Origin of the sequence: Pseudomonas sp. Root329 (assembly GCF_001424925.1) — a bacterium.
Taxonomy (GTDB): Bacteria; Pseudomonadota; Gammaproteobacteria; order Pseudomonadales; family Pseudomonadaceae; genus Aquipseudomonas; species Aquipseudomonas arabinosi.
Genome location: NZ_LMCV01000001.1, coordinates 233,133 through 290,024, shown reverse-complemented (window position 1 = coordinate 290,024; position 56,892 = coordinate 233,133). Strand labels below are relative to the sequence as shown.

Sequence of the window (56,892 nt, the reverse complement as noted above, 5' to 3'; positions counted from 1 at the left end):
GATCCGCTGATTTTCGCCATTACCCCTGACGCCAACGTGCGTTTGCAGAAATTGCGCCGCAACGAGTGCCAGATCGCCCTGTCACCCAAGCCTCTGGACGTACAGGCAGCGCTGAAAGAACCGACCCTGAAAGTGGAAAAGACTGACGCCTTCATGACCGCGTTCGTCGGCATCAACAGCCAGCATCCACCGCTGGACAAGCCTGAAGTGCGCCAGGCGATCAACCTCGCGTTCGACAAGGCCAACTACATCAAAGCCGTGTTCGAAGACACCGCCGAACCTGCCAACGGCCCATACCCGCCGAACACCTGGAGCTATGCCAAAGGCCTGCCGGGTTATCCACATGACGTCGAAAAAGCCAAAGCGCTCATGGCGAAGGCCGGGCTCAAGGACGGTTTCCAGACCACCATCTGGACCCGACCTTCTGGCAGTCTGCTCAACCCGAACCCGAGCCTCAGCGCTCAAATGCTGCAATCGGATCTCGCGGAAATCGGCATTCAGGCCGAGATTCGGGTGATCGAATGGGGCGAACTGATTCGCCGCGCCAAGGCCGGTGAACACGATCTGTTGTTCATGGGCTGGGCCGGCGACAACGGAGACCCGGACAACTTCCTCACGCCGCAGTTTTCCTGCGCCGCGGTCAAATCCGGCACCAACTTCGCACGCTACTGCAACCAGGACCTGGACAAGCTGATCAGCGCCGGCAAGACCACCGGCGAGCAAGGTGTGCGTACCAAGCTCTACGAACAGGCCCAGGCACAGATCCAGCAGCAGGCGCTGTGGCTGCCGCTGGCCCACCCGACCGCCTTCGCGCTGACGCGCAAGGACGTTGAGGGCTACTCGGTCAGCCCGTTTGGTCGTCAGGATTACTCGAAGGTCAACCTCAAATAACCCCACCCCCTGTAGGAGCTGTCGAGTGAAACGAGGCTGCGATCTTTTGATCTGAAAAACAAAATCAAAAGATCGCAGCCTTCGGCAGCTCCTACAGGTGGAAAAGGCCAGCCAAGGCTTACATCCACCCGTACTCAGCCATGGACAACGGATCGCCGTCCCCGATGATGAAATGGTCGAGCACCCGCACATCGATCAGGTCCAGCGCCTCTTGCAGGCGCTTGGTCAGCATTCGGTCGGCTTGACTGGGGTTGGTATTTCCCGACGGATGGTTATGGCAGAGGATCAGCGCTGCGGCGTTGTGGGCCAACGCGCGTTTAACCACTTGTCTCGGATAGACACTGGTGCTGTCGATGGATCCGCGAAACAGCACTTCAAAAGTCAGCACTTGATGCCTGGAATCCAAAAACAGACAGCCGAACACCTCGTGAGGCTCATGGCGCAGCATTGACTTCAGGTAATCACGAACCGCCTGCGGATTTTCCAGCGCCGATTTTTGGCGCGCACGTTCGGCCAAATGCCGCCGGCTCATTTCCTGGACCGCTTGCAACTGAGCGAATTTCGCCGGGCCGAGCCCCAACTGCCGGCTGAATGCTGCTTGATCGGCCTCGAGTAGTGAGCGCAGGCTGCCAAACTGACTCAACAGGTGTCGCGCCAGATCTACCGCGCTTTTACCCGACACGCCCGTTCGTAAAAAAATCGCCAGCAGTTCGGCGTCCGAAAGGCTCCCCGAGCCCAACTCAAGCAACCTCTCCCGCGGCCGTTCCGCCGCTGGCCAATCGCGAATACTCATAGCACCTCCCTGGTCTGTGGGCGCCGCTGTTCCGTAGCGGTCGCTGTGATATCGTAGCCCATCTTTTTTGCGGGCGATTTCACTCCTGGGGAGGGGGTATCGCCATGCAGTCATCAACGAAATGAAAGGCAGACCTATGCAGCGGCTGTATCGGAAACGCATCGTTCTGGGCGTCGGCGGCGGCATCGCTGCCTACAAGAGCGCCGACCTGGTTCGCCGCCTGATCGACCAGGGCGCCGAAGTGCGCGTGGTCATGACCCGCGGCGGCAGCGAGTTCATCACACCGTTGACCATGCAGGCCTTGTCCGGGCATCCGGTCCACCTCGACTTGCTCGACCCGGCGGCCGAAGCCGCCATGGGCCACATCGAGCTGGCCAAATGGGCCGACCTGGTGCTGATCGCCCCCGCCACCGCGGACCTCATTGCCCGCCTGGCCCAAGGCATTGCCGACGACTTGCTGACCACGCTGGTGCTGGCCACCGACGCCGTGGTCGCCGTTGCCCCGGCGATGAACCAGGCCATGTGGCGCGACCCGGCGACCCAGGCCAACCTGCAAACCCTCGAAAGCCGTGGCCTGAAAACCTTTGGCCCAGCCTCCGGCAGCCAGGCCTGTGGCGACGTCGGCATGGGCCGCATGCTCGAAGCCACCGACCTCGCCCAGCTCGCGGCGGACTGCTTCCAGCGTCAGGCACTGACCGGTAAACACGTGCTGATCACCGCCGGCCCGACCCAGGAAAACATCGACCCGGTGCGCTACATCACCAACCACAGCTCCGGAAAAATGGGCTTTGCCCTGGCCGAAGCCGCGGTGGAAGCCGGCGCCCGCGTAACGCTGATCACCGGCCCGGTGCACCTGCCAACCCCAGATCGCGTCACGCGCATCGACGTGGTCAGTGCCCGCGACATGCTCGCCGCTTGTGAAGCCGCGATCCCTTGCGACCTGTTCATCGCCTCAGCAGCGGTCGCGGATTACCGCCCGGAAGTCGTCGCCCCACAGAAACTCAAGAAAGACCCTACGAACGGCGACGGCTTGTTGCTACAGATGGTGCGCAACCCGGACATTCTGGCCACCATTGCCACACGCCCCGACCGTCCGTTCAGTGTCGGGTTCGCTGCCGAAACCGAACACCTGCTCGACTACGCTGCCCGCAAGTTGAAAGACAAGAACCTCGATTTGATCGTCGCCAACGACGTCGCCAACCCGAGCATTGGCTTCAACAGCGAAGAAAACGCCTGCAGCGTGATCGACCGCCAGCTACACGCCACACTTTTCGCCCAGACCAGCAAGAGCAAGATTGCTCGCCAGTTGATCACTTTTATCGCCGAACGTCTGAACCAGGTTTAATTTACATGCACGCTTTGCAAGCCAAGATCCTCGACCCTCGCATCGGTACCGAATTCCCGCTGCCGCAGTACGCCACGCCAGGCTCCGCCGGCCTCGACCTGCGCGCCATGCTGGAAAAAGACACCGTCATCAAGCCGGGCGAAACCCTGCTGATCCCGACAGGCCTGTCTGTCTACATTGGCGATCCGGGTTTGGCAGCGCTGATTCTCCCGCGCTCCGGCCTGGGCCATAAGCACGGCATCGTGCTGGGCAACCTGGTCGGCCTGATCGACTCCGATTATCAAGGACCGTTGATGGTGTCGTGCTGGAACCGTGGCCAGACCGAATTCACCATGGTCGTTGGCGAACGTTTGGCCCAGTTGGTGCTGGTACCGGTGGTTCAAGCGCATTTCGAGATGGTCGAAGAGTTCGTCGAAACCCAGCGCGGCACGGGCGGGTTCGGCCACTCCGGCAGCCATTGATGACTTTGTGGGAGCAGCCGGTCGACGCTCGATTGCTCGCTCCCACAGGTTTTGCACTGAATTGCACAGACGTCATCTGGAAGGTTTATCACTGAAAATCAAGGTATTGGCGGTTCCATTACACGCTGATGCCGGGGTCATGGCCTTTACGCACCACGAACTCTCAGTGAAAAACGCCGTCATACCCTTCAGTTTGAGCCGGCCGACGAGTTCTTCGCGGCAGGTCCAGCCACTTTCGAGATGGAGCATTTCTACAGATGAGCACCCCAGCCCAAGTCGCACCCAAGTTCCCCGACAGCATCTTCCGCGCCTACGATATTCGCGGCACCGTCCCGGAATTCTTGAACGCTGAAACCGCTTATTGGCTCGGTCGCGCCATCGGCTCCCAGAGCCTGGCCCAGGACGAACCCAATGTGTCCGTCGGCCGTGACGGTCGCCTGTCCGGTCCAGAACTGGTCGAACAACTGATCAAAGGCCTCGCCGACAGCGGTTGCCACGTCAGCGACGTCGGCCTGGTGCCAACGCCTGCGTTGTACTACGCCGCCAACGTGCTGGCCGGCAAATCCGGCGTGATGCTCACCGGCAGCCACAACCCGTCGAACTACAACGGCTTCAAGATCGTCATCGCTGGCGACACTTTGGCCAATGAGCAGATCCAGGCCCTGCACGAACGCCTCAAGACCAACAACCTGAGCAGCGGCAAGGGCAGCATCACCCAGGTCGAGATCCTCGACCGCTACAACACCGAAATCGTCCAGGACATCAAACTGGCTCGCCGCCTCAAAGTCGTGGTCGACTGCGGCAACGGCGCGGCCGGCGTGATTGCCCCGCAACTGATCGAAGCCCTGAACTGCGAAGTCATCCCGCTGTTCTGCGACGTCGACGGCAACTTCCCGAATCACCACCCGGACCCGGGCAAGCCTGAAAACCTCGTGGACCTGATCGCCAAGGTCAAGGAAACCAACGCTGACCTGGGCCTGGCTTTCGACGGCGACGGCGACCGCGTCGGCGTGGTGACCAACACCGGCAGCATTGTTTACCCGGACCGCCTGCTGATGCTGTTCGCCCGTGACGTACTGGCGCGCAACGCTGACGCGGAAATCATCTTCGACGTCAAATGCACCCGTCGTCTGACGCCGCTGATCAAGGAATACGGCGGCCGTCCGCTAATGTGGAAGACCGGCCACTCGTTGATCAAAAAGAAAATGAAACAAACCGGCGCCCTGTTGGCCGGCGAAATGAGTGGGCACATCTTCTTCAAGGAGCGCTGGTTCGGTTTCGACGACGGCATTTACAGCGCCGCTCGTCTGCTGGAGATCCTCAGCAAAGAAAAATCCAACGCGGAAGAGCTGTTTGCGACCTTCCCGAACGATATTTCTACGCCGGAAATCAATATCCATGTGACCGAAGAGAGCAAATTCAGCATCATTGATGCTCTGCACGACGCGAAGTGGGGCGAAGGCGCCGACCTGACCACCATCGACGGCGTGCGAGTCGACTACGCCAAAGGCTGGGGCCTGGTTCGCGCGTCCAACACCACACCGGTGCTGGTGCTGCGCTTCGAGGCCGATGACGAGGCTGAACTGCAGCGCATCAAGGACGTATTCAAAGTCCAGTTGAAGCGTGTTGCACCTGATCTCCAATTACCGTTTTGATCTTCTGAAGTACCCGGAGCCCTGAATGACCCTCGAACGCGAAGCCGCCGCCAACACCGCCAAGGTCCTGTCCGAAGCGCTGCCTTACATTCGCCGCTATGTCGGCAAGACGCTGGTGATCAAATACGGCGGCAACGCGATGGAAAGCGAGGAGCTGAAAACCGGCTTCGCCCGCGACATCGTGCTGATGAAAGCCGTCGGCATCAACCCGGTGGTGGTTCACGGCGGCGGCCCGCAAATCGGCGACCTGCTCAAGCGTCTGTCGATCGAGAGCCACTTCATCGATGGCATGCGCGTGACTGACGCGCAAACCATGGACGTGGTGGAAATGGTCCTCGGCGGCCAGGTGAACAAGGACATCGTCAACCTGATCAACCGTCATGGCGGCAGCGCCATCGGCCTGACCGGTAAAGACGCCGAGCTGATTCGTGCGAAGAAACTCACCGTCACCCGTCAGACGCCGGAGATGACCCAACCGGAAATCATCGACATCGGGCAGGTGGGCGAAGTGGTCGGGATCAACACCGACTTGCTGAACTTGCTGGTCAAAGGTGACTTCATCCCGGTGATCGCGCCAATCGGTGTCGGCGCCAACGGCGAGTCATACAACATCAACGCCGACCTGGTGGCCGGTAAAGTTGCCGAAGCACTGAAAGCTGAAAAGCTGATGCTGCTGACCAACATCGCCGGCCTGATGGACAAGTCGGGGACGGTCCTGACCGGCCTGACCACTCAACAAGTCGACGACTTGATCGCCGACGGCACCATCTACGGCGGCATGCTGCCGAAGATCCGTTGCGCGCTGGAAGCCGTGCAAGGTGGCGTGGGTAGCTCGTTGATCATCGATGGCCGGGTGCCAAATGCGATTCTTCTGGAAATCTTCACCGACACCGGTGTGGGTACCTTGATCAGCAATCGCAAGCGTCACTGATTCAAGAACGCAAAAGATCGCAGCCTTCAGCAGCACCTATGGATGTACGAATATTCCGTAGGAGCTGACGAAGTCTGCGATCTTTTTTATGCGCGCAGGAAATGCCTGACCTGATTAAGCGAAACGTCCGACATCCAGCCAGCACAAGTCCGCATAGGATCTTCCCTGTATCCACAGGAGATCTTCCCCATGCAAAAAGACCACGTCCCCTACGGCAGTGATGTTTCAGCAGGCACTTACGAGTGCGCAGACTGCGGGCGCGAATACACCAATCAGTCAAAGACTTCGCTTCCGCCGTGTCCAGACTTCAAACCAAGCACCCACGTACTTAATGGCTGGAATATCCTGACCGGCCAAGGTGACGCCGTGGCAGATCCGTATCCAAACAAGCCTTCCAAGTAATCACGGGGGTCTGAACCATGCAGATCTCGTTCACGATCGACGCCCAGGTATTCGACCTCGAGCAAAGGGAGCCGGTCAAAAAGACCTTGAGGATCTCCGACCACGAAATCGCCCACGCCCTGCAGCGAATCGCCAAGGCGAGCCTGACCGAATACTTGAAAATGCTGGTAGAAGGAGGAATGCCGAGTCGGGCCGATGAAGCGAAACAGGACCGCTTGCTGTATCTGATTCAAAGCTACTTCGGGCAGACATTGCCGACCGAATCTCAGATATCGACGATTTTTCAGCTGACCCAGAGCCAAAGCAAAACCCTGCTGAAAAACACGGTTTCGCGCTTTCGCAATCAGCTGGACGATATTCTGCAGCACAGCATGCGAGCCGTGATCGAGTCTGCGGAACATGCGCAGACGGTGTACCTGGTGGTGATCAGTTCGGACGTCATTCGTGATGAGCTGAACATGCTGATCACACAGAACGAACCGACCTTCAAACCCATCACAAAACGTAAAGGCAGCGCCGGGCAGTTCGAGATCAGCGAGGATTCCCACGACTTGCTCTGCGCAACGCTGGGGATCAATGCCGTTCAGTGACATCGTGGCGGTCAGTGGATTGCTGCTGACCTTGACCACCTTCATGTTCAACCTGGCGTGGCCGAGGCTGCATGAAGCACTGGAGCTGGATGAAAGCCAATCTGGCCCGCTCGCCAGAAAACGTAGCCGAAAAAAGGTAACGAACGTTTTGTTCGCCTGCGCCCTCCCTCTGACCAGCGCCTTCCTGGCGCTGTTTTACGTCAACTTACCTGCCGCCGTGAAAATCATGGGCAGCAGCACGCTGAATCTTTGGGACTTTGACGTGGATCGCACGCTTTACGTGATGGTTGTGTTTGCACTGATGGTGTTTGCGTTGTTCAACCTCGGGGCGGCGCTAAAGCTGATAGGTAAATGGCGCAGGCTTCGCTGACGGCAAAAAAAAAGACCTCGCTCAGGCCGACTGAGCGGGGGGTTTTTGGCCTGCACAACCCTGTGGGATTATGGTCAGACGCCGAACTGCGCGCGGTAGGCTTCAACCGCCGGCAGGTGTTGCTTGAGCTGCGGATCATCTGCCAGGAATTCGAGCACCTGGTTCAACGAAACAATGCTGATCACCGGGATGCCGAAGTCACGCTCCACTTCCTGGATGGCCGACAACTCGCCGTTGCCACGCTCCTGACGGTTCAGGGCGATGAGCACGCCCGCAGCCTTGGCGCCGTCCTGGGAAGCGATGATCTGCATCACTTCACGGATGGCAGTGCCAGCGGTGATCACGTCGTCGATGATCAGCACGTCGCCGGTCAACGGTGCGCCGACCAGGCTGCCACCTTCGCCGTGAGCCTTGGCTTCCTTGCGGTTGAAGCACCACGGCAGGTCGCGGCCATGATGTTCGGCCAGGGCCACTGCGGTGGTCGCCGCCAAAGGGATGCCTTTGTAGGCCGGACCGAACAACACGTCGAACGAAATACCGCTCTCGACGATGGCCGCCGCGTAGAAACGACCCAGCTGCGCAAGGGCCGAACCCGAGTTGAAAAGGCCTGCATTAAAGAAGTAAGGACTGGTGCGCCCGGACTTCAGGGTGAACTCGCCGAAGCGCAAAACGCCGCGATCGATGGCAAAACGAATGAAATCGCGCTGATACGCTTGCATGAAAAAAACCCCAAATACCACGGATTTAGCTAATTAGGTTGACGCCGTGTATCATACACGCACGCGATTTTTGGGGCCATTTATGCGGATCATCAGTGTGAACGTCAATGGTATTCAGGCTGCAGTGGAGCGAGGTTTGCTCAGTTGGCTGCAAGCACAGAATGCCGACGTCATCTGCCTGCAGGACACCCGCGCCTCCGCCTTTGAACTGGACGATCCAGCTTTCCAACTGGATGGCTACTTCCTTTATGCCTGCGAAGCCGAAGTTCCCGCCCAAGGTGGCGTGGCTTTGTATTCGCGGCTGCAACCGAAGGCAGTCATCAGCGGTCTCGGCTTCGAGACGGCCGACCGCTACGGGCGTTACCTGCAAGCAGATTTCGACAAGGTCAGCATCGCGACCTTACTGCTCCCTTCGGGGCAGAACGGCGATGAAGACTTGAACCAGAAGTTCAAGCTAATGGACGATTTCGCCCGTTATCTGGATAAACAGCGACGCAAACGTCGCGAGTACATTTACTGTGGCTCGCTGTACGTGGCGCAACAGAAGCTGGATATCAAGAACTGGCGTGACAGCCAGCAATCCCCGGGCTTCCTGGCACCTGAACGTGCCTGGATGGACGAGATTGTCGGCAACATGGGCTATGTCGATGCCCTGCGTGAAGTCAGCCGTGAAGGTGACCAGTACAGCTGGTGGCCGGATAACGAACAGGCTGAAATGCTCAACCTCGGTTGGCGTTTCGACTATCAGTTGCTGACTCCGGGCCTGCGTCGCTTCGTACGTAGCGCACGCTTGCCACGTCAGCCACGGTTCTCGCAGCACGCACCGCTGATCGTGGACTACGACTGGACGCTGACCATCTAAGCGTCTTTTCGCAGACACAAAAAAGCCGACATCAACTGTCGGCTTTTTTGTGCGCGCTGACTTTCCAATGTGGGAGCGGGCTTGCTCGCGAAAGCGGTTGAACATTCAACATTGAAGTTGACTGACCCACCGCTTTCGCGAGCAAGCCCGCTCCCACATAGAGATCTGTGTCGACGTTTATTTGATCAACCGCCAGGTGAATGGGTAACGATAGGGGAACCCCTCATTAGCCTTCACGCCCGCAATGATTGTCAGCACCAGCGCACCGATCGCCAACAGACCGAACAGGAAGAACCCGACGATCACCACCATCAGCAGCAAGCAGATGGCGGAGGCAATGGCGACGGTGATCTGAAAGTTCAGCGCCTCCTTGCCTTGAGCATCAACAAACGGGTCCATCTCGCGCTTCATCTGCCAGAGAATCAGCGGGCCGATCAGCGTACCGAACGGAACCCAGATCCCCAGCAAGGCGGACAGGTGACAAAACATCGCCCACTGCCGAACCTCTTTGCTCGGGGTGGGAAGCAGCTGTTGCTCGTCACTCATGGCGTCCTCCTTGGTTGGAGCAGATCCGATCAGTCGGCCAGTGCAGCCTTTTGCAGCTCGAAGATTTCGGACATGCCTTTCTTCGCCAACTCAAGCATAGCGTTCAGTTCTTCCGGCTGGAACGGAGCGCCTTCGGCAGTGCCCTGGACTTCGATGAAACCGCCAGTGCTGGTCATCACCACGTTCAGGTCAGTCTCGGCAGCCGAGTCTTCCAGGTAGTCGAGGTCGAGCACCGGCTCGCCCTGGTACATGCCCACCGATACGGCAGCGATCATTTGCTTCAGCGGGTCGCCGCCTTTCAGGCCGCCGCGCTTCTTGATCACTTTCAAGGCATCGACCAGTGCAACCATGGCGCCGGTGATGGACGCGGTGCGGGTGCCGCCGTCAGCCTGGATCACGTCGCAGTCGACGTACAGGGTGACGTCGCCCAGCTTGGACATGTCCAGCGAAGCGCGCAGGGAACGACCGATCAGACGCTGGATTTCCAGGGTGCGCCCGCCTTGTTTGCCGCGGCTCGCTTCACGCTGGTTACGCTCGCCAGTGGCGCGCGGCAGCATGCCGTATTCGGCGGTCAACCAGCCTTGGCCCTGACCTTTGAGGAAACGCGGCACGCCGTTTTCGACGCTGACGGTGCAGATGACTTTGGTATCACCGAACTCGACCAGTACAGATCCCTCGGCGTGTTTGGTGTAGTTGCGGGTAATGCGGATCGAGCGGAGCTGATCGGCAGCGCGACCACTTGGACGTTTCATAGGGAATACCTGTACGGGGGACGGAAAACTGCGGAGCATTATAGAGCCGCAGGGCCACGAGTGGGCACTTCTAAAAAAATCCCCCGACGACTGAAGGCCCTGCACAGCGCTTTGCCGACGACCTGCAGCCCTTTGTCACACCGTGTGTTTGGGCGCATTCGCCCCACTGCGCTACAATCCTGCGCCTTTGCTGCCTCTGGGCTTAAATTCATATAGATCAGGCCTGCGAAACCTTTGGTAACGTATGAACCTGCATTGCGAGGTACCTCCATGGTGCACAGCATGACCGCCTTTGCCCGCGTCGAAAAAGCCGGCGCCCAAGGCACCCTGAGCTGGGAACTGCGCTCGGTCAACAGCCGCTACCTGGAGCCGCATTTGCGCCTGCCTGAGTCCTTTCGCGACCTCGAAGGCGCGGTCCGCGAAGCACTGCGCCAGGGAATCTCCCGGGGCAAGCTCGAATGCACCCTGCGCTTCACCGAAGAAAATACCGACAAACCACTGCAAGTGGACCGCGAGCGCGCCGCGCAATTGGTCGCCGCCGCCGAGACCATCGCCGGCCTGATCAAAAATCCGGCCGCGCTGAACCCGCTGGAAGTCCTGGCCTGGCCCGGCGTGCTGGTGGGCGATGCGACCGACCCGCAAGCCTTGAATGCAGAAGCACTGGCGCTGTTCAACGAAGGCCTGAAAGAACTCAAGGCCGGCCGCGAGCGCGAAGGCGCGGAGCTGGCACGGTTGATCAATGATCGCCTGACCTCTATTGAAGAAGACGTGGTGACCCTGCGTGAACTGGTCCCGCAGATGCTCGCCACCCAGCGCCAGAAAGTGCTCGACCGCTTTGCCGACATGAAGGCCGAGATGGACCCGCAGCGACTGGAGCAGGAAATGGTCATGCTCGCGCAAAAGAGCGACGTCGCCGAAGAACTGGATCGCCTGAGCACTCACATCATCGAAGTTCGCCGGGTGCTCAAATCCGGCGGCGCTGCCGGTCGGCGCCTGGACTTCCTGATGCAGGAGCTCAACCGCGAAGCGAACACACTGGGCTCCAAAGCCTTCGACCCGCGCAGCACCCAGGCGGCGGTCAACCTCAAAGTGTTGATCGAGCAGATGCGCGAACAAGTGCAGAATATTGAGTAAGGCAACCCTGACATGACCCACAGCACCGGCACCCTGTACATCATTTCCGCACCTTCGGGCGCGGGCAAGAGCAGCCTGGTCAAGGCCCTGACCGACGCTGATCAGGAGATCCGCGTCTCCGTCTCCCACACCACCCGCGCCATGCGCCCCGGTGAAGTGAACGGCGTGAACTATCACTTCGTCGAACGCAGCGAGTTCGTGAAGATGATCGAGCATGGGGATTTCCTCGAGCGCGCCGAAGTGTTCGGCAATCTCTACGGCACTTCGCAAAGCCTCCTGCAGCAGACCCTGGACGAAGGCCACGACCTGATTCTGGAAATCGACTGGCAAGGCGCCGAACAAGTGCGCAAGTTGATGCCCCAGGCTCGTTCGATCTTCATTCTGCCGCCGTCTCTGCAAGCCTTGCACCAGCGCCTGACCAATCGTGGCCAGGACAGCGACGAGATCATCGAAGGCCGGATGCGCGAAGCCGTCAGCGAAATGAGCCACTACGTCGACTACGATTACCTGATCATCAACGACGATTTCGCCCACGCACTGCGCGATTTGCAGGCGATTTTCCGTGCAAACCAGCTGCATCAGAAGCGTCAGCAGCAACGTAACGGAAAACTTTTGGCTGAATTGCTCGGCTAAACAGCTCTTCCCAAAACTGCTGCAAGGGCTTTACATTGGCACTTGCAGCGCGTTGAAGGGCTTGGTCAAAAAATCAGCGCTTCCCTAATCGCTGGTGATTTTTTAAACTGTTGAGTCCGCTCGCCCAACCGGGCAGCGCGCATATTGCATTCGCTCCGAGGAATACCATGGCCCGCGTAACCGTTGAAGATTGCCTAAACCACGTGGAAAACCGCTTTGAGCTGGTCATGCTGTCTACCAAGCGTGCCCGTCAACTGGCCACCGGCGGCAAAGAGCCACTGGTTCAGTGGGAAAACGACAAGCCTACCGTTGTAGCCTTGCGTGAAATCGCTGAAGGCCTGATGAGCTACGAGTTCATCGCCAACGCTGAAATCGTCGAAGACGAACCGCTGTTCGCAGCGTTCGAGGACGAGTCCAACGAGGCAGTCTAAGCCATGCCTGGTCGACGTAGCACGGCGCGGGGTCACAGCGAACGGCAGGAATTATCATGCCGAGCATAGACGCCCTCGCCGATCGCTTATCGACCTACCTCGGCAAGGACCAGGTCAACCTGGTCCGCCGAGCGTACTTCTACGCCGAACAAGCCCACGACGGCCAACGCCGCCGTAGCGGCGAGGCGTACGTCACGCACCCACTCGCGGTTGCGAATATTCTTGCCGACATGCACATGGACCATCAGAGCCTGATGGCTGCGATGCTGCATGACGTGATCGAAGACACCGGTATTGCCAAGGAAGCGCTGCAAGCGCAATTCGGTGAAACCGTGGCCGAACTGGTCGACGGGGTCAGCAAACTGACCCAGATGAACTTCGAGACCAAGGCCGAAGCCCAGGCCGAAAACTTCCAGAAAATGGCCATGGCCATGGCCCGCGACATTCGCGTGATCCTGGTCAAACTGGCTGACCGCCTGCACAACATGCGGACCCTGGAAGTCTTGTCCGGCGAAAAACGCCGACGGATCGCCAAGGAAACCCTGGAAATCTATGCGCCCATCGCCAACCGGCTGGGCATGCACGCCATCCGCATAGAATTCGAAGACCTCGGCTTCAAGGCGATGCACCCGATGCGTTCCGCACGGATCAACCAGGCGGTCAAACGCGCCCGGGGCAATCGCAAGGAAATCGTCAACAAGATCGAAGAGTCCCTCAGCCACTGCCTGGCCATCGACGAAATCCAGGGCGAAGTCAGCGGTCGCCAGAAACACCTCTACGGCATCTACAAGAAAATGCGCGGCAAGCGTCGGGCCTTCAACGAGATCATGGACGTCTACGCGTTCCGGATCATCGTCGACAAGGTCGATACCTGCTACCGCGTGCTGGGTGCTGTGCATAATTTGTACAAACCGTTGCCGGGGCGCTTCAAGGATTACATCGCGATCCCCAAGGCCAACGGCTACCAGTCGCTGCACACCACGCTGTTCGGCATGCACGGTGTTCCGATCGAAATTCAGATCCGCACCCGTGAAATGGAAGAGATGGCCAACAACGGCATCGCCGCCCATTGGCTGTACAAATCCAGTGGTGACGAGCAGCCAAAAGGCACTCACGCTCGCGCCCGTCAGTGGGTCAAAGGCGTGCTGGAGATGCAGCAACGGGCTGGCAACTCGCTGGAATTCATCGAGAGCGTGAAGATCGACCTGTTCCCGGACGAGGTCTACGTGTTCACGCCCAAAGGCCGGATCATGGAGCTGCCCAAAGGCTCCACGGCCGTCGACTTCGCTTACGCGGTACACACCGACGTGGGCAACAGCTGCATTGCCTGTCGGATCAATCGTCGTCTCGCACCGCTGTCCGAACCGCTGCAAAGCGGCTCCACGGTCGAGATCGTCAGCGCCCCCGGGGCACGACCGAATCCGGCGTGGCTCAACTTCGTGGTCACCGGCAAGGCGCGGACCCACATCCGCCATGCGCTGAAACTGCAACGCCGCTCCGAATCCATCAGCCTCGGCGAGCGCCTGCTGAATAAAGTCCTCAACGGTTTCGACAGCTCGCTGGAGAAAGTAGCAGCCGAGCGCGTCAAGGCGATGCTCACCGAGTACCGCCTGGAACTGATCGAAGACCTGCTCGAAGACATCGGCCTGGGCAATCGCATGGCTTATGTGGTCGCCCGCCGACTGCTTGGTGAAGGCGAACAGCTGCCGAGCGCGGAAGGCCCGCTGGCGATTCGCGGCACCGAGGGCCTGGTACTCAGTTACGCCAAGTGCTGCACGCCGATCCCGGGTGACCCGATTGTCGGCCACCTGTCCGCGGGCAAAGGCATGGTCGTGCACCTGGACAACTGCCGCAACATCAGCGAAATCCGCCACAACCCGGAAAAATGCATCCAGCTCTCATGGGCCAAGGATGTCACCGGCGAATTCAATGTCGAACTGCGCGTCGAGCTGGAACACCAGCGCGGCCTGATCGCTCTGCTGGCCAGCAGCGTCAACGCGGCCGACGGCAATATCGAAAAAATCAGCATGGACGAACGCGATGGTCGCATCAGCGTGGTCCAACTGGTGGTCAGCGTGCACGACCGCGTGCACCTGGCCCGCGTGATCAAGAAACTGCGCGCCCTGACCGGGGTGATTCGCATCACTCGCATGCGTGCGTAAGCCACTCATTACAAGGAGTCATTCATGACCAAAACAGTTATCACCAGCGACAAGGCCCCGGCCGCCATCGGTACTTACTCCCAGGCGATCAAGGCTGGCAACACCGTTTACATGTCGGGCCAGATTCCTCTGGACCCAAAAACCATGGAACTGGTTGAAGGCTTCGAAGCCCAGACCGTCCAGGTGTTCGAGAACCTCAAAGCCGTGGCTGAAGCTGCTGGCGGTTCGTTCAAGGACATCGTCAAACTGAACATCTTCCTCACCGACCTGAGCCACTTCGCCAAGGTCAACGAGATCATGGGCAAGTACTTTGACCAGCCTTACCCTGCCCGCGCCGCCATCGGCGTAGCGGCCCTGCCAAAGGGTTCGCAGGTTGAGATGGATGCCATTCTGGTCATCGAGTAAATGCGTACGGCGCAGCCTTTAAAGGGCTGCGCTGACCGATCTTGTAAAGAAAGGGTTCTGAAAGGATTCCACCATGCGCAAAGCGCTAGCTCTCTCGCTGGTCGCCCTACTCTTGGGCGGTTGTGCCAGCAACCCTGCCGACCGTGACATCAGCGGCACCTGGATCAATCAGGTGGCGATCGATGCTGCAGCCAAAGGCGGCCCCCTGCGCGAAGCGCTCCAGGCCTATGGCCCGAACCTGGAATGGGACGTCAACACCAAGGCTGGTCAGGCCCGCTACACCAATGGTTTTGAAAATGTCGACGGCAAGTTGCTGGGCGAAGCGTCCGGCGCCTGGAAGGTCGACTTTTATGGCAGCTCCGCCAGTGAGCTGAAGCGTGACGGCAAGCAACTGAGCCAGGTCGCCAGCGACAATGAGCCGGAGCAAGTCTTCGACCGCGCGCAGGTTACGGTGCCGGACGGCGCACCGGTGGGTGCCAGTTTCGAACGCGCACTGTATTCGGCCTACATGGGCGGCAGCTGGAAAGTCGTCAGCGGTCCCGGTGAAGGCAATACCGTGCAATTCCAGGCTGACGGCCAGGTTGCCGGCCTGCCGGGGGCGGATCGCTATGCCCTGTGTCTGGCAGGCGATTGCGCGTCGATGAGCGGCGGCAACGACAACATGTGGCTGCAACTCAATGGCCAGGGCAATACCTGGATCTTTGCGCGCAAGGGCAAAGAGCTGGAGATCTTCCAGACCATGAACACCGCTCAGACGGACGAGATGCCATCGTTCACGCCGGGTGATCGCAAGTGGTTGCTCGAGAAGCAATAACCCGGCCATAAGGCCAACGCATAACCAATGTGGGAGCGAGCTTGCTCGCGATGAGGCCGTAACATTCAACATCATCATTGACTGTTATGCCGCCATCGCGAGCAAGCTCGCTCCCACATTTGGTTTGTGGTGCTTGATAGTCAGCTGCGGCCTTCAAGAATGGCGGCGTAACCTTCGCGATAGCTTGGGTACTTCGGTGTCCAGCCCAAGGCTTTGGCCCGCGCATTGCTGCAGCGCTTGCTGCCAGTGCGCCGCACGCTCGCGTCTTCGGCCCATTCGGTCACGCCCAGATACTCACGCAACCAGCCCACCACTTCGGCCAGTGGCGCAGGCGCATCGTCCACACCAATGTAGACGTCATCCAGCGCCACGCCGCGACGATCCGCTTCAAGCAGACACGCCAGCAACCCCGCCGCATCGTCGGCGTGAATGCGATTGCCGTACAACGGTGGATCGATGGCCACGCGATAACCCCGACGGACCCGAGTCAGCAGCGATTCGCGACCTGGGCCGTAAATGCCGGTCAAACGTACGATGCTGGCCGGGATGCCGCTTTGGAGTGCCACTTGCTCCGCCTCCAGCATCAATCGACCCGAATAGCCTGTTGCAATGGTCGGCGAAGTCTCATCGACCCACTCGCCATCCTGCTGGCCATACACACTGCTGCTGGAAACAAACAGCAGGCGATTGGGCACCTGCCCGTAGTCGTTCAGCCATTCCAGAACATGCTGCAAGCCCTGCACATAAGCTGCGCGATAACCGGCTTCATCGTGATCGGTGGCGGCCGCGCAATACACCAGGTAATCCACCGCACCGACTGGCCAGGTCGCTGGACAGTCTTCATTGAACAAGTCACCGGCAACGCCGATCACGCCCTTTGGCAGACGCGAGACATCACGCCGCAAGCCGTGAACCTCCCATCCGCCAGCCAACAATTGCGTGGCCAGACGACTACCCACATCACCACAGCCGGCGATCAAAACAGAAGGCGCGGACATCAGAAAACTCCCATCAGAAAGGCACAGACTAGCGCTGGCAATGGACGAGCGGCTAGCAATGAAGGAAAAAAAGATACTCTATTACTTTTGTTAACAAGAATTACTTGCAATAATGCCTGCCACTTTTGTTCTCGGCCTCACGAGGCCTGGAAGAACATTTACCGTCTTTTTCTCTCAGGTCCGGCCAGCATGACACGCAATCAATTCCCCGCTTCGCCAACCAAACGACCTCGCGCCTGGAGCGCGGTGGCCGCCCTGCTGCTCAGCCTGATGCTGGCGCCGACCGCCGCTTTCGCTGACGCACAAGCGCCAGCCGCTCCGGCAGCCACTGCTGCTCCAGCTCCAACTCCAGCTGATCATGTTACCCCGGCTGCGACCGACCCGGCCCAAGCCGTAGACACCACCGCCGAAGACGTTCCGGAAGTCCTCGAAGCCGACAACACCCTGGGCATGGCCCACGACCTGTCGCCGTGGGGCATGTACCAGAACGCCGACATCATCGTGAAAATCGTGATGATCGGCCTGGCCATCGCCTCGATCATCACCTGGACCATCTGGATCGCCAAAGGCTTCGAGCTGATGGGCGCAAAGCGTCGTCTGCGCACCGAAATCGTCCACCTGAAAAAAGCCACCACCCTTAAAGAAGCCAGTGTGACAGCCACCAAGCAAGGCACCCTCGCCAATTTGCTGGTGCATGACGCCCTGGAAGAGATGCGTTTGTCGGTCAACAGCCGCGAGAAAGAAGGCATCAAGGAACGCGTCGCCTTCCGCCTTGAGCGTCTGGTTGCGGCCTGCGGTCGCAATATGAGCAGCGGCACCGGCGTGCTCGCCACCATCGGTTCCACCGCGCCGTTCGTCGGCCTGTTCGGCACCGTGTGGGGCATCATGAACAGCTTTATCGGCATCGCCAAAACCCAGACCACCAACCTCGCCGTCGTGGCTCCCGGTATCGCCGAAGCCCTGCTGGCAACCGCGCTGGGTCTGGTTGCAGCGATCCCGGCCGTTGTCATCTACAACGTCTTCGCCCGCTCCATAGCGGGTTACAAGGCCCAAGTGTCCGACGCTTCGGCTGAAGTCCTGCTGCTGGTCAGCCGTGACCTCGATCACCTGCCGACCGCCGAGCGCACCACGCAACCGCACATGGTCAAAGTAGGGTAATCAGCCATGGGCTTGCATTTGAAAGAAGGCGCAGACGACGATCTGGCCGAGAACCACGAAATCAACGTCACACCGTTCATCGACGTGATGCTGGTGCTGTTGATCATCTTCATGGTGGCAGCCCCGCTCGCCACCGTGGACATCAAGGTCGACCTGCCCGCTTCCAGCGCCAAACCGGCGCCACGGCCGGAGAAACCGGTGTTCCTCAGCGTCAAGGCTGACCAACGCCTGTTCCTCGGCGAAGACGAAGTGAAGGCCGAAGCACTCGGCGCCACGCTCGATGCCAGGACCAAAGGCAAGAAAGACACGACGATCTTCTTCCAGGCCGATAAAGGCGTGGATTACGGCGACCTGATGAGCGTGATGGACAACCTGCGCTCTGCCGGTTACCTGAAGGTGGGTCTGGTCGGACTCGAGACGGCAGTCAAGAAATGATCACGACGCGCCAAAAGCTGACGCGTTATAGCGGGAGCCTGGCCGTGGTGCTGGGCGTCCATGCGCTGGCCATTGCGCTGGCGCTGAACTGGACGTCGCGCCCACCGATCGAGCTGCCGCCACAGGCGATGATGGTCGAGTTGGCGCCGGTTCCGGCACCGCCACCGCCGGCACCGCCGAAGGTCATAACGCCGCCACAGCCACCCGCCCCGGTGGAAGAATTGCCGATACCGAAGCTGGCTGAAGTGCCGAAGGCCGAGATCGCCGTGCCGAAACCGGTCAAACCCAAGCCCAAGCCTCAACCGCCCAAGCCTGTGGAGAAAAAGCCGGAACCGCCTAAAGAGAAGCCGTCCGAGGAAAAACCGAGCGACGCGCAACCGACTCAGGCGCCAACGGAGAAATCCGCTCAGCCGGCACCGGGCCCATCACCGGCGCAGCAAGCGGCCAAGGCCAGCTGGCAAGGCACCCTGCTCGCTCACTTGGCCAAGTACAAGAAGTACCCGGCCAGTGCGCAGGCGCGGGGCAAGGAAGGCATGAACCGCCTGCGCTTCGTGGTGGATGCCGAAGGTAACGTGTTGTCGTTCGAACTGGTGGGCGCCTCTGGCACTGCCGATCTGGACCGGGCCACCCTGGAAATGATCCGCCGCGCCCAACCGCTGCCCAAGCCACCGGCTGACATGTTGACCAACGGCGCCATCGAAATCGTTGCACCGTTTGTTTACTCGCTGGAAAAACGCCGGCGCTAAGCCACCGCAGATCCCCATGTGGGAGCGGGCTTGCTCGCGAAGAGGCCAGCACATTCAACATCTATGTTGACTGACACACCGCTTTCGCGAGCAAGCCCGCTCCCACAGGGACTTCCAAAAGCAGGGATATCTACGAAAGGCACCCGAAAGGTGCCTTTTGCATATCCGCCAGCGGCAAACCTGCTTTGCCCTGTGTCACTCAACACACTCAGTCTGATAACGTGCGTCTATCGATTGCAGCCGGTATGCTTGGCTCGCAACTTCATGGACGCTTGCTATGACTCTTACAGAATTACGCTACATCGTTACCCTCGCCCAAGAGCAGCACTTCGGCCACGCGGCCGAGCGTTGCCATGTCAGCCAGCCGACCCTGTCGGTGGGCGTGAAAAAGCTTGAAGACGAACTCGGTGTGCTGATTTTCGAGCGCAGCAAGAGTGCCGTGCGCCTGACCCCGGTCGGTGAAGGCATTGTCGCCCAGGCGCAGAAAGTCCTGGAACAGGCCCAAGGCATCCGCGAACTGGCCCAGGCCGGCAAGAACCAGCTGACCGCGCCGCTAAAAGTCGGCGCGATCTACACCGTCGGCCCGTACCTGTTTCCGCACCTGATTCCACAACTGCACCGGGTCGCCCCGCAGATGCCGTTGTACATCGAAGAAAACTTCACCCACGTGCTGCGCGACAAACTGCGCAACGGCGAGCTCGACGCGATCATCATCGCCCTGCCGTTCAACGAAGCCGACGTGCTGACTTTGCAGCTCTACGACGAGCCGTTCTACGTCCTGATGCCGGCCCAGCACCCGTGGACCCAAAAAGAATCCATCGACGCCGCCCTGCTCAACGACAAGAGCCTGCTGCTGCTCGGCGAAGGCCACTGCTTCCGCGATCAAGTGCTGGAAGCCTGCCCGACCCTGGCCAAAGGCAACGACGGCGCCAAGCACACCACGGTGGAATCCAGCTCCCTGGAAACCATCCGCCACATGGTTGCGTCCGGCCTGGGCATCTCGATCCTGCCGCTGTCGGCAGTCGACAGCCATCACTACGCTCCCGGCGTGATCGAAGTGCGTCCACTGACACCTCCGGTGCCGTTCCGCACCGTGGCCATCGCCTGGCGCGCGAGCTTCCCGCGGCCTAAGGCGATTGAAATCCTCGCTGACTCCATTCGCCTGTGCTCGGTGGCCAAGCCGCAAGCACCGGTGGTTGCGGCCTAAGTTGCTGCCATGACCGAGTTGTCGCAAGTGTCGGTGACGGCACTCAAGGGTGTCGGCGAAGCCATGGCCGAGAAGTTGGCCAAGGTCGGCCTGGAGAATCTCCAGGACGTGCTTTTTCACCTGCCGCTGCGCTATCAGGACCGCACTCGCGTGGTCCCGATCGGCCATTTGCGACCCGGGCAAGACGCCGTGATCGAAGGCACCGTCAGCGGCGCCGATGTGGTCATGGGCCGTCGCCGCAGCCTGGTGGTGCGCCTGCAGGACGGCACCGGCGGGCTCAGCCTGCGTTTCTACCATTTCAGCAACGCCCAGAAAGAAGGCCTCAAACGCGGTACGCGGATTCGCTGCTACGGCGAAGCACGGCCCGGTGCGTCGGGGCTGGAAATCTACCACCCGGAATACCGCGCCATCACCGGCGACGAGCCGCCGCCGGTGGATGAAACCCTGACCCCGGTTTACCCGCTCACCGAAGGCCTGACCCAACAGCGTCTGCGCCAACTGTGCATGCAAACCCTGACGATGCTCGGCCCCACCAGCCTGCCCGACTGGCTGCCGACCGAACTGGCGCGGGACTATCAACTGGCGCCGCTGGCCGACGCGATCCGCTACCTGCACCACCCGCCGGCCGATGCCGACGTCGATGAACTCGCCCTCGGTCATCACTGGGCGCAGCACCGTCTGGCCTTTGAAGAACTGCTGACGCATCAACTGTCCCAGCAGCGCCTGCGCGAGAGCATGCGTTCCCTGCGCGCGCCAGCGATGCCGAAAGCCAGCAAGCTGCCGGCCCAGTATCTGGCCAACCTCGGTTTCACTCCGACCGGCGCCCAGCAGCGGGTCGGCAACGAAATCGCCTACGACCTCAGTCAGCACGAACCGATGCTGCGGCTTATTCAGGGCGACGTCGGCGCGGGTAAAACCGTGGTCGCCGCCCTCGCCGCGTTGCAGGCGCTGGAGGCCGGATATCAAGTGGCGCTGATGGCGCCCACCGAAATCCTCGCCGAGCAGCACTTCATCACCTTCAAGCGCTGGCTCGAACCGCTGGGCATCGAAGTCGCGTGGCTGGCCGGCAAGCTCAAAGGCAAGAACCGCGTGGCCGCACTGGAACAGATTGCCAACGGCACACCAATGGTGGTCGGTACCCACGCGCTGTTCCAGGACGAAGTGCAGTTCAAAAACCTCGCACTGGCGATCATCGACGAACAGCACCGCTTCGGCGTGCAGCAACGGCTGGCCCTGCGACAGAAAGGTGTCGGCGGGCGGATGTGTCCGCATCAGCTGATCATGACCGCCACACCGATTCCCCGGACGCTGGCCATGAGCGCCTACGCCGACCTCGACACCTCGATCCTCGACGAACTGCCGCCCGGCCGAACCCCGGTGAACACCGTGCTGATCACCGATACCCGGCGCGTCGAAGTCATCGAACGCGTGCGCGGCGCCTGTGCCGAAGGGCGTCAGGCCTATTGGGTGTGCACGCTGATTGAAGAGTCGGAAGAGCTGACTTGCCAAGCCGCCGAAACCACCTACGAAGACCTCACTGCCGCCCTCGGCGAGTTGAAGGTCGGGCTGATCCACGGCCGCATGAAGCCCGTCGAGAAAGCCGCGGTCATGGCCGAATTCAAGGCCGGCAACCTGCAACTGCTGGTCGCCACCACCGTGATCGAAGTCGGCGTCGACGTGCCCAATGCCAGCCTGATGATCATCGAAAACCCAGAACGCCTCGGGCTTGCGCAATTGCACCAGTTGCGCGGTCGAGTGGGTCGGGGCAGCGCCGCCAGTCATTGCGTGCTGCTCTACCATCCACCGCTGTCACAGATCGGTCGTCAGCGGTTGGGCATCATGCGCGAAACCAACGACGGGTTTGTCATCGCTGAAAAAGACCTCGAGCTGCGCGGCCCCGGCGAAATGCTCGGCACGCGCCAGACCGGCCTGCTGCAATTCAAGGTCGCTGACCTGATGCGCGACGCCGATCTGCTGCCCGCCGTGCGCGACGCCGCCCAGGCGCTGCTGGAGCGCTGGCCGGATCACGTCAGCCCGCTGCTCGACCGCTGGCTACGTCATGGGCAGCAATACGGCCAAGTGTGAGCACCGTCGCAGTTTCTGAACCACCGTTCTGAGCAAGCTGGTTATACTCCTGCCATTGTTTTAAAACGGATACAGACCATGACCGAAGTTGCCCTCGCACCCGCCACCCCGCACGCTCCGTCGGTTATTCGGCTGATGCTGGGCAAACTGGGTATCGCCTACGAAGAAGTCCTCGACCATCACGGCCTGAACGCCGCACGCAAAGTGCAGGCTGTTCTGCTTGATGACGCCGTGGGCACGCTCATGGTGCTGTTCCCGCAGAGCCAATTGCTGGACCTCAATCGCCTCGCCGAACTGACCGGCCGCCGCCTCACCGCCGTGTCCACCGAACGCCTGGTAAAAATGCTCGGCAAACACAACCTGAGCCTGCTGCCCGGCATGCCGGCGCTCACCAGTTCACCGTGCCTGTATGAAGAAAGCCTGCTGCGCGAGCCGAAGTTGCTGATCAACTCGGGCGAGCCGGGCGTGTTGCTGGAGATCACCAGCGAAGACTTCAAGACCATGCTGACCAAGGCCAGCGCCGCCAACTTCGGCGAAGCGCTGATCAGCATTCGCCCGAACCTCGACCGCCCTCACGATGACCGCGAGGAAATCACCCAGGCCGTTCAAGCGTTCACCGCACGACGCATCCAGCAACGCCTGGAAGAGACCATCGAGATTCCGCCGCTGGCCGAGACCGCGCAGAAAATCATCAAACTGCGCGTCGACCCCAACGCCACCATCGACGACATCACCGGCGTCGTCGAAACCGACCCGGCCCTGGCCGCACAAGTCGTGAGCTGGGCGGCGTCGCCGTACTACGCCTCGCCGGGCAAGATTCGCTCAGTAGAAGATGCCATCGTGCGGGTGCTGGGCTTCGACCTGGTGATCAACCTGGCGCTGGGCCTGGCCTTGGGCAAAACCCTGAGCCTGCCCAAAGACCACCCGCAACACACCACGCCGTACTGGCAGCAATCGATCTACACCGCCGCCGTCATCGAAGGCCTGACCCGCGCCATGCCGCGCGCCCAGCGCCCGGAAGCCGGCCTGACCTACCTCGCCGGCCTGCTGCACAACTTCGGCTACTTGCTGCTGGCCCACGTGTTCCCGCCACACTTCTCGCTGATCTGCCGTCACCTGGAGGTCAACCCGCACCTGTGCCACAGCTACGTCGAGCAACACTTGCTGGGCATCAGCCGTGAACAGATCGGCTCGTGGCTGATGCGCTACTGGGACATGCCCGAAGAACTGGCCACTGCGCTGCGCTTCCAGCACGACCCGGGCTACGACGGCGATTACGCCGAGTACCCGAATCTAGTGTGCCTGGCAGTGCGTTTGCTGCGTAGCCGTGGCATCGGCTCCGGCCCGGATGAAGACATCCCGGATGCGTTGCTGGAACGCGTCGGCCTGACTCGCGACAAAGCCAACGACGTCGTCACTAAAGTGCTTGAAGCCGAAGTGCTGCTGCGCGAACTGGCTTCGCAATTCACCCAGGCCTAAAAGCATCGTCGGAACGCCGCCCGGAGCCGGCTCACTCCCACAGGGGATCACCTAAATCCCTGTGGGAGTGAGCCTGCTCGCGATGAATCCACCCCGGTCTACCTGAATCACCACACCCCCTGTGGTGAGGGGATTTATCCCCGTTCGGCTGCGCAGCAGTCGCAAACCCAGCCAACACGGTACGCCTGATACAACCCAGTCTCAGGCTTGAGGGCCGCTTCGCAGCCCAACGGGGACAAGTCCCCTCGCCACAGGGTTAATCATCGACCTCAAGCCTTGGCTTTTACCTTCGCCTTCCTAGGCTTCAAATACTTGGTCAACCCCTGAAACCAGATCACCAGCGCCGGGTTGCCCTTGATCTGAATCGACTTGTCCTGAATCCCCGTCATAAACGCCAACTGCTTGTTCTTCGCCTGCATCGTGGCAAAGCCATACGCCGCATCTTTAAAGGCAATCGCAAACGCAGGCTCGGCATACACGCCCGACTTGCTGGTGATGCGCTGATCCTTCACAAAGAAATGCCGCGCCACTTTCCCGTCCAGGGTCTGTAGCTGAAACACCAACTCCTTGTCACCCAACTGCTGCTGAAACGCAGGATTAGTCCGACTGGCCTTACCCATCAACAAACCCAGCATCCACAGAAGAAAACGAAATTTCATGCGCACAGCCTCAAAAGGAAAATGAACGGCCGGCGCAGTGTAGCGGCTTCAAGCGAGAACGCCACTGTCTGGTTGCGTTAGAAGAAGATGCAGGTATTTTTGACGCCAATGACTACCAAGTCACGCCAACCTGATCGTTCCCATGCGCAGCAAAGTAATGCATCCCGTGACGCTCCGCGTCACCTCCCGACACATTCCCTACACCTGAAGAAACACAATCCCGTAGGAGCTGCCGCAGGCTGCGATCTTTTGATCTTGATCCCCTCAAACCTCTCGGACATTTCCTTCAACACGCCGGGCTGTCCGTGAACTAGGCAGTCTTCGGTATCACCGATAGTCTTTGGTGGTCGCCGCAAATCGGTGACACGGACGTGCAAGTCCGAATCCAGGTGCGCAATTGCTTATGGCTATTCGTCGAGCGTTTTCCTATGCTCGCGGATCGTTATGGCGGCTGTGCGTCGGAGACCTTCGGGTCTGCCGGTTCCTGGATCGGTCTTGCACACCAACGCACAGCTGCCACCTCTTTCGAAGTGCAAAGCGAAACGGTGTCAGTCTCTTTATTCCAGGAGATACATCTATGATCAAGCCAACACCTAATCCCCCCGAACACGAAGACACATCGCCCTACGAATCCTTAGATTCAAAAAAACTCCACGAAGCCGCCGAACGCGCCCTGGATCTTCACCTCGGCACACCTGCAGATAAAAAACCTAAACGTCGCAATGGCGATCTCTTCATCGTCGCTCCCGACCTCCACACCGAAACCATCCTGGCCAACGCCTCAGAAGACCTGCTGTCCATCAGCGCCATCGCCGCCGACCTGGCCGACAGCGTAGAAGGCTCACGCCGTTCCGTTGCACTGGCACTCAGCAGAATGGCGGTCGGTGTGCATCTGTTAGTGGAGCGAGCGCTGGATCATATTGATTCGCCGAATCCGGCGGAGCATCGGGCCAAGGTGTAGCAGAACCGCGAATACAAAAAGGGGACGTAAAGTCCCCTTTCTTGGCAGCAGCGTCAAACATAGCCTTTTCAAAAATCACACCGATTTCATTGTTTTTAAGGTTCTGCGCATTTCATATTTTTGATGTCGCCTCCCTGGATCGGAATCACACATTCGCGACGCTCCTCGCCATTGCCACGAAGCTCGGAAAGGCTAAGCGTCACATGCAATCCGTCAGCAGCAAACGCATGGTTTTCAAACCCGGCATCGGAATAACCATCCCAAAACGACTTGTCATCAAAACTGCAAAACTCGGCGGTTGACATCACTCGCCAACCGCCGTCAGGTGCCAGGAGTTGGACGTTGAGGCAAGGGCTGCCAAAGGTCGTCACATAACGAACCACGACATCGCCGTAACGTTGGGCGCCTGCCTTGGAAATCCTGTTGGGATCAATCACGCCACCCTCCCCATCCGGCGCGATCCCGTCCAGATAAGCCGCACGCTCCACACTCATTCTGGCGATGCAGTTATTGATCGTCGTGGTATGCGCCGCGACACCTGGCTCGGTATTCGTGGCTTCGAGTGGGCAAGTGCTGTCCCGCAACTTGATCCAGGCGCGCTGGGCGTCTTTGGCCATGGCCATGAATACCTTGCCCTGATCGGGGTCATGTTTTTGCTGGAGCTCAAACCTCGCCAGAAGCGTTTTGTAGCTGTCATTGAGCGACACATCGGCTGTCTTGCGGGTCATTTCCGCGCATTCATCAACCTGCGCACTCGAGGTAATTACCTTGCAATTGTCCTGCGCCAAGGCAATTGAAGCGGGCAGGAATGCAATCATCAATGCTACGGATCTGTTAAACATTTTCATTTCTTCAATCTCTGATTTGGAGAGGCTATTTCCCAGGGCTAAAGCGAATAATCCATAACCTCTCTAAGCACCCAACACTGCCCACGCACAAATCGGTACTCGAATACATAATCGGTATCAGGCTTTTGCAGAAGCGCCGTGGCGGTGTTGCCCTGCTGTTCCTTGACGGAAAGCGTCAAGCCATCCGCCTCGCGCCTCGCTCGATCCGGCATCAGCGGAAACTTGATCTGCTCGTCACTCAACGTGTTTTTGTTCATTTCCGGTTCGGAATCTCCAGCCACCGTAGTGACGAGTTGCAGCGGCCGTTGTACAAAGACTTTTTGCACATCCACGCGCTCCGAAAAGGACGCGAGGAAATCAGCGAAGTCGGTCGAGGGACAGGCGATTGCTGGCGGGGCGATTCCGTCCAGTTCGACCGAGCGCTCCTGACTCATCCGGGTGATGCAATTGTTCACGGCCGTCGCGTAAGCGGGTTTATCAGCCCCAATTTCAAAGGCCTCCACAGCACAGTTTGTATCGCGCAGTTTCACCCACGCCCGCTGCGCTTCCTTAACCTTTACTGCATACGCCGCGCCCAGTTGGGGGTCACGTTTATACTGGGTTTCAAGCCGCGCCATCAGTTCGTGATAACGCGTATTCAACTGCGAATCAGCGTTTTTCATCGCAAGCTCGGCACAGTGGTCAGCCTGCGTGCTGGATGTGATTTCTTTGCAATCGTCATCGGCAAATGCAGGTGAAAGCGGAACCAGACCAAGTAATAGCAATGCAAAACGACTGGGCATTTTCATTTTTTCAGTCCTTGAAGAATCTCACCCCCTTTTCCCTAACTGAGAAGGGTCAAAAGAAAAGGGGACGAATTTATTTATTGGCGACCATATCATCACAAATAAACCCGTCCCCTTTGGGCTGTTCAAAATAGAGCGGATTTATTTACGTTAAAAAACAATCCGCCCCAATTCGCTCAATATTAAGATTACTTCAACAACGCTTTCAAACCTTCATAATCATAGCGTGTAAAGGTTTTTTCGATACCTTTTTCCGCCACTTCTAAATACTGAGGAGACTTCAAGTCACTGGCCTTATATACAGAGAAGATTGCGTCAGAGTTGAACTGATGTTGGGTGCTGCCTTGCTTAACAGCACCCGACGGCGATTTAGATACCAAATCGTCCTGAGATTTATAAGTTCTCACCAAATGGATGTCCTTGTACTGAGCCTCATCTACATTCAAAGCTACCGACGGAGTCCTGTTCAAAGACTCTATTGAGATTCTTCCCGCAATGTTCTTCCACTCGTCAGAAAACTCATAGATCGACTCCTCATAATCCTCGACGAGCTGTCTGTTAAGATCACAAACAGCCTTGTTGATGAGAATACCATTTCTGTCATTACGTATATTTGCATATATGCAATCGACAACGACATTGTCTCCTTGCCTACTCAGCGTAAAGTACGCTTCAAACGGAGTGCTCGATGCCAGGTTTTCATAGTGCAACGCTTTAGTGCCATTGAAGTCAACGAAGTCTCTCGTAACTTCTCCTTTATCGCCAATGACACCTTCAACAATTTTGCTTCCGCCCGACCAGCTAACTTTCAGGCTCTGAGTCGCTTCATCTACTTCATAAACATCGCCCGTAGAGACCGTTGCTTTTTCAGCAGCAGATACGGTAAACGAGAGGCCAATGAACAACAAGACAAACAGGTTTTTCTTTTTCATTCTTATCGAGTCTCCGGCGCTACGGATGTAGCTCTCAAAATAGCTTCAAATTTAGTGGCATAACTCGCGATCAGAACCTTCTGATCAGAACCGTTGATAACTTTACGGGCGCCTTGATAGTCCTTGGTGGTGTTATTTACATAGGTGCCCAATTTTTGATTGGTAAAAATACCCTCTTTCATACCCCAAATCATAATGGGAACTGAATTTTTAAATCCAGCAGCCTCTTCAGGACTTCCAACAAAATCTATCCCGAAATAATCTTTGGCTTTCTGATAGTTGTTTTTCCATGTCAAGTGCACCAAACCACGCCCGCGGTATTTAAAACCGTCACCTTGGACGGTGTTTCCGTTACCTACCGCTCTCTCCCTATGCGCAGCACTCGCTGCAAGAACAGGATCATACTTGTCGAAATAACTAACCGACCCAATCTCCGGCGCGGCACTAAAATATTCTGCGATTGTGTAGTTGTATGCCTCATGCCTCGCCGTTGCGAACATATACGACAATTCATATATCGTCAGCATTTCTCTATTTTTATCGACGTAGATATTTATGTTTTTTACGATTTCCCGTAGATTTTCTTTCGACTTCGCTGAAAGTGCGGGAGATTCCGCTTGGAATGATGCGTGCTGTTCGGCATACATAGCAACAAATCGCTCTACATCTATGTATACGGATTGACTCATGAAATTATCAAGCAACGCTATCGGGTGAAAATGCCAAATCAAACTAGAACTGATAGCCGCCTTTCCCGCGAGCTCATCCCAAAAAACATACTTATCAATACGCTCTTTCTCATGCTTCAACGTTTTGGGGGAGGTTTCTAACAACTGATCTAATTTACTCCACTTTGCAGAGTCCGCTTTGTCCTTCCATTCGGTCGGATGATGAGCGATCAACTTCGACCACCGTGAACGTGTTTCAGCATTTTTTAACGCATTCGCGAGCTCAGCTGGTTCGACTTGGCCGTCGTGGTTTGTGTCAATTTTTGCGAACAAGTCTTTAAAGAACTGCGGCATGTCTTCGGGATCAAGGAAACCATCCGCCGTAGCGTTTGTTTCTTCAACAATCTGGAACCCCAGTTTTTCCCAGTCGTGCTGGGTGATGATTTTCGCGCCTGTTTTTTTTACCAGTCCGCTAACCGGTTGACCGTCGTCGGTGATGCTAACGTTGTACCAGTCTTCCGGGCCGACTTTGACCACAGGGGCCTTGCCGAGGTCGACAGCGTGGTCGAGCTTTAGCGGTGTCGTGCCAGTCGCCGGGGCTACTTTCTTAAGCTCCGTTCCGGTCGGCAATTGAAGGTACTGCTTACCTGTTTTAAGGCCAGCGAGGTTTTTGAGGAAATCTTTCACTTCCGCTTCGGCGGTGAATATTTCGACGTGAACCTGAAACTTGCTGTCCGACGCGCCTTGCTCGCTGGTGAGATTTTCCGTCTGCCCCAAGTAGCCGATCGGGTCACCCGCCTTGATGCCGGTGCTGGTGGCTACAACACTATCGAATTCGCTGGGCGTGACGGTCTCCCAACTTACGTATTTATTCGGCAGTACGTTCTCCACACAGGCCCAGAACGTCGGCGGCATAACACCATTCCCCCAAAGCGAACCACTCACTAATGTGCAAGCGGCCATACGCAGCGTTTGATTGCCGACGGAAAGGTTTAACACCGCTTTACTGTCGAACTCGATGACGCTGCCAACGTTCAGCTGCAGCGTCCCTTTCGGACTACCGGCTGGCTGTCCATTAGTAGGGGTTGCAGGCGCGTCGTACAGCGGCAAGCGCTTCACCAACTTCGCTTTAACCTTGCCCTGCCAATAGTTCGGCCGAAGACGCTCGGGCAACAACTCTTCCTTCCAGATTTGAGTATTTGCGGTGTTTTTGTAGGGCTCTCCATTTTTCAGGTAAGCGAACCAGACTGCATCTCCAACACCACGGGTTTTGGTCGAGCCTTTTTTCACGCTTCCGGAAAGAATTTTACCTTTGGCATAAGTCAGCTCGCCGCTGTCGGCCGTTTCGAGAATTTCCAGTCGAGTGCCATTAACCAGTTTTCCGTCGGCCTGCGAGACGACACCGGGCTGGGGCGCCGTTGGATAGGCATTGAAGTCACCGACTTTCATGGTGACTTTCTTGGCGGGCGTTTCTTCAGGAGCCAGCGGGTAACGAGCATGAGGCAACAAGTGCATGTAGAGGCTGTAGAAATTCAGCTTGTTTTGCTTACCCTTGTTCGGTCCTTCTTCCGCATTCGGCGCGGATTTGTATTCGTGGCGCACCAGGCAGAAGGAGTTGGAGTACTTCAGTTTTTTCTCGTTGTCGCCGAAAGTTGACTCTAGATAATCTTCGTTAAGACGATAAGCAACGACTTCACCATCGGCCATGCAGCGAACGGGCTCATTCAGTACACATTGGGGAGCACTTGAGTTGGTAATGTGGATGCCTCCATGCCAAAACTTGTTGCTGCCCAACAGGTAGTGACCCGAGGTTTCAACTTCAAGGACTTTGTAGATCTCCTCGGCGTCGGTGAACTGCTTCCCATCAGCCTTCCTGAATGGATACTGGAAATTCATCAGAGGTGCAGGACCTGCCGGGGAAGGTGCTGGAGCAGGAGCAGCCACTGGCGCCGGTTGCGCCCCCGTCCTGTATTGGGCTTTCGGACGCAAAAACTTTTCTGGCATCGGCCAGTAACCGCTCAGGTGCCCATACTTAGCGGATTTCGGCCCAGAAGAAGATTGCGAGCCGAAAAAATTCCCCGCGGTCCGTACTGAGTTGATGTCCTCGACTACCCCCGTATGCCCGTGGAAATTGATCCAAAGTGCAATATCGCCGGGCTCGACGCTCGCGAGCGGGATGACGTTAAAATGGGTTACGTCAACATTTAACTGTCCCGTAGTCAGGTATGGGATTGAATATCCCGCATCCTTCAACATTCGGTACAACAGCCCTGAACAATCGATTTCCTTGCGACCGTCGGCGTCTGCGTCGGCGTACCCTTTCGCAGGGCCGTATTCATATTGGCTATGTGGGTAGTTAACCCGCTGTTCAAGTAGGCCGGTACTCATCGGAAGCTTCCTGCTTTAAGACATTGAGTTGAGTTATCAGCGACGACGCCTTGGGCCGCTAAGTGGTCAACACCTCGCGCACCGGACTCACGATCCGTTTTCTGAACCTCCTGATAACACGCCATTGCTCTGGGCAGATCAGCTGGGACGATGCTGCCGACTTCATACACTTGGCCCAGTTGGCTCAGTGCGTCAACTGAGCCTCGGTGCGCGGCGCTTTCCAATGCGGCCATTGACTGTTGCGGATTGATACAGACGTGCTTGTCGTCGTATTCACCCTCATCGCAGTAAAAATTTGCAAGCGTCACGCCTGCGTCGGGAATGCTTTTTGAAGCAGCAACCAAAAGATCCAAAATTTTGGTGTTATCCAAGCGTGGAGCTTGTCCAGAAAGACTGATTCCCGCAGCAGACAATGCAGCCTGCGGCGAACCATGTTGAGCTCCGGCTAAATAGCTATCCAGTGCTGCGGCGTACAGGTAAACACCGGATTCGGGCGAAGCATGATTAGCCAATCGGTCAAACCACACACCTTTCTTCAGCTCTCGCTCACCGGGCGATAGTTTTTCCGTTCGAGCCACACCCTCTAAAACGTTTTCAAGCGACCAATCTTCGACACGGCTCAGAACCCAGCAGTTGTCGTTTTTGAAGACGAAAATTTTCAGAAATCCGCCCACCTGGTCACGGACGATCACCTTGTTAGGTAATTCGACCTTAATGGTGAGATTCGACTCAGCGGCATTTTCTGGAATGAGAACGCTCAATTCAGTAGCGTCCAGTGTCTTGAGTTTACGTTTGACTACCTTCGGCTTATCACCATCGAAAACCACTCGAATCTCTTGGACGGGAGAGGCGATAAAGGCCTTCTGTGTCTCAGGCTGGGAGGCGAAAACTTTAACGAACTCTGCAAAGTCGTCACTCGGACATTGAGCATCAATGGACGACGAGGCAAAGGCACAGGTGTGCATACCTAAGGTCAGCAGTGCGATGGAACACCACTTCACCAGCCTTACATGTTTGTTTGTTGTCATCACGAATCTCATCACTCAGAAAACACAAAAAAAGCCTTCGGTTTAACCTTCTCAGGCGGCGCATTCAACAACGCCTGATCCATCAAACTCCCCGCCTTATCCTTATCCGCCGCCCCCGGCAGCACCGGCGGCTTAATCCCAATCCCCGTCCCACTCCCAGCAGACCCACCGGCATTAATTTTCACCACCGGCCCAACAACCGTAATCCCGCCAGCGTCGAGTTTGATAAAGCTCCCACCCGCCTTCACGGTAAGCTCCATCCCAGCCTCAATCACAATCTTGTCCCCAGCCTTCAGATGAATCTCTTTCCCAACGCTAGTCAGCTGCGCAGTCCCCAGCTTCACATGCTGGTTCTGCCCAATCGTCAGGTGATCATCCATCCGCGCTTCAGTCTTGCGATCCGCAATCGTGGTGCGATGCTCTTCAGCTTTGAGCTCGGTGTAAGTGTTCTTCTCGACGGTGTCGTGCCGCTCATTCCCAACCCGAATCTTCTGATCATGCTCAATGTTTTCATCCCAATCCCGCTGGGCATGGATGAAGATCTGCTCGGCGCCTTTCTTGTCTTCAATGCGCAACTCATTAAACCCGCCGCCACCCGGTGAACTGAGGGTTTTGAACACAGTTCGGGTTTTGTTCGCCGGCAGGTCGTAGGGAACGAGGTTTTCCTTGTGATACAGGCACCCAGTCACCAGCGGCTGGTCAGGATCCCCTTCAAGAAAGGTCACCAACACTTCCATACCGATCCGCGGGATGGCGATGGCGCCATAACGATCGCCGGCCCAACTCGATGAGACGCGCATCCAGCAGCTGGTTTTGTCATCTGCCAAACCTTCACGGTCCCAGTGGAATTGCACCTTGATGCGGCCGTACTGATCGCAGTGAATCTCTTCCCCTTTAGGCCCGGTAACCATGGCGGTCTGGCTGCCGAGTACACGCGGTTTCGGATGCTCCAGCGCCGGGCGGTAGAACACGTCCCACGGCGTAGCGAGAAAGCGGTTGCGGTAGCCTTGGTGGAAGTCGTCCTTGTTGTCGGTGGTGTCGCTGGTCACCGACTCTTCGAGGACTTGTGGTTGTTTGCCTTCGTGGAAGATTTCGGTGAGCAGCCAGAGGTCATTCCACTCGGTGCGCGGGTGGTCGGACATTTCCAGGAAGTGGCCGCTGACCAGGGTGGTCTGATCGCTTTTGCCTTCGGCCTGGCGGTAGTCGGCGCGGTGGCGTTCGAGGGCGCGTTGGCTGAGGAATTTGCCGCGCGCGCGGTCGATGAAGCGGCCGGGGTAGTCGTAGTCTTCGAGGTCCGGCGCGTCGCTTTGCGTCTCGGGTTTGTAGGCGGACTCGAGTTGCAGGCGTGGTTTTTCGAAGTCGTAGTCGCGACGGGTGACGCGGCCGGTGCGGGTTTCCAGGCGCAGTTTGAAGCCTTTGATCACCGGTTCGTCGGCGACCATGCCGCTGCCTTGCACATAGGCGGTCGGTTGCCCGAGTTTAGGGAACACGGTCTGATCGTCGCCGAACACCAACAGATGACTTTTGGAGCTGTGCTGGAAGTGGTAGTGAATGCCTTCTTCTTCGCATAGGCGCTGGACGAAATGCAGGTCGGTTTCGTCGTACTGCACGCAGTAGTCGCGATCCGGGCAGGGCTGGCTTAACTGGAATTTGTAGGCGTTGCCCTTGATCCCGTGTTCGTCGAGGATCAGCGCGATGATTTTCGGCGCGGACATCTGCTGGTAGATGCGCTGATTGTTGCGGTGGTGCAGGTATTGCAGTTGCGGCACCAGGGAGATTTTGTAGCGGGTCAGGCGTTTGCCGGCATCGCCTTGGGCAACGCGGTAGATCTGGCCATGGATGCCGCTACCCTGCGGATCGAACGCCAAAAAAGCCTGTTTGTGCAGGAGTTTTTCCAGGTCCAGATCAGGGTTTTCGCTGACCAGTTCCAGGTCGAAGCGATATGGCTGGCTGATGCCTTCGGTGCCGGTGAACGACAGCACTTGCAGGTCGCCGACGTAGTCTTCGACGGTCAGGCTGAAATGCGTTTCGTTGGAAGGGTTAAACATTGTTTGCTCCCTGTTCGGTAGTCATCCGTTACGCCCGACGTCGCAGACGTTGCAGCCAAGTCGATGTGGCGCCCATAGCGTCACGCAGTTGGGCGGCAGTGATCGTTCGATCTGCCGCATTGAATGCCAGCGCCGTTCGCAGGGCTGGCCAGCAGTGTTTCGGGAGATTCCTGGGGGCGTGCAGCTCGCGTTCGAGGTGACCGTCGCGGGCTTCGGTCGAGGGCAAGCGGCGGAACGGGTGTTTGCCGCCCGCCAATTCGTAGAGCACGCAGGCCACGCCGTAGACATCCGCACTGGCCGACAGCGGCTGGCCTTCGAGCAGTTCGGGGGCGGCGTAGCCGGGGGTCCAGGCGTTGAAGCGGTTGCGGCTCAGGTGTGGCAGGCCGGGCAAGATGCCCTCCTCGGCCTGGCCCAGACCGAAGTCGAACAGGCGCACGCCTTCTTCGCTGAGCATGACGTTGCTCGGCTTCATGTCACCGTGCAGCACGCCGCGAGCGTGGGCGAAGGCCAGCGCGTCGAGCAGCGGCAGCGCGATGTCGCGCAGTTCTTTCCACGGCAGGCCCAGTGGCCGCTCGCAGAGTAATTTGTCCAGGGTCAGCCCACGCATGAGTTCCATGGTGATGAAGGCGCGCTGGCAATCGGTGTCCACTTCAAAGCTGTGCAAACGCAGCACGTTGTCGTGGCGCAGGCGTCGGGTCAGGGCGAACTCGCTGTAGAGCAAGGCACTGGCGTCCGGCGATTCGGCAAATTCTTCGCTGAGGATTTTCAGCGCGATGTAAGGGTCGGGGTCGCCGAACTGTTCGCTCAGCAGATCCCGTGCGCGGTAAACCGCGCCCATGCCGCCGGCACCGAGCAGGCGTTCGATGCGGTAACGGCCTGCGAGTACGTCGGGCATTTCGCCGACGCTGGCCTTGGTCGGCGCCAGCGCGGGTTCAGCCTTGTGTGATTTGGCGAACGCGAAGTAAGTCAGGTTATTGGCTTCCTCGTCAGTCACCAGCAGGTCGTCGAGCGGCGGCATGAGTTCAGTCATTTTCGGATCACCACAGCAGTCAGGTTGTCCCGGGCCGAGCCACGCAGAGCGCCGTCGAACAGACGCTCCAGCGCAACGTGCGGCGCGGTCAGGCTCAGGGCGTTGCCCAAGGCATCAGTGCTCAGCCCCTGGTACAAGCCATCGCTGCACAACAGAAACGTATCGCCGGGGTAAACCTCGAGTTCGAGCACGTCCAGCGTCAGCACATCGGCTGCCCCAACCGCACGGGTCAGGGCATGGGCCGAAGGATGCGCACGAGCGTCCTCGATGCTCATCTGTTGCTCGTCGATGAGTTGCTGTTGCAGCGAATGGTCCTTGGACAGCTGATACAAACGCTGGCCGCGCCACAGGTAGCAACGGCTGTCGCCGGCCCAGATGCAGGCCGCGCGATTACCTTCTACAAGCAGCGCCACTACGGTGCTGCCCATGATGCTGTCGTGGCGCCCGGCCGTGACGGTCAACTCCTGACCCAAACGACGGTTAAGCCAGTGCAGGCACTGGCGTATGCCTTTGAGTCGTTCGTCGAAGTCGTCCTGCACCGGCAATTCCGCCAGGCTGGCAACGATCAACTGGCTGGCGATGTCGCCACCCTGATGACCGCCCATGCCATCCGCGACCACCCACAGCCCCTGCTGTGGGCAGTCCAGGAAAGCATCTTCGTTGCGCGCCCGAACCTTGCCCGGATCGGTACGCGCAGCGCTGCGCCAGGGACTGGCAACCAGCATCAGAGCTGCACCGGCATACGGAAGGTACGCAGCACGCCCATGTCGAACGGGTTCGGTGTGCGCTGGCTGCTAAGCAGGTAATTGGCGCGCAGGCCGCCTACGTCAGCTTTGAGCACCAGCACATCGCGACCGCTCAGGTACTCGGTCTGCATCAGGTCGAACAGACGGAACAGCGACCATGGGCCGGTGTTCTTCTCGATGCCGATCGGGCGGCCGGCCATTTTGTCGAGGACCAGGCTGGTGCGACCGTCTTCAGCGTCGGTCGGCCATTTGAACGACACCGGCACGATCGGGCCGTGGCGGTATTCGATGGTCTTGTCGCCAAACTTGAACTCGGAACGGCTGACGGCCGGGTCGAGGGTGTACGGCTCCAGTTTGAACTGCACTTGTGGCTCGGCCGGGTTGATCGAAAAGAAGCTTTGGCGAATCACTTGTGCCGCGGCCATCTGGTCGAGGTAGACCTTGGAGATCGGCATGCTGTGACCGTCGATGCTGCGCAGACGGTAGTTGCCTGGATCGCCACTCACGAACGGACGCATGTAGGTTTCAAAGAAGCGATCGTTGATGCCCTGCGCCTTGAAGAACTCGCGGAAGTCGCTGATCGCAACGTCGCTGGTGCTGTGGGCGCTGAACGGGTAACGCTTGTTGATCGCCTTGCCGTAGAAGCTGTACAGCTCGGTCTGATAACGCTGGTTCAGGTACTGGTAGGAATCGTTCAGCACCAGACGCCAGGTGTCTTCAGCCAGTACGTTGAACCACACGCTGACCGGACGCGGCAGACGGTTGGAGGCATTGCGCAAGTTGCTCAGCGCATCACGCTGGCCGCTCATGCGGGTCTTGGCCATTTCGAACGCAGCCTGCTCCGGCGCGCTGGCACGAGCGAGGCTCGCCAGTTGCAGTTGCAGGTCGTTGAGTGCCGTCAGGGCCGGGGTCAAATCAGCGGCCGGGCCGTTGTTGTCATCCAGCAAACGGTGCAGCGGTTCGAAGCGGCGTTGCAGGGATTTCTTCGCGGTGTCCGGCAGGTTCTTGGTCATGTCTGCGGCTTTGTCAGCCGCAGCCGCCGCGAGTTTGCCGAGCTTGCCGCCCTTCTCGCCCAGTTTGTCCGCCGCCTCGGCCGCTTCATCAGCATTGTCGGCGATCACCGAGAAACGGGTGTTCTCGCGCACTTCCACCAGCAGTTGCAGCACGGGCGAGTTGGCGGACGTCAGGCCCGCCAGTTGCTCGGCGCCTTCACTGAAGTCGCTGATTGGAGGCAGTGCAACCTGGCCGACCGCTTCGCTCCAGAAGTTGGCGTAGTCGCGGAAGTACAGTTGCTCCAGTTCGACCATCAGGCGACGCAAGTCCATGCCGCTGATGCCCGAGCCTTCGCCCAGCACCCAGTTGTCGCGCAGGATATCGGTGACCAGCGCAGAGCCCTGAACCGAGAAGTACTGCTGATAACCCTGCTGGGTGTAGAAACCCGGGATCACGTATTCGGTGCCGACAAACAGCGCACCTTGTGGACCCAAGTGTTGGCTAAGGCGATATTCGGGCAGGTTGCGAGCCTGCTCGCGCAGCATCCGGTAAACCACGTTGGCCAGCGACTCGCTGCGCAACACCTGACGCGCCTGGGCCACCAGTTGATCGTTCAGCGGGTAGATAAACGGCTGCTTGAGCAAACGCTCGAAGTGGGTGTTCAAACCGTTCTGCACGGCGGTGTTGCCGGCGTAACGCTGGGACCATTCAGTGGCCACCCAATCCTTGAGCCACGGGCCGTCGCGACGGTCTTTCATGTTCAGCATCAGGTACGCACGCAGGCTGTTGAGCAGGCGTTCGCGGTCCTTCATGTTGGCGCGGATCTGCCCTTCCAGCAGGGTCGCAACCTTCGGCAGCAGTTGCGCTTCAAGCTCACGCTCGTAGGCCTCCTTGACCACCGGATTGACCTCTTCGCCTTGGTACAGGCCGCCACGTTCGTGGTACGACACGTCACCTTTTTTCGGGAAGACCTGAGTCGCCGCGTAGCGGGTGTCGAGGGTCTTGAGCACTGCCATGGAATCATCACGCGCGGTCAGGGCCGAGCGCTGTTGAGTCCAGTTTTGAGCCAGGTTACGCAGGTTTTCCAGACGCTCGTAGTTGGCGGAGAAACCGCCCGCCCACAGCATGCCGAACAGTGCCAGTGCCGCCAATGCGCCCACGTACAGGGCACGTTGGCCCCAATGGATGCGGCTGCGTTCGCGCTTGTCCAGGCCGGCCAGGTCAGCTTCCGGGAAGATAACGCGGCTCAGCAAATGGTGAATGAAGCGCGAACGGCCGCTGCGCAAGGTCGGCAGCACGCCAGCGTTCATCCCCAGATTGGCGCCGATGCCGGCGGTGGTCTGGTCCATCTCTTGAGTCAGGTGCGGTGCGCTGGTCAGGTAGAAACCGCGCAACTGGCTGACACGCTGGTAGCGGTTGCCGGTGAACGCCATGTCGACGAACAGGCACAAGCGCTCGCCGATCTGCCCCAGTTGATGCGGGAAGTCGAGGATGCGGCCACGGCGCTGGGTGTCGCGCTCCTGGTGCATGCGCATGATCACTTGGCTGTTCAGGCGACGCAGCAGCTCTTCGAACTCGGCGCGCAGCACGGCGACGTCGGTGCCGCTCTGCTCTTTGCGGAAGCTGGTGCCGAGTACTTGATCGCTTTCTTCGCGGGTCAGTTGATCGAAGAACTCGTCGAAACCGAGCAGCTTGTCAGCCTTGCTCAGCACCAGATAAACCGGCACATCGACGTGCAGTTTTTGATGCACGTCTTGCAGACGGGCACGTACCTGGCGAGCCAGGGTGTCGAGGTCTTGCTCGGTGTTGCCCAGCAGCATTTCCACCGGAATGGTCACCAGCACGCCGTTCAACGGACGGTTACGGCGACGCTTGCGCAGCAGGTCGAGCAAGGTGCTCCAGGCGCTGCCATCGACTTCGGCATCCGGCTGGGTCAAGTAACGCCCGGCGGTGTCGATCAGCACACCGTGGTCGGCGAAGTACCAGTCGCAATGACGGGTGCCGAGGGTGTCGCGGGTCAGTTTGCGGTCGATCTTGTTGATCGGAAACTCAAGGCCCGAAAAGTCCAGCAGACTCGTCTTGCCGCTGCCCTGCGGACCGATCAGCAAGTACCACGGCAAATCGCTGCGCCAGCGCTCGCTGCGACCGCGATAGAGGCTCGAGGTCTTCAGGGTTTTCAACGCATCCTTGAAGCGTACGCGAAGCTCTTTCTGCTCTTCGTCGATCAACTCTTCACGGCGGATACGGTCCTGGCCGTCTTCGGTGTCTTCGATAGCCTTTTTGCGTACGCCAGCGCGCCAGCTGACGAAGACCATGGTCAGGCCCCAGATCAGGAACAGCACACTGATGGTCAGCAGGCGGGAGGTCGAACCTTCCCAGAACTTGTAGTCATTGACCGCCAGCAGCGGCCCGACGAACCACACCAGCAGCGCGACGAACAGCACCAGCAGCAAGGTCCAGACCCAGGTCTGACGCAAGAATGCGCCGACTTTCTTGAAAAACTTTTTCATCACACGTCCCTGTTTACGGCTGCGACTGCGGCTGGACCGCGGCCGGATCTAGCTGCTGATAAGGTTGCAGAACGGTTTCGCGTTGCTCGCCCAATACCCAGGCGAAGCCCGAATACATCACCACCAGGCAAACCACGGTAAACAGCACCACCATCCACGCCGGCACGATGCGCACCAGGCTGCGGCGCTGATCGTTCAAGCCTTCCCAATGCGGCGACAGCTCACGTGGCACGTCGCCGCGCAACTGACGAATCTGGCGATACAAGGCGTCGCGGATGCCTTCGAGCTCGAGCATGCCGCGGGCTTGCACGCGGTACTTGCCTTCGAAGCCCAGCGACAGGCACAGGTACATCAGCTCCAGCATCGGCAGGTGCTTGACCGGGTTTTTCGACAGGCGATCCAGCAGTTGGAAGAACTTCTCGCCGCCAAAGGTTTCGTTGTGGAAGCTGCTGAGCAGGCTCATCTGCGACCACTCGCTTTCGTTGCCCCACGGCGTGGTCACGACGGCTTCGTCGACCACGGTGCAGAGCACGTAACGCGCGGCCATCACCTGGCTGCTTTCGGCGCCGTTGTGCAGCGCCCGCACTTCAAACAGTTTCAGTCCGGCGGTCAGTCGCTCGTTGAGCGCGTACATGTCTTCGCGGGTGTCGCTGTGCTTGAGTCGCACCACTTCCGACAACAGGTCGGAGGCGGCGGCGACCAGCGAATTGAGGCTGATGTTGAAGGCTTCGGCCGGGCGCAAACGCGCGGCGTAGATCATCCGCTCTTCCAGCTGTTCAAAACGCGGCGGTGCGGCGAAATCTGTCAGCGGACTCTGCGCCGGGCCGTGGCCCTGGCGGTCGAGCAGGACGGTTTTATCGTCCTGGGTATGTTCCATGTCCTTGATCATGTCGGTCAGTTCCTGATGGCCCAGAATTTCAGTTCAAGCTCGGCGAATTCGCCGGACACGTGGAACGCGAAGCCGCCGGAGCGCTCGAGTTGTGCCAGGTCTTCGGAACTGAGTTCGAGAATGAAATAGGTTTTGTTGGAGTGGAACGCGATCTGCCGTGGGGCCACCGGCAACGGTTTGACCTTGATCCCAGGCAGATGCAGGTTGACCAGTTGGCGGATACGCTCCACCGGGCCGACCTTGAGGTGCGCCGGCAAGCGATGGCGCAGTTCTTCGGAGTCGCAGTTGGCGCTGGCGGCGAGCACGAACGAGGCCGAGCCCAGCAGTTTGTGGTCGTGCAACGGCGAGACGATGATCCCGTACTGACGCGCTTGCAGGACCAGTTCGATGGCGTGCTGTTCGAGCACCATCGACAGCACCTGACGAATCGCTTCCATCAGTTTGCGGAAGCTCGCGCCCTGGTCGCTGTGCTGGTAACGGCTGTCCAGACGCGGGCGTTTGCTGTCGCTGGAGAAGGTCGCCAGATCGCCGAGCATGGTCAGCAGCGTGCGGTACAACTCTTCCGGGTGAACCTGCTCCAGGCCGAGGTAGTGACGCAGCAGCAGTTCGGTGCGGTTGATCAGTTGCAGCATCATGAAGTCGCCGACTTCCGCGCCACCGACTTTGCCGTTCGAGCGGATTCGCTCGGCGATGGTATCGCCACGGTGGCCGAGCATGCTGATCACTTCTTTCAGGCACGACAGCAGGTAGCTGGACGAATGCGCCTGAATGTAGGTCGGCACGAAGTCCGGGTCGAGGCTGATCACGCCGTCGGGCGTGGTGTCGAGCACTTCGCAGATCTTCAGTTTCACGTAGGCCTGGTCGCTCTGCTGCTCACCGAGCAACAGTTTAAAGTCCGGGCGGCCGCAACTGACCTGGCTGGCGGAGTCGTCGCCGGCGTTGGAATCGGCGACTTCCGCTTCGTACGCGGTGTAGCGCGCCAGCACGTCGGATTGCTCCGGACGACGCGACTCGATGTGGTTGCCGGTGACCAGCGGCAGCGCCAGGTAGATCGGCGTGTTACCGGTGTTCGGTGGCACGTCGAGCGCCAGCGGTTCGGTGTTGCCACCGAGTTCGAACAGGCTGCCGTCCGGCAGAATCCCCGAGGCCTGGCTGATCACCAGTTTGCCCATGTTGAGGAACTGCAAGTCGATGTCCAGGTTCAGGAAGCCCCAGGTGTAGCTGCCCAGCAACTGCGTGCGGGTCTTCATCTGGTGGTCGTAGTAGCGATCGTTGTGCTGGAAGTGCTGCGGGCGCAGCAGCATGCCTTCCTGCCAAATCACTTTATGGGAATTCATGATCAGTCATCCGCCTTGGCGAGCGTTTCGTTGCTGTTGCGGATACCGGCCTGGTCGAGGGTCAGATCAGCGTCGGTGACTTCCACCGGGGTGACTTGCACCGTGTAGCGCCATTTGGTTTCCGGCAGATCGCGGTAGGCGGCGAGGATGCCGACGTAGCGACTGCCCTCCTCCACGCTGAGTTTCATCTCCACGGTTTCACCTGGACGCAGTTCGATTTCTTCGCTGGCCACCAGGTCCGGGGCCAGGGATTCCTTGGCGCGCTCGTACAGGCTGAAGAAGTCAGCGTTCTCGAACGTCACCGGGTGCTTGAGCTCGAACAGACGCACAACGATCGGCGACGGACGCCCGTTGAGGTCCGGGTTCAGCTGATCGCTGGCGGTCAACTTCAGGTTGAGTTTGGTGACGTGGGAATACGGCGACAGCGACGAGCAGCCGGCCAGCAGCACCAGGGCCGCGAACGCCGTCAGCGTCTTGAAAAAAGCGGTCGAGCAGCGAGACATGCGCATCATCCTTGGTGGTCGGTGTGAAGGGTGGAAATCAGGCGGATCTGTTCTTCGTAGGCCTGAGCGAAGTCGCGGGCCAGCAGGCGCTCGCTCCAGTCATCGTCCTGACGCAGGGCCTGGTGATAACGACCGTAGGCTCTCCAGCGACTGCCGGACGTGGCGAGCAACGGCTTGTTGTCGCGCTCGAAACGCAGGGTCAACTGCTGTGGCGAAAAGTGTTCCAGCGTGCCGCGAACGGCGGCGCGGCTGGCGGTCAGCAAGGCCACCTGATGCGCCTGCAAATCGCGGAACGCACGGGAGATCGCCTGCTCGGCCGGCAACTGACCCGGCTTGTTCGGCTGCAACAAAATGCCCAACGCTTCGCCGGCATCGACGGCAAATTTCAGCGGGTTCTTTTGGGTGCCTTGCACGGTGGTCTGGGCCAGACGCAGTTCGTTTTTCAGTTCGCTGCGGGTGCGCAGGCTCTGCTGCAAACCGCCAACGCTTTGCTTGAGCAGGCGTGCAGCGTTCAGCGCCAGGGCTTCGCGGGCGTCGTGGTCGAGGCCTTTGAGGTCCACGCCCAGCACCGCACCGAAGTGTTCCCAGAAACCTTCACTCTGACGCTCGACCGCTTTGGGCGGTGGCGCGGGGGCGGGCTCTGCCGGGGCGTTGATCAGCTCCGGCACCATCAGGCTTTCCATGTCGATACGCGCATAGTCGGCGCGCTGACGGGTGTCTGAGAGGGTGGTGCTCGGGGAGATCAGTTCGTCGATTTCCGAATACACGCGCTCTTGCTGATCGAGGGCATTGAGCGGGTCGAGATCGAGAAACGCATCGTCCGGAATGATGCTGCCCGCTGCTTGCGGACGGCCGACTTCAACGTCGAAGGTCGCCGGGTCGCGCACCAGCCGCGCACGGATCTCGAAGTCACCCAGCACGTAGACACTGCCGTGCTCGATGCGCATCGCTTCGCCCTTGCGCAGGCGCGCGCCGCTTTCGCTGTCCTGGATACCGTTGCTGCTGGTATCGGTCAGGAAAAACGTGCCTTCGCGGTAGCTGATCACCGCGTGGTGGTTGGACAGGTGACGCTTGCGGTCCGGGATGATCCAGTCGCAATCCTCACCCCGACCGATCACGCCACCGGCCTGTTTGAAGGTCTTCTGGCACAAATCCGTGGGCACGAACTGCTTGGTGTTGAGCATTTCGAAAACCAGTTCCATGGTGATACTCCTTGCGGTCACTTGCCGCGATTGACCGCCTGCGGATCACCCAATGGGCGATAGGTGTTGTCGTTGTATTTGTAATTGCCGCTACAGCCGCCGAGGCCGCATAGAACGACGAGGGTCAGCAGGACGGCTTGCCAGTGACGAACAGACATCAGAGGGTCTCCAGGGGTAGACAAAGTACAAAGCGCCGACCCGTTTGGGCGGCGCTGTTAGAAGCGGATGAGGTGAAATCGACGGTCGTTTGCCTACCCATCGAAATCACCCAAATTGATATTCAGGCGCCCGAGGCGGTACAGCAGCGTGCGGCGGGGCAGCCCGAGTTCGCGGGCGGCGAGGGTCTGGTTGCCGTCGTTTTTGCGCAGGCAATCGAGCAACAGAGTGCGTTCGACCTGCTCCAGGCGTTCGCGCAGGTTCAGGCCGCTGCTGTCTTCCGGCACCGCTTCCATGCGCAGAGAGAAATGTTCGGCCAGTAACTCACCGCCCTCGCACAGCAGCACCGCGCGCTCGACCAGGCCTTTGAGTTCACGCACGTTGCCGGGGAAGGCGTAACCGGACAGGTGATCCAGCGCCGCATCGGACCAACTCACGGCGTCCCGTTGCAAGAACGAGCACGCCTTGTCGGCGAAGTGCCGGGCCAGGTCGAGGATGTCGCCTTCGCGCTGACGCAGGGCCGGCAACTCGATCGGGAATTGCGCGAGGCGGTAGTACAAGTCCTCGCGGAATTTGCCTTCGCTGACCAGCACCGACAAATCCCGGTGAGTCGCGGCGATGATGCGCACGTCGATTTTGTGGGTGTCGTTGGAGCCCAACGGGCGGATCTCGCCTTCCTGCAGAACCCGCAACAGCTTGGCTTGCAGGGACAACGGCATGTCGCCGATTTCATCGAGCAACAAGGTGCCGCCGTTGGCCGCATCGAACAGCCCTGCACGGTCGCGATCAGCACCAGTGAACGCGCCTTTGCGATAGCCGAACAATTCGCTTTCCAGCAGGTTTTCGGGGAACGCCGCGCAGTTCTGCACGATGAACGCCTGGGAACGGCGCGGGCCGCAATCGTGAATCGCCCGCGCGACCACTTCCTTGCCGGTGCCGGTTTCACCGCGCAGCAGCACGGTATACGGGCTGTGCAGTACTTTGCTGATCAGCGAATAGGTCTGGCGCATGGCCGAACTCTTGCCGATCAAGCCATAACCGCTGGCGCTCGGAACGCTGGCCTTCGCCGGTCGCGCATCACCGGTTGGCTGACGCAGACGTTGCAGCAAATGCAGTTGACCGAGCACGAACGAACCGAGTTGACCGAGGGAATCGGCAAAGCCTTGCAGATCGACATGCCGGCGACTGGCGCACAGCAGCAAGCCTTCAACGGCTTTCTGCTGATTGACCAGCGGCACACACAACAGCGACTGCCAAGGCATGACCTGAGGTGGCAGGAAACTGGTTTCGTGCAGGCTGCCGCTCAACTCGCTGAGGCACACCACGCGGTTCTGGCACAGGGCGAATTGCAGCAGTTGTTCACCGTTGTAATCCGCCGGCAGGCTCGCCGCTTCCCGGGGTTGCAGGATGCCGTTGAGGCATTCGGCGTTCATCCCCAGGCACGTGTGAGTCGCGTCCAGCAGGTACAGCTGCGTCAACTCACAACCGCTGAGCTCGGCCAACCCGCGCACGAAGTCACCCAGCAGCGCAGCACCGTCCGCCGCGCGCGACAGGCTGGCGAATTGCGCCAGCAAGGCTTCGGCATAGACCAGCGGTTGCGGCACTTGAGTGAACATCACGCCCACCTCAGACGAACTCGCACGTCACGCTGGCGTTGCCGTCTAGCGTCGCGTGGACACGCTTGAGGCTTTCGCCCGTGGCCATCGCATCGAGCAAGCGGTCAGCCACCAGCGGCAGCACGTGCAGGTCGAGCAAATGGTCGATCAGACGTGCGCCGCTGTCGCTTTGGGTGCAACGTTCGGCCAGGTGATCGACGAGGTCTTGCGAGTAAGTGAAATCCAACTGACGACGGTTCAGGCGCTCGCCCAAACGACCGAGTTTGATTTCGATCAGCTCGCGCAGCACCGGGCCACCGACCGGGTAGTAAGGCACCACACGCATGCGCGCCAGCAACGCCGGTTTGAAGTGTTTGCTCAGCACCGGGCGGATGGTTTCTTCAAGGACTTCGGCCGACGGTCGCGCGCCGTTTTCACAGAGCTCGGCGATGCGATCGCTGCCCAGGTTCGAAGTCATCAGGATCAGCGTGTTGCGGAAGTCGATCTCGCGCCCTTCGCCATCGTTGGCCACGCCTTTGTCGAAGATTTGGTAGAACAGGTTCAGCACGTCCGGATCAGCCTTTTCGACTTCGTCGAGCAGCACCACCGAGTACGGCTTCTGGCGCACGGCTTCGGTGAGCATGCCGCCCTCGCCGTAACCGACGTAGCCCGGCGGTGCACCGATCAGGCGCGAGACGGTGTGTTTCTCCTGGAACTCGGACATGTTGATGGTGGTGATGAAACGATCACCGCCGTACAGCAAGTCAGCGAGGGCCAGCGCGGTTTCGGTCTTGCCGACGCCACTCGGGCCGACCAGCAGGAACACGCCGACCGGTGCATCAGGTTTGTTCAAACCGGCAGCGGTGGCGCGCATCGAGCGGTCCAGTGCGTGAACGGCTTGTTCCTGACCACGAATGCGCGTGCGCAAGTCGGTGGCGAAGCTCGCGACCTTGGCGTTGTGCTCGCGGGCCAGTTGCGCCAATGGCACGCCGGTCCAGGCGCTGATCACCTCCGCCACCAGACGCGGGCAGACTTCGAAGCTCACCAGACGTTCTTTGACCTGAAGCTCGGTCAGCGCTTTGTGAGTTTCGTTGAGTGCGGCTTCCAGGGTTTCGACGCTTTGCGCTTCGTCCACCGGCAGCGTTTCGATCACGGTGCCTTCGGCATCTTCTTCAACCGTGACAGTGGGCTCGACGGCGGCAGCTTCGCGGGCCTTGGCCAGTTGCTGACGCAGGTCCAGCAGGCGCTCGGCCAGTTCTTTCTGCTCGGTCCAGAGGGTTTCCAGCGCGATCCTTTCGTCGTCGGCGGCTGCCAGGCGATCTTCCAAAGCGTCCAGCGCTTCGTGATCGATCAGCAGACCGGCCTCGGCATCACGGCGCAGGGCCTGACGCTGACGACCGCCTTCAGCCAGTTCGCCACGCAGGCGTTCGAGGCTTTCCGGGGCAGCGGCGAGGCTGATGCGTACGCGGGCGCACGCGGTGTCGAGGACGTCGACAGCTTTGTCCGGCAGCTGACGACCGGCCAGGTAACGGGCGGACAGTTCGGCCGCCGCAACCACCGCGTCATCGCGCAGGTAGATGCCGTGGCTCTTCTCGTAAACCTGAGCCAGGCCACGCAGGATGGTCACCGCTTCGCTGACGGTCGGTTCGTGCAGTTGCACCGGTTGGAAGCGACGGGCCAGGGCCGGGTCTTTTTCGAAGTACTTCTTGTACTCCGCCCACGTGGTGGCGGCGATGGTGCGCAACTCGCCACGGGCCAATGCTGGCTTGAGCAGGTTGGCCGCGTCGGAACCGCCGGCATTGCCGCCCGCGCCGATCAGCGTGTGAGCTTCGTCGATGAACAGGATGATTGGTTTCGGCGAGGCTTTGACTTCGTCGATCACGCCTTTGAGGCGACGCTCAAATTCACCTTTGACGCTGGCGCCGGCCTGCAACAGGCCCATGTCCAGCGACAGCAACTCAACGCCTTTCAAGACTTGCGGCACTTCACCGGCGGCGATGCGTGAGGCCAGGCCTTCGACGATGGCGGTTTTGCCGACGCCGGCTTCACCGACCACAATCGGGTTGTTCTTGCGGCGACGGGCGAGGATGTCGACCATCTGCCGGATCGCGCCATCGCGGCACAACACCGGGTCGAGTTTGCCGTCGCGGGCCTGTTGGGTCAGGTTGTGGGTGAAGCGCTGCAGCAGCGATTCGCCCGGCACGGCAGGTTTGCCGGTGGCCGGTTGTTCTTTCTGCGACAGGGCGAATTCTTTCAGACGCTCGATATTCAGTTTGGCCAGCAACGATTGGTAGCGGCTGCCAGCGTAGCGCATCGGATTGCGCAACAGCGCGAGGATCAACGCGGCTTGCTCGACCTGGCTCTGGCCCAGTTCAAGGTTGGCCACCAGCAACGCGTCTTGCAGCCACTGCACCAGTTCCGGGGCGAACACCGGGTTGCGCGAAGCGCTGTGCTCGACCCGCGATTGCAACGCGGCGCTGAGCTCACCGGCATCCACTTCGGCGTCTTGCAGCGCGCGTGCGAGCAAGCCTTGCGGGCGCTCCAGCAAGCCCAGCAGCAAGTCTTCGACGAGGATCTTGCTGCCACCACGGGCGACGCAGCGTTCGGCCGAACTTTCCAGGTCACGACGGGTTTCGGCGTCCAGCGCCTGGATAAGTTGTTGCAGGTCTACGTTGATCATTGGTCATCTGTCCTTAATGAATTTTGCTGCCCAGGGTCACCACGCCGTCCGCTTTTTCGCGGCCGAGCCAACTGGTCCATCCCAGGCGACAGGCGTTCTGCTCACCGATGCGCAGTTCGCGGATTTCTTCCTGGCGCAGCACCAGGCGAATGTCGTAATCGAGCGGGTCACGCAGGGTGAACCGCACCAGCGCACAGAGCGGCTGGTAGCCGAAACCGATCGGCAGGAATTCGTGGAAGCGTTGCCAGTCGAGTTCGCGGATGTGGATGCGGAATTTGCCGCTGCGGTCGCGCACGTGTTCGCCCAGCACCAGGTCTTCGCCGAGCAGGCTGTTGGCGCGGCCCAAGCGATTGCGCTGCTCGTCGAGGATTTCGACGCGACGCTCGATGCACTGCTCGATGGTCAGTTCGGCGTGCTTGAAGTAGTAACGCAGCACCGCTTCGATCAGCGCCGCCGAGTGCGCCCGCAAGCTGAGCAAACCGAGGTACGGCAGCAGGCGTTTCCAGTTCAGTTCGCCGGCCTTGCGGATCTCTTCGCCACCCAGGCCGATCAACGCAAACAGCTGCGAAGAAAACGGGTCGAGGGCACCGCTCTGGAAGCTTGCGCGGTAGCGGTATTTTTTCCAGATCGGCAGCATCAGCCGTTGCAGGCGATGGTGGAACAGGTCGAGGAAGTTGCGGGTCGGGTTGCCGTCTTCGCTATCGCCCAGGGCCTGTTCGCCGTAGAACGCCGGCAGCGGCGAGCCGGAACCGACCAGGCCAATCAGGTTGAATCGCAGACGCGCGCGCAGGTGGCCGTGCTCGGTGAAAAACTCCACGCGATCAACGTCACTGCCGGGAAAACCCAGGCTCGGGTTGGCCTGGAATTCCAGCTGATCGTACAAATCGTCCTGGCTCAGGTGCGGGTGGGCCTCACGCAGCCGGTCAACGACCAGCAGCACGGCCTGAAACAGCGAGTACTCGCGTATTCCTCGGGTCAGTCCGCTTAAAGAAGCGGCTGAAGGCCCATACGTGGTGTCCATTGGTACACCTCTCCCTGTGTGCTTTTTACCCGCAGCTCGTGGTACGAATTGAGACTGGCGTAAAGCGCGAAAAACTCGTTAAGAACCGAAGCGAAAACGAACAGGTCGCCCTCGCCGATATACCCTTCCGGGTCGATGGTCAGCTCGGTGCGCAACCCGCGTACCGGCAACCCTCGGTGCAATCGGTCGACGTGTTGGTGTTTGATCGACTTGAGCCCGCCCAGCAGACGCTTGCTGACTTTTTCAGCGTGTTGGTCGTAGTAGCGCGGCAGGTCGTAGGTTTCGAGAATCACCTTTAACGCATTGACGTCGGCCAGCGACAGATAGTTAAGCGACATGTTGCTGATCAGCTTCCAGAGGAAGTCACGGTTCAGCGGCGGCGCATAACTGGGCGTGGCCGGGGTGATATTGCGGAAACTGAGGAACTCCGGCGTCTCTTCGCAGGCCATGCAGATGTCGCCGAGCTTGAGCTTGCGCGGCAGGTTCTGGTTGGTGCACATCAGCTCGATCGACAGGGTTTCGTGGGCTTCGGTATGGCGAATGCCGAAGCTCAGATACGTGTCGAGGCCGTCGTGCAACGAGGATGAACGCTGGCGAATGCTGTAGTGCGGACGGCTGTTGGGCACGTCGAAACTCGGATCGTGCTCGAACGATTCGAACGGCACGTACTCTTGATAACCGAGGCCGCCGGGTTTCCAGCCGGTCACGGTTTCCACCGAGAACACACCGCAGTTTTGCAGGTCGTATTCGGCTGGCAGCAGCAGGTATTCGTCCTGTTTTCCATCGAGGCGGATCGGCAGCGCATCGTGCTTGAACAGGTTGACGATTGGCGTGCAATAGAGCTTCACGTTGTCCAGCGTCGGACGGAGGCGCTGAATGCCGCTCTTGCGAATATCGAAGCGCAATTCGAGGCCGCGCATCTGCTTCAGCGTGTCTTCCGGCAGCGCCTTGAGCAGGTCCAGACCGTTGATATCGACGAACAGGAATTTGTCCTGGAAGGCGAAATATTCCTGCAGGTAGCGGTAGCCACGGAAGGTGTTCAGCGGATACGGGATCAACGCCTCTTCTTCGGCGAAACCCACCGGCTGCACGCGGTCACCGGGCATCTTGAAGGCCATTGGCGTGCCGTTGACGCCGTTGATGGGCTTGCCGGCGCCGTCCAGCGGGATCAACTCGATGCCTTCCAGGTTGCGCAACAGGCTCAGGTAAAGCATCTGGCTGATGTAGCGCTCACCGGCGAAGTGCAGGCGCAAGCGACTCAGCTCCAGCTCACCGAGATGACCGTCAGCGCTCATCTCCAGACGCAGGCTCAACAACGAACCGTCGCCCTTCACCGAGTAATTCAGCGCCGCCAGATCCAGCGGCAAGACTTCGGTCGGGTAGCAGGTACGGAAACGGCAACGCACGTCATCGATCGGCACACTCTCGACCGGCGTGTCGCGCTCGACCATCAACGCAGGTCCCGATCGCTTCAACGGATCGAACTGCAGAATGCTGAACGCCGGCAGCGGCCGCATGTAGTTGGGCCACAGCAGATGCATCAGCGAATGGCTGAGCTCCGGCAGTTCGTCGTCGAGCTTCTGGCGCAGGCGACCGGTCAGGAACGCAAAGCCTTCCAGCAACCGCTCCACGTCCGGATCCCGCCCGGCCTGACCCAGGAAAGGCGCCAACGCCGGGCTACGCTCGGCGAATCGACGACCTAACTGGCGAAGTGCGGTGAGTTCGCTTTGGTAGTAGTGGTTAAACGACACGGGTTACCTGCCTGGTATTGAATCTCATGAAAAAACTGTCCTGTAGAGCGCGACCGTCAGACCGGAAACCACGTAGCCGGCGATGAGCAGGTACCGAAGAAAGGCCAGCCAGCCCACCATCATCCTCGACCAGGGTCAAAGCCAACTTCACCAAGAGCGGAGACCAAAGCGCTGCCCTGAAAAAATTTGGATTAGGACAGCATTCATTTCTTTGAATGCTCTGCGACGGATCGTTAGTAAATTTCACTGAACACCCAGTGATTAAAGCTGTAAAGAGCAACAACACCTACAACAGAAGAAGCCAAGAATAAAACACCATCGCGCGAGTTTTTATATTTAAAGAATTTCGTTAGCGCCTTTACAAAATAATAAAAAGAAAACGCCATCATCGGAATATAAAGAACCATACAAAAAACAAACAAGCTTCCGTAGACATCAACTCCGGCTATTGACCTTTGAGTTTTCGGATCAGTGCACGACATCAGCAGAAAAACCGCGGAGGTCAAAAAATAAAAATAGTTGATCATTTTAAGAATTTTCAACACGACCAAATCTTTCGAATGCAGCAGCTCAAGCGCAATCTTTGGAACGGGGTTAGTTTCATAACTAATCACGACATCGGCCCCTCTGAAAAAAACTTCGGAAGCACGAACAACACCAGCAAACTGATAATATTATGGACAGTTCCCTTTTTCGTCCCTTGTTTTCTCTTTATTGGCTCGCATAGAGCCCCCCGCGCTAGATAAACCATCAGTTATCCATGATTTCATAAGGGGTGTTACTAATTAAGAAACTTGCCCAGTGAGCCTTCCAATTTGGAACAGACAACGTAAAAGTCCGGCGATCCTTGTTAAAATCAATCCATGTAATTCCGACGATGTCTTTATCTTCAAATGACTGCATATCCAGAGACGTCTCCGACGTCAGCGGCGTTCGATAAACTTGACTGGAGTTTTTCTTGTCAACAAACCGCAAATACACCATGCCTGACGCCCCCAACAGCCAGCTGGCCCGAACCGCCTCGACTTGATAATCGCCTGAAGGACTGGCAAACGACACATAAGGAGCACGCGTCAACTCGTTATTGACTACAAACAGGCCGGCGCACACCACAACTATCAGAGTGGCAACCGCTTTAATCGATCTTCTGGGATTATTCATTTGACCAGAATCTCGATCGGCGCAGCAGAAACGCTTTCATATAGGACGTCAGAATAAACACGGAAATCTCCGCCTTTCTGATTTTCTTGCCGATATTTTTGAAAGTCGCTGTTCTGCACTAACATATAGTGCTTTCTTCCCAGCTCATCATAAGCCGCTTGCTTTTCGGGGCTCATTCCGCCACGAGAGTTGAATTTCAGTCTGTTTTGTTCACGGGTGTTGCTCGCATTCTTATTAGCCCCTTCGACAATGTCCGCCTCAATCCCGTCGAAATTCCAATAGCCCAACCCTTGACTATACAGAGAGAGAGCATCATTGAAGTCATAGGAGTCTTCAATATAAAAACCTATCCGATTCGGAAGAAAAACCACGCTCTTTTCAGTAACGACTATTTCGCCTTCTGCGAACACATGGATATTAAAATTGGCGAGGGCGGCGCGCAGTTCATTGACTTCGTCTTCATCAGACTGCTCAAACTCGATTGTTTCACTATTCGCGTAACCGAACCTCTCTACGGCACTTGCCACACCATTGAACGCAAATGGATAAATACCTGGTGCTCTACCGCCATAGACTGGTTTCATTTTACTTTTAATAAGATTAATCGCCGCCGGATTGTTCCATTTGGTGCGCAGACGATCGACGGACTCTTTTGCTCTGTCGAATTGAAGAGCCCAACTCATTTTCACGATATTTTCATTAATATATTCATCAGGGGCAAATTTGTGATGCCCCTTAACTTCTTCTTCCATGCCTCCGTCTTTTGTTGTGGACCATGGCTTGCCATCAAACCACTTAAGCATTAACTCGGCCGCCACCGGCCATTCTATTTTTTTCATGGCATCCGGAATATCGGTAATTTTAAATTGACGCACAGCGACAGTTTGTCCGGTTTGATTGCTTGCCGGTGTCATGGTTGACTTGATGGTTGTCGCTGCCATTTAAAAATCCGTCCCAGAAACATTAAGAACACCGTCGTCGACGGCACTTCCTTGTAATTTGCTTTAAGCGAGCACCACTTTGGACTGTGGTTGTATGACTAGCTCGAACTCTTCTGCCGTCGATGAAAAGATTTTTTGCGTTTTACCGTCACTACCTGTGACACCAGTGATGATCTTTCCCGATGCAGTTTTAAGCGTGTACTCAACCCCAGCCAACGGCTTCCCGGTGTCTTGGCAATTGATCACAAAGTGCTCGTTAAACGGCCACTGAATCTCCACCGGCAATGGCGCCACAAACGGCACCGCCGAATGCGAATTCCCAATAATCACCGTCCCGGACCCGGCCGTAACCTTGTTGCCATGAGTTCCAACGGAATCCACCGTCGCCGCCGGTTTCCCGTTAATCAAAACCGTCGTCGCCAACCCGCCCGACATCGCACCACCACACGCCGAGGCATCGCCTTGGCGGGCGGCCGCGAGGCCGTCGAAGAACACGTCGCCGGAACCGGCGGCGATCGGGTTGGTGCCGTGGCCGGGGAGCGGGCAAGCGGTGGGGTCAGATACGCGGGCTGCGGGTTTGCCGGACATCGGAGTCTCCTTAGTTGACCTTTACTTGACCGCTGCCATCCAGGCGCGCGGCGAAACTGACCTGACGCTTGAAACCATCAACTTCCAGCAAGCCTTCGATGCTGAAGGACAGGCGAAGCTGATCGTGATCACGCGGCAGGGAAATGACACGCACATTGCTCAGGCGTGGCTCGTAGGCTTCGATGAAATTTTCGATGGCCAAACGGGCCTGACTCAGGGAGTCGTGCAGGCTCAGACGCATGTCATTGAGATCGGGTAGCCCGTAATCGGACAGCGTTTGCACGCTGCCCGCACGGGTGCTGAGCATCTTGGCCAGATGGGCAGCCACGGACGCCATGGCGGAGACCTCGCGGCTCCAGCCGACGCGTTTGTCCGCGTCGCCACCCAGGCGTTCGAAAAGGCTGCCGTATCCAGTCATGAGTTAGCTCCGCTTACTCTTTGTCCAGCTTGCCAACCAGCGACAGGGTGAAATCGGCACCCATGTACTTGAAGTGCGGGCGCACGTTCAGGCTGACGCGGTACCAGCCAGGCTCGCCTTCAACATCGCTGACGATGATCTGGGCAGCGCGCAGTGGACGACGGCCACGGACTTCGGCGCTTGGGTTTTCCTGGTCGGCCACGTACTGGCGGATCCACTTGTTGAGTTCCAGCTCGAGGTCGGTGCGTTCTTTCCACGAACCGAGTTGTTCGCGCTGCAGCACTTTCAAGTAGTGAGCCAAGCGGTTGACGATCATCATGTACGGCAGTTGAGTGCCGAGCTTGTAGTTCAGCTCTGCTGCCTTGCCTTCTGCGCTGATGCCGAAGAACTTCGGTTTCTGCACCGAGCTGGCGGAGAAGAACGCCGCGTTGTCGGAGCCTTTACGCATGGTCAGGGAGATGAAGCCTTCCTCGGCCAGTTCGTATTCACGACGGTCGCTAACCAGAACCTCGGTAGGAATCTTGGTTTCGATTTCGCCCATGCTTTCGAAGTGGTGCAACGGCAGGTCTTCAACCGCGCCACCGCTCTGCGGGCCGATGATGTTCGGGCACCAGCGGAACTTGGCGAAACTGTCGGTCAGCTTGGTGCCGAACGCGTAGGCGGTGTTGCCCCACAGGTAGTGCTCGTGGCTGTTGGCGACGGTTTCTTTGTACACGAACGATTTGACCGGGTTTTCTTCCGGGTCGTACGGGTTACGCAGCAGGAAACGCGGCACGGTCAGGCCAACGTAACGGGAGTCTTCCGACTGGCGGAAGCTCTGCCATTTGGCGAATTGCGGGCCTTCGAAGTGATCTTTCAGATCCTTCAGGTCCGGCAGACCGGTGAAGCTTTCCAGGCCGAAGAATTTCGGGCCGGCCGCGGCAATGAACGGCGCGTGGGACATGCAGGCAACGCTGGACACGTACTGCATCAGTTTCACGTCCGGCGAGCTTGGGGACATGAAGTAGTTAGCGATGATCGCGCCAACCGGCTGACCACCGAACTGACCGTATTCAGCGGTGTAGATGTGTTTGTACAGGCCCGACTGCATCACTTCCGGCGAATCTTCGAAGTCGTCCAGCAGGTCGTCCTTGGAGACGTTGAGGATTTCGATCTTGATGTTTTCGCGGAAGTTAGTGCGATCAACCAGCAACTGCAGACCACGCCACGACGATTCCAGGGACTGGAACGCCGGGTGGTGCAGGATCTCGTCCATCTGGCGGCTGAGCTTGGCATCGATCTCGGCGATCATGCGGTCAACCATGGCCTTCTTGACTGGCTCACCGTTGTTTTGCGGCTTGAGCAGCTCTTCGATGAAGGCCGACACACCGCGCTTGGCGATGTCGTAGGCTTCGTCGTCCGGCGTCAGGCGGGTTTCGGCGATGATGCTGTCGAGAATGCTGTATTCGCCGTTCTCTTTGCTCTTTTGCTGTGCTGCGCTAGTGCTCATTGTGTTGGCTTCCTTGGCTGATGGAGACTCAGGCGTCCTGGGCTGCGGCGTTCAAGCCCAGCTCACCCAGTACACGACCGCGGGATTCGTCGTCGGAGAGCACGCCTTCGATGGCTTTGCGGAACGCAGGCGCGTTACCCAGCGGGCCTTTGAGGGCCACCAGCGCGTCGCGCAGTTCCATCAGTTTTTTCAGCTCAGGCACTTGCTCGACCAGGCTGGCCGGGTTGAAGTCCTTCATCGAGTTGACGCGCAGTTTCACGGCCAATTCTTCTGTGTCGCCTTCTTCCTGAAGACGGTTCGGTACGCTCAACGTCAGCTGCAGCTCTTGCTTGGCCAGCACTTCGTCGAAGGTCATCTTGTCGATGCTGATCGGCTTGCGATCTTCGACTTTACGTTCGTCCTTGCGGTGGGTGTAGTCACCGATTGCCAGTAGTTTCAACGGCAGTTCAATCTCTTCCTGAGCACCACCGGTGGCAGGTTTGAAAGTGACGTTGATGCGTTCCTTGGGGGCTACCGAGCCTTCTTTGGCCATGGCTATTCTCCTTGCGGTTGTGGCCCTGGGGCCTATTCGAGTACCACTTCGAGATCGAGGTGGCACAGCCTGCGATAAATCTCTTCCTTGCGTTCACGTACGGCATGGTTCTGCGGTAACAACTCGCAGCAGCTATGCAGTAAATGCAGCACTTCCAGCGCAAGATCGGGCTCCCAGGCGTTCAGGCCTGAGTCCTGTAATGTTTGGTCGAGTGTTTCGAGTTGGGTCCTGGCCAGTTCGTATTTCTTGGCCATGAAGCACAGCCGCGCGAGGGCGAACTGCCAGAAGAACCGGACGCGTCCACCCTGGGCGCTTTGCAGGCCTTGCTTGAGGATCTGCACGGCGGCCTTGAGGCCGTCCTTGCGCAGGATCGGCAAGACTTCTTCCAGGGCCACTTCCCAGGCCGGCTGACTGTCGGCGACTTCGACCTTGCGCGGCGCACTGGCGCTTTGCAGGTGCGGCATGACGTGGGCGCTGACCCAGGCGCGGGTCGCCGGATCGGCAAACGGGGCGCCGTCATGGAAACGCAATTCGATGATGCCGGGCAGGCGCTGAATCAAAAGCGCGAAGTGGATTTCCACTTCGCGCATAGCCATCTCGGCGTTGAGCCCCTGGAGGCACTCCCAGACCATTCGCTGGCCATCGAACCAGAACGGCGCCTTCGCCAGGCTCGCCTCCAGTTCCACCAGCAGGTCAGCGTATTTGGCCTGGTCGTAACGGTCCTGGTAGGCCTTGAGCTTGTCGGCTGGCAACCCGCGCAGAACGGTGATCTGCTCGGCGTTGCGCTCGGGCACCGCGTCGATGGGCAGCCACAACAATGTGCGATTGAGGCGCAAGGCGCGCAGGTCGGTGGCTTTCTGCTTGAGCCACCAGGCGCACAACGGCCGCGCGCTTTCCTGTTGGGCGCGCAGGGCTTTATGGGCTTCTTTTTCGTTGTCGATCGGTGCGCCGGGGGTAAACAGTTGCGTGGCGGCTTGTTTGACCTGAGCCACCGCTGCGCCGACGACGCCAGGTTCCGGCTGATTGTCG

Annotated in this window: 53 protein-coding genes and 1 pseudogene (2 of these 54 running past the window's edge); 22 read left to right on the top strand and 32 right to left on the bottom strand. The window is 58.8% G+C overall.

Annotated features, from left to right (window positions below; all coding sequences use genetic code 11):
* On the top strand, positions 1–891 hold the 3' portion of the coding sequence (locus ASC74_RS01345) for an ABC transporter substrate-binding protein (protein ID WP_056738681.1). The gene continues 696 nt to the left of window position 1, outside the view; only the last 891 of its 1,587 coding nucleotides appear in the window; its start codon lies off the left edge, out of view; the stop codon is at positions 889–891.
* A gap of 118 nt (positions 892–1,009) precedes the next feature.
* Here ASC74_RS01345 and radC read toward each other — a convergent pair whose 3' ends face one another.
* Positions 1,010–1,684: a RadC family protein gene (gene radC, locus ASC74_RS01340; RefSeq protein ID WP_056738679.1), complete on the bottom strand. Its 675-nt coding sequence runs from the start codon at positions 1,682–1,684 to the stop codon at positions 1,010–1,012.
* Between the two features lie 136 nt (positions 1,685–1,820).
* On the opposite strand from radC, the gene coaBC reads away from it, so the two are divergent.
* From coaBC to ASC74_RS01310, 7 genes and pseudogenes are all read left to right on the top strand, one after another.
* Positions 1,821–3,029: a bifunctional phosphopantothenoylcysteine decarboxylase/phosphopantothenate--cysteine ligase CoaBC gene (gene coaBC / locus ASC74_RS01335; RefSeq protein WP_056738678.1), complete on the top strand. Its 1,209-nt coding sequence runs from the start codon at positions 1,821–1,823 to the stop codon at positions 3,027–3,029.
* A 5-nt stretch (positions 3,030–3,034) separates the two neighbouring features.
* Positions 3,035–3,490, top strand: a complete 456-nt coding sequence (dut, locus tag ASC74_RS01330) for a dUTP diphosphatase (protein WP_056738676.1) — start codon at positions 3,035–3,037, stop codon at positions 3,488–3,490.
* Positions 3,491–3,768: 278 nt separating this feature from the next.
* Positions 3,769–5,145 (top strand): annotated as a pseudogene (locus ASC74_RS01325) (phosphomannomutase/phosphoglucomutase); the annotation flags it as partial.
* A gap of 25 nt (positions 5,146–5,170) precedes the next feature.
* Positions 5,171–6,076: an acetylglutamate kinase gene (argB, locus tag ASC74_RS01320; protein ID WP_008007602.1), complete on the top strand. Its 906-nt coding sequence runs from the start codon at positions 5,171–5,173 to the stop codon at positions 6,074–6,076.
* A 189-nt stretch (positions 6,077–6,265) separates the two neighbouring features.
* Positions 6,266–6,478, top strand: coding sequence for a hypothetical protein (locus ASC74_RS30660; protein ID WP_080932508.1), 213 nt, complete (start codon positions 6,266–6,268; stop codon positions 6,476–6,478).
* Between the two features lie 17 nt (positions 6,479–6,495).
* Positions 6,496–7,068, top strand: coding sequence for a hypothetical protein (locus ASC74_RS01315; RefSeq protein WP_056738674.1), 573 nt, complete (start codon positions 6,496–6,498; stop codon positions 7,066–7,068).
* Entirely contained in the window at positions 7,055–7,438 is a 384-nt protein-coding gene (locus ASC74_RS01310) for a hypothetical protein (protein ID WP_056738672.1), read from the top strand. The genes ASC74_RS01315 and ASC74_RS01310 overlap by 14 nt, the downstream gene beginning before the upstream one ends.
* A gap of 74 nt (positions 7,439–7,512) precedes the next feature.
* On the opposite strand, the gene pyrE is transcribed toward ASC74_RS01310, so the two are convergent.
* Positions 7,513–8,157: an orotate phosphoribosyltransferase gene (pyrE, locus tag ASC74_RS01305; protein ID WP_007894680.1), complete on the bottom strand. Its 645-nt coding sequence runs from the start codon at positions 8,155–8,157 to the stop codon at positions 7,513–7,515.
* A gap of 82 nt (positions 8,158–8,239) precedes the next feature.
* Between pyrE and ASC74_RS01300 the strand changes: the two genes are divergently transcribed.
* Positions 8,240–9,019, top strand: a complete 780-nt coding sequence (locus ASC74_RS01300; RefSeq protein ID WP_007934608.1) for an exodeoxyribonuclease III — start codon at positions 8,240–8,242, stop codon at positions 9,017–9,019.
* A gap of 177 nt (positions 9,020–9,196) precedes the next feature.
* Here the strand turns inward: ASC74_RS01300 and ASC74_RS01295 are convergent, their stop codons facing one another.
* Both ASC74_RS01295 and rph read right to left on the bottom strand, forming a co-directional pair.
* Entirely contained in the window at positions 9,197–9,565 is a 369-nt protein-coding gene (locus ASC74_RS01295; RefSeq protein ID WP_056738670.1) for a DUF4870 domain-containing protein, read from the bottom strand.
* A 29-nt stretch (positions 9,566–9,594) separates the two neighbouring features.
* On the bottom strand, positions 9,595–10,317 hold the full coding sequence (gene rph / locus ASC74_RS01290) for a ribonuclease PH (protein WP_046045041.1): 723 nt from the start codon (positions 10,315–10,317) through the stop codon (positions 9,595–9,597).
* 270 nt (positions 10,318–10,587) lie between these two features.
* Here rph and ASC74_RS01285 point away from each other — a divergent pair, with 270 nt between their 5' ends.
* From ASC74_RS01285 to ASC74_RS01260, 6 genes are all read left to right on the top strand, one after another.
* Positions 10,588–11,451 (top strand): YicC/YloC family endoribonuclease, encoded by an 864-nt coding sequence (locus tag ASC74_RS01285; RefSeq protein ID WP_008150145.1) that lies wholly within the window; start codon positions 10,588–10,590, stop codon positions 11,449–11,451.
* 12 nt (positions 11,452–11,463) lie between these two features.
* Positions 11,464–12,084: a guanylate kinase gene (gene gmk, locus ASC74_RS01280; RefSeq protein ID WP_056738669.1), complete on the top strand. Its 621-nt coding sequence runs from the start codon at positions 11,464–11,466 to the stop codon at positions 12,082–12,084.
* A 167-nt stretch (positions 12,085–12,251) separates the two neighbouring features.
* Entirely contained in the window at positions 12,252–12,515 is a 264-nt protein-coding gene (gene rpoZ, locus ASC74_RS01275) for a DNA-directed RNA polymerase subunit omega (protein ID WP_007894670.1), read from the top strand.
* Positions 12,516–12,571: 56 nt separating this feature from the next.
* Positions 12,572–14,677, top strand: a complete 2,106-nt coding sequence (gene spoT / locus ASC74_RS01270) for a bifunctional GTP diphosphokinase/guanosine-3',5'-bis pyrophosphate 3'-pyrophosphohydrolase (protein ID WP_008150141.1) — start codon at positions 12,572–12,574, stop codon at positions 14,675–14,677.
* A gap of 24 nt (positions 14,678–14,701) precedes the next feature.
* The gene (locus ASC74_RS01265) at positions 14,702–15,082 is read left to right on the top strand and encodes a RidA family protein (protein ID WP_003229509.1); all 381 of its coding nucleotides are present in this window, start codon (positions 14,702–14,704) and stop codon (positions 15,080–15,082) included.
* A 73-nt stretch (positions 15,083–15,155) separates the two neighbouring features.
* Positions 15,156–15,896: a hypothetical protein gene (locus ASC74_RS01260; RefSeq protein WP_056738668.1), complete on the top strand. Its 741-nt coding sequence runs from the start codon at positions 15,156–15,158 to the stop codon at positions 15,894–15,896.
* Positions 15,897–16,036: 140 nt separating this feature from the next.
* Here ASC74_RS01260 and ASC74_RS01255 read toward each other — a convergent pair whose 3' ends face one another.
* Positions 16,037–16,894: an SDR family oxidoreductase gene (locus ASC74_RS01255; RefSeq protein ID WP_056738666.1), complete on the bottom strand. Its 858-nt coding sequence runs from the start codon at positions 16,892–16,894 to the stop codon at positions 16,037–16,039.
* A gap of 189 nt (positions 16,895–17,083) precedes the next feature.
* On the opposite strand from ASC74_RS01255, the gene exbB reads away from it, so the two are divergent.
* The 6 genes from exbB to ASC74_RS01225 all read left to right on the top strand — a co-directional run bounded on the left by exbB (position 17,084) and on the right by ASC74_RS01225 (position 24,004).
* Positions 17,084–18,052, top strand: coding sequence for a tonB-system energizer ExbB (gene exbB, locus ASC74_RS01250; protein WP_056738664.1), 969 nt, complete (start codon positions 17,084–17,086; stop codon positions 18,050–18,052).
* Between the two features lie 6 nt (positions 18,053–18,058).
* Positions 18,059–18,487 (top strand): TonB system transport protein ExbD, encoded by a 429-nt coding sequence (gene exbD / locus ASC74_RS01245; protein WP_008150131.1) that lies wholly within the window; start codon positions 18,059–18,061, stop codon positions 18,485–18,487.
* Positions 18,484–19,233 (top strand): TonB family protein, encoded by a 750-nt coding sequence (locus tag ASC74_RS01240; protein ID WP_056738662.1) that lies wholly within the window; start codon positions 18,484–18,486, stop codon positions 19,231–19,233. The genes exbD and ASC74_RS01240 overlap by 4 nt, the downstream gene beginning before the upstream one ends.
* A 277-nt stretch (positions 19,234–19,510) precedes the next feature.
* Positions 19,511–20,440, top strand: coding sequence for a hydrogen peroxide-inducible genes activator (locus ASC74_RS01235; protein WP_008150125.1), 930 nt, complete (start codon positions 19,511–19,513; stop codon positions 20,438–20,440).
* A 9-nt stretch (positions 20,441–20,449) separates the two neighbouring features.
* Positions 20,450–22,525 (top strand): ATP-dependent DNA helicase RecG, encoded by a 2,076-nt coding sequence (gene recG, locus ASC74_RS01230; RefSeq protein WP_056738660.1) that lies wholly within the window; start codon positions 20,450–20,452, stop codon positions 22,523–22,525.
* A gap of 78 nt (positions 22,526–22,603) precedes the next feature.
* Entirely contained in the window at positions 22,604–24,004 is a 1,401-nt protein-coding gene (locus ASC74_RS01225; protein ID WP_056738658.1) for an aminoacyl-tRNA deacylase and HDOD domain-containing protein, read from the top strand.
* Positions 24,005–24,273: 269 nt separating this feature from the next.
* On the opposite strand, the gene ASC74_RS01220 is transcribed toward ASC74_RS01225, so the two are convergent.
* Positions 24,274–24,663 carry a hypothetical protein gene (locus tag ASC74_RS01220; protein ID WP_056738657.1) on the bottom strand — a complete coding sequence of 130 codons (390 nt, stop codon included), beginning with the start codon at positions 24,661–24,663 and terminating at the stop codon, positions 24,274–24,276.
* A 577-nt stretch (positions 24,664–25,240) separates the two neighbouring features.
* Between ASC74_RS01220 and ASC74_RS01215 the strand changes: the two genes are divergently transcribed.
* Positions 25,241–25,624 (top strand): DUF6124 family protein, encoded by a 384-nt coding sequence (locus ASC74_RS01215; RefSeq protein WP_056738655.1) that lies wholly within the window; start codon positions 25,241–25,243, stop codon positions 25,622–25,624.
* A 95-nt stretch (positions 25,625–25,719) separates the two neighbouring features.
* Here the strand turns inward: ASC74_RS01215 and ASC74_RS01210 are convergent, their stop codons facing one another.
* The 26 genes from ASC74_RS01210 to tssA all read right to left on the bottom strand — a co-directional run.
* Positions 25,720–26,472: a lysozyme inhibitor LprI family protein gene (locus tag ASC74_RS01210; RefSeq protein WP_236713216.1), complete on the bottom strand. Its 753-nt coding sequence runs from the start codon at positions 26,470–26,472 to the stop codon at positions 25,720–25,722.
* A 38-nt stretch (positions 26,473–26,510) separates the two neighbouring features.
* Entirely contained in the window at positions 26,511–27,260 is a 750-nt protein-coding gene (locus tag ASC74_RS30650; protein ID WP_082555740.1) for a lysozyme inhibitor LprI family protein, read from the bottom strand.
* Positions 27,261–27,445: 185 nt separating this feature from the next.
* Complete coding sequence (locus tag ASC74_RS01200; protein WP_056738653.1) at positions 27,446–28,189, bottom strand: hypothetical protein; 744 nt, start codon at positions 28,187–28,189, stop codon at positions 27,446–27,448.
* 2 nt (positions 28,190–28,191) lie between these two features.
* A complete protein-coding gene (locus ASC74_RS01195) occupies positions 28,192–31,245 on the bottom strand; it encodes a hypothetical protein (protein ID WP_056738651.1) in 3,054 nt (1,017 codons plus the stop codon).
* On the bottom strand, positions 31,242–32,273 hold the full coding sequence (locus tag ASC74_RS01190) for a tetratricopeptide repeat protein (RefSeq protein WP_056738649.1): 1,032 nt from the start codon (positions 32,271–32,273) through the stop codon (positions 31,242–31,244). Before ASC74_RS01190 ends, ASC74_RS01195 begins: the two co-directional genes overlap by 4 nt.
* A gap of 11 nt (positions 32,274–32,284) precedes the next feature.
* Entirely contained in the window at positions 32,285–34,321 is a 2,037-nt protein-coding gene (gene tssI / locus ASC74_RS01185) for a type VI secretion system Vgr family protein (RefSeq protein WP_056738647.1), read from the bottom strand.
* Positions 34,322–34,349: 28 nt separating this feature from the next.
* The gene (locus tag ASC74_RS01180; protein ID WP_046045026.1) at positions 34,350–35,351 is read right to left on the bottom strand and encodes a serine/threonine-protein kinase; all 1,002 of its coding nucleotides are present in this window, start codon (positions 35,349–35,351) and stop codon (positions 34,350–34,352) included.
* Positions 35,348–36,076 carry a PP2C family protein-serine/threonine phosphatase gene (locus ASC74_RS01175; protein WP_046045025.1) on the bottom strand — a complete coding sequence of 243 codons (729 nt, stop codon included), beginning with the start codon at positions 36,074–36,076 and terminating at the stop codon, positions 35,348–35,350. Before ASC74_RS01175 ends, ASC74_RS01180 begins: the two co-directional genes overlap by 4 nt.
* Positions 36,076–39,600 carry a type VI secretion system membrane subunit TssM gene (tssM, locus tag ASC74_RS01170; protein ID WP_056738645.1) on the bottom strand — a complete coding sequence of 1,175 codons (3,525 nt, stop codon included), beginning with the start codon at positions 39,598–39,600 and terminating at the stop codon, positions 36,076–36,078. The genes ASC74_RS01175 and tssM overlap by 1 nt, the downstream gene beginning before the upstream one ends.
* A 13-nt stretch (positions 39,601–39,613) precedes the next feature.
* Positions 39,614–40,489, bottom strand: a complete 876-nt coding sequence (gene icmH, locus ASC74_RS01165; protein ID WP_008150091.1) for a type IVB secretion system protein IcmH/DotU — start codon at positions 40,487–40,489, stop codon at positions 39,614–39,616.
* 5 nt (positions 40,490–40,494) lie between these two features.
* On the bottom strand, positions 40,495–41,826 hold the full coding sequence (gene tssK / locus ASC74_RS01160) for a type VI secretion system baseplate subunit TssK (protein ID WP_046045022.1): 1,332 nt from the start codon (positions 41,824–41,826) through the stop codon (positions 40,495–40,497).
* Between the two features lie 2 nt (positions 41,827–41,828).
* Positions 41,829–42,329 carry a type VI secretion system lipoprotein TssJ gene (gene tssJ / locus ASC74_RS01155; RefSeq protein WP_008150089.1) on the bottom strand — a complete coding sequence of 167 codons (501 nt, stop codon included), beginning with the start codon at positions 42,327–42,329 and terminating at the stop codon, positions 41,829–41,831.
* Between the two features lie 5 nt (positions 42,330–42,334).
* Positions 42,335–43,531 carry a type VI secretion system-associated FHA domain protein TagH gene (gene tagH, locus ASC74_RS01150; protein ID WP_056738643.1) on the bottom strand — a complete coding sequence of 399 codons (1,197 nt, stop codon included), beginning with the start codon at positions 43,529–43,531 and terminating at the stop codon, positions 42,335–42,337.
* Between the two features lie 17 nt (positions 43,532–43,548).
* Complete coding sequence (locus ASC74_RS01145) at positions 43,549–43,689, bottom strand: hypothetical protein (RefSeq protein ID WP_008150087.1); 141 nt, start codon at positions 43,687–43,689, stop codon at positions 43,549–43,551.
* Positions 43,690–43,782: 93 nt separating this feature from the next.
* Positions 43,783–45,303 (bottom strand): sigma-54 interaction domain-containing protein, encoded by a 1,521-nt coding sequence (locus ASC74_RS01140; protein ID WP_056738641.1) that lies wholly within the window; start codon positions 45,301–45,303, stop codon positions 43,783–43,785.
* 10 nt (positions 45,304–45,313) lie between these two features.
* A complete protein-coding gene (tssH, locus tag ASC74_RS01135) occupies positions 45,314–47,962 on the bottom strand; it encodes a type VI secretion system ATPase TssH (RefSeq protein ID WP_056738639.1) in 2,649 nt (882 codons plus the stop codon).
* Positions 47,963–47,975: 13 nt separating this feature from the next.
* On the bottom strand, positions 47,976–48,983 hold the full coding sequence (gene tssG, locus ASC74_RS01130; protein WP_056738637.1) for a type VI secretion system baseplate subunit TssG: 1,008 nt from the start codon (positions 48,981–48,983) through the stop codon (positions 47,976–47,978).
* Positions 48,947–50,734 carry a type VI secretion system baseplate subunit TssF gene (tssF, locus tag ASC74_RS01125; protein WP_056738635.1) on the bottom strand — a complete coding sequence of 596 codons (1,788 nt, stop codon included), beginning with the start codon at positions 50,732–50,734 and terminating at the stop codon, positions 48,947–48,949. Before tssF ends, tssG begins: the two co-directional genes overlap by 37 nt.
* Before the next feature lie 233 nt (positions 50,735–50,967).
* On the bottom strand, positions 50,968–51,348 hold the full coding sequence (locus ASC74_RS01120; protein WP_056738633.1) for a hypothetical protein: 381 nt from the start codon (positions 51,346–51,348) through the stop codon (positions 50,968–50,970).
* A 136-nt stretch (positions 51,349–51,484) separates the two neighbouring features.
* Positions 51,485–51,895, bottom strand: coding sequence for a hypothetical protein (locus tag ASC74_RS01115; RefSeq protein ID WP_056738631.1), 411 nt, complete (start codon positions 51,893–51,895; stop codon positions 51,485–51,487).
* Positions 51,892–52,836, bottom strand: a complete 945-nt coding sequence (locus tag ASC74_RS01110) for a DUF6402 family protein (protein WP_056738629.1) — start codon at positions 52,834–52,836, stop codon at positions 51,892–51,894. Before ASC74_RS01110 ends, ASC74_RS01115 begins: the two co-directional genes overlap by 4 nt.
* Positions 52,837–52,899: 63 nt before the next feature.
* Positions 52,900–53,424 carry a PAAR domain-containing protein gene (locus ASC74_RS01105; RefSeq protein ID WP_056738628.1) on the bottom strand — a complete coding sequence of 175 codons (525 nt, stop codon included), beginning with the start codon at positions 53,422–53,424 and terminating at the stop codon, positions 52,900–52,902.
* A 10-nt stretch (positions 53,425–53,434) separates the two neighbouring features.
* Positions 53,435–53,842, bottom strand: a complete 408-nt coding sequence (gene tssE / locus ASC74_RS01100) for a type VI secretion system baseplate subunit TssE (RefSeq protein WP_008150080.1) — start codon at positions 53,840–53,842, stop codon at positions 53,435–53,437.
* Between the two features lie 13 nt (positions 53,843–53,855).
* Positions 53,856–55,331, bottom strand: a complete 1,476-nt coding sequence (tssC, locus tag ASC74_RS01095) for a type VI secretion system contractile sheath large subunit (protein WP_046053879.1) — start codon at positions 55,329–55,331, stop codon at positions 53,856–53,858.
* Between the two features lie 28 nt (positions 55,332–55,359).
* On the bottom strand, positions 55,360–55,863 hold the full coding sequence (gene tssB / locus ASC74_RS01090; protein WP_056738626.1) for a type VI secretion system contractile sheath small subunit: 504 nt from the start codon (positions 55,861–55,863) through the stop codon (positions 55,360–55,362).
* A 32-nt stretch (positions 55,864–55,895) separates the two neighbouring features.
* Positions 55,896–56,892, bottom strand: the 3' portion of a protein-coding gene (gene tssA, locus ASC74_RS01085; RefSeq protein WP_046045011.1) for a type VI secretion system protein TssA. The gene runs 560 nt beyond the window's last position; the window shows 997 of its 1,557 coding nt (coding positions 561–1,557); the start codon falls outside the window, past its right edge; its stop codon occupies positions 55,896–55,898.

Excerpts from the sequence above, each read along its gene's own strand:
- ASC74_RS01220 (WP_056738657.1), bottom strand. The coding sequence starts at position 24,663 with ATGAAATTTCGTTTTCTTCTGTGGATGCTGGGTTTGTTGATGGGTAAG.
- spoT (WP_008150141.1), top strand. The coding sequence starts at position 12,572 with ATGCCGAGCATAGACGCCCTCGCCGATCGCTTATCGACCTACCTCGGC.
- ASC74_RS01235 (WP_008150125.1), top strand. The coding sequence starts at position 19,511 with ATGACTCTTACAGAATTACGCTACATCGTTACCCTCGCCCAAGAGCAG.
- tssC (WP_046053879.1), bottom strand. The coding sequence starts at position 55,331 with ATGAGCACTAGCGCAGCACAGCAAAAGAGCAAAGAGAACGGCGAATAC.
- argB (WP_008007602.1), top strand. The coding sequence starts at position 5,171 with ATGACCCTCGAACGCGAAGCCGCCGCCAACACCGCCAAGGTCCTGTCC.
- tssI (WP_056738647.1), bottom strand. The coding sequence starts at position 34,321 with ATGTTTAACCCTTCCAACGAAACGCATTTCAGCCTGACCGTCGAAGAC.
- rph (WP_046045041.1), bottom strand. The coding sequence starts at position 10,317 with ATGAAACGTCCAAGTGGTCGCGCTGCCGATCAGCTCCGCTCGATCCGC.
- recG (WP_056738660.1), top strand. The coding sequence starts at position 20,450 with ATGACCGAGTTGTCGCAAGTGTCGGTGACGGCACTCAAGGGTGTCGGC.
- exbD (WP_008150131.1), top strand. The coding sequence starts at position 18,059 with ATGGGCTTGCATTTGAAAGAAGGCGCAGACGACGATCTGGCCGAGAAC.
- pyrE (WP_007894680.1), bottom strand. The coding sequence starts at position 8,157 with ATGCAAGCGTATCAGCGCGATTTCATTCGTTTTGCCATCGATCGCGGC.
- ASC74_RS01255 (WP_056738666.1), bottom strand. The coding sequence starts at position 16,894 with ATGTCCGCGCCTTCTGTTTTGATCGCCGGCTGTGGTGATGTGGGTAGT.
- icmH (WP_008150091.1), bottom strand. The coding sequence starts at position 40,489 with ATGATCAAGGACATGGAACATACCCAGGACGATAAAACCGTCCTGCTC.
- coaBC (WP_056738678.1), top strand. The coding sequence starts at position 1,821 with ATGCAGCGGCTGTATCGGAAACGCATCGTTCTGGGCGTCGGCGGCGGC.
- ASC74_RS01115 (WP_056738631.1), bottom strand. The coding sequence starts at position 51,895 with ATGAATAATCCCAGAAGATCGATTAAAGCGGTTGCCACTCTGATAGTT.
- ASC74_RS30650 (WP_082555740.1), bottom strand. The coding sequence starts at position 27,260 with ATGAAAATGCCCAGTCGTTTTGCATTGCTATTACTTGGTCTGGTTCCG.
- ASC74_RS01210 (WP_236713216.1), bottom strand. The coding sequence starts at position 26,472 with ATGAAAATGTTTAACAGATCCGTAGCATTGATGATTGCATTCCTGCCC.
- ASC74_RS01195 (WP_056738651.1), bottom strand. The coding sequence starts at position 31,245 with ATGAGTACCGGCCTACTTGAACAGCGGGTTAACTACCCACATAGCCAA.
- ASC74_RS01190 (WP_056738649.1), bottom strand. The coding sequence starts at position 32,273 with ATGACAACAAACAAACATGTAAGGCTGGTGAAGTGGTGTTCCATCGCA.
- tssJ (WP_008150089.1), bottom strand. The coding sequence starts at position 42,329 with ATGTCTCGCTGCTCGACCGCTTTTTTCAAGACGCTGACGGCGTTCGCG.
- ASC74_RS01140 (WP_056738641.1), bottom strand. The coding sequence starts at position 45,303 with ATGTTCACTCAAGTGCCGCAACCGCTGGTCTATGCCGAAGCCTTGCTG.
- ASC74_RS01285 (WP_008150145.1), top strand. The coding sequence starts at position 10,588 with ATGGTGCACAGCATGACCGCCTTTGCCCGCGTCGAAAAAGCCGGCGCC.
- ASC74_RS01260 (WP_056738668.1), top strand. The coding sequence starts at position 15,156 with ATGCGCAAAGCGCTAGCTCTCTCGCTGGTCGCCCTACTCTTGGGCGGT.
- ASC74_RS01105 (WP_056738628.1), bottom strand. The coding sequence starts at position 53,424 with ATGTCCGGCAAACCCGCAGCCCGCGTATCTGACCCCACCGCTTGCCCG.
- tssH (WP_056738639.1), bottom strand. The coding sequence starts at position 47,962 with ATGATCAACGTAGACCTGCAACAACTTATCCAGGCGCTGGACGCCGAA.
- tssK (WP_046045022.1), bottom strand. The coding sequence starts at position 41,826 with ATGAATTCCCATAAAGTGATTTGGCAGGAAGGCATGCTGCTGCGCCCG.
- ASC74_RS01180 (WP_046045026.1), bottom strand. The coding sequence starts at position 35,351 with ATGACTGAACTCATGCCGCCGCTCGACGACCTGCTGGTGACTGACGAG.
- rpoZ (WP_007894670.1), top strand. The coding sequence starts at position 12,252 with ATGGCCCGCGTAACCGTTGAAGATTGCCTAAACCACGTGGAAAACCGC.
- ASC74_RS01310 (WP_056738672.1), top strand. The coding sequence starts at position 7,055 with ATGCCGTTCAGTGACATCGTGGCGGTCAGTGGATTGCTGCTGACCTTG.
- ASC74_RS01315 (WP_056738674.1), top strand. The coding sequence starts at position 6,496 with ATGCAGATCTCGTTCACGATCGACGCCCAGGTATTCGACCTCGAGCAA.
- ASC74_RS30660 (WP_080932508.1), top strand. The coding sequence starts at position 6,266 with ATGCAAAAAGACCACGTCCCCTACGGCAGTGATGTTTCAGCAGGCACT.
- tagH (WP_056738643.1), bottom strand. The coding sequence starts at position 43,531 with ATGGAACTGGTTTTCGAAATGCTCAACACCAAGCAGTTCGTGCCCACG.
- radC (WP_056738679.1), bottom strand. The coding sequence starts at position 1,684 with ATGAGTATTCGCGATTGGCCAGCGGCGGAACGGCCGCGGGAGAGGTTG.
- gmk (WP_056738669.1), top strand. The coding sequence starts at position 11,464 with ATGACCCACAGCACCGGCACCCTGTACATCATTTCCGCACCTTCGGGC.
- ASC74_RS01200 (WP_056738653.1), bottom strand. The coding sequence starts at position 28,189 with ATGAAAAAGAAAAACCTGTTTGTCTTGTTGTTCATTGGCCTCTCGTTT.
- tssE (WP_008150080.1), bottom strand. The coding sequence starts at position 53,842 with ATGACTGGATACGGCAGCCTTTTCGAACGCCTGGGTGGCGACGCGGAC.
- ASC74_RS01215 (WP_056738655.1), top strand. The coding sequence starts at position 25,241 with ATGATCAAGCCAACACCTAATCCCCCCGAACACGAAGACACATCGCCC.
- ASC74_RS01145 (WP_008150087.1), bottom strand. The coding sequence starts at position 43,689 with ATGTCTGTTCGTCACTGGCAAGCCGTCCTGCTGACCCTCGTCGTTCTA.
- ASC74_RS01300 (WP_007934608.1), top strand. The coding sequence starts at position 8,240 with ATGCGGATCATCAGTGTGAACGTCAATGGTATTCAGGCTGCAGTGGAG.
- tssM (WP_056738645.1), bottom strand. The coding sequence starts at position 39,600 with ATGAAAAAGTTTTTCAAGAAAGTCGGCGCATTCTTGCGTCAGACCTGG.
- tssB (WP_056738626.1), bottom strand. The coding sequence starts at position 55,863 with ATGGCCAAAGAAGGCTCGGTAGCCCCCAAGGAACGCATCAACGTCACT.
- tssG (WP_056738637.1), bottom strand. The coding sequence starts at position 48,983 with ATGGACACCACGTATGGGCCTTCAGCCGCTTCTTTAAGCGGACTGACC.
- ASC74_RS01295 (WP_056738670.1), bottom strand. The coding sequence starts at position 9,565 with ATGAGTGACGAGCAACAGCTGCTTCCCACCCCGAGCAAAGAGGTTCGG.
- exbB (WP_056738664.1), top strand. The coding sequence starts at position 17,084 with ATGACACGCAATCAATTCCCCGCTTCGCCAACCAAACGACCTCGCGCC.
- ASC74_RS01110 (WP_056738629.1), bottom strand. The coding sequence starts at position 52,836 with ATGGCAGCGACAACCATCAAGTCAACCATGACACCGGCAAGCAATCAA.
- ASC74_RS01225 (WP_056738658.1), top strand. The coding sequence starts at position 22,604 with ATGACCGAAGTTGCCCTCGCACCCGCCACCCCGCACGCTCCGTCGGTT.
- ASC74_RS01175 (WP_046045025.1), bottom strand. The coding sequence starts at position 36,076 with ATGCTGGTTGCCAGTCCCTGGCGCAGCGCTGCGCGTACCGATCCGGGC.
- dut (WP_056738676.1), top strand. The coding sequence starts at position 3,035 with ATGCACGCTTTGCAAGCCAAGATCCTCGACCCTCGCATCGGTACCGAA.
- ASC74_RS01265 (WP_003229509.1), top strand. The coding sequence starts at position 14,702 with ATGACCAAAACAGTTATCACCAGCGACAAGGCCCCGGCCGCCATCGGT.
- ASC74_RS01240 (WP_056738662.1), top strand. The coding sequence starts at position 18,484 with ATGATCACGACGCGCCAAAAGCTGACGCGTTATAGCGGGAGCCTGGCC.